Below are 56,905 nucleotides of genomic sequence, written 5' to 3'. Positions count from 1 at the left end.
GCGAATTGCGCGTTCCGGATCTGACGCAAGACCAACCCCCTGCAGGTTTCGGCCCGTCGCAACTCGCCGAGCCTCGTATTTTCCGTCCGGGCGCGGGCTGTCGCCCCCAGGACGTACGGCCCGTGGTCCTGCCGAGTTGACAGGGCCACGGGCCGTACACCGTACCGCTATTCCGTTAATACTGGCAGTTGACTGGCCAGTAGCGATGTCAACAGGTGAGACGGTCTCTGGATACTTACAGCCCGTATTCTCAGCAGGCGTTGTCAGCAACCATCAGCACGCATCGGCGGCTGTCGACATCCGTCGGCTTCTGCCGGTTTCCGTCGGTTTCCGCTGTCAGTAGGCGCGCGCGACGATCGCGATATTGCCGTCCTGGTCGTCCGTCTGCGGCACCGATCCGTCGGCGGCGACAATGCAGCGCACCGAGACACCCTGCTCGGCCAGCTTGGCCTCGCCCTCCGGGCCCAGCTCGGCCCAGGAGATCCGGCCCCAGCCGGTGGCGGCGGCCTCGACGGCCTCGTCGAGGTTGGTCACGTCCACCGTGCGGGCCTCGCGGCGCTCGCGGGACTGGCGCAGCAGCAGCGCCTGGTCCTCCTCCAGGACGCCGGGCACCAGCTCCGCCAGGCCGTCGATGGAGACCGGCTCCTTGCCACCGGGGATACGGCGGGCCAGCATCGCGGTGCCGTTCTCCAGGTCGCGCGGGCCGACCTCGATGCGCAGCGGCACGCCCTTGAGCTCCCAGTCGACGGCGCGGCGGCCGAACGGGGTGTCGGTGCGGTCGTCGACGACCACGCGGATGCCGGCGGCCTCCAGCCGGGCGCCGATCTCGCGGACCTTGGCGATCACCGCGTCGTCGCCCTTGATGGCGAGGACGACGGCCTGGACGGCGGCCAGGCGCGGGGGAACCCGCAGGCCGTTGTCGTCGCCGTGGGACATGATCAGGCCGCCGACCATACGGGTCGAGACGCCCCAGGAGGTCTGCCAGACGTACTCGCGCTCGGCGCCCTGGAGCTGGTAGGTGGTGTTGAACGCCTTGGCGAAGTTCTGGCCCAGCTCGTGGCTGGTGCCCATCTGCAGCGCCTTGCCGTCGCCCATCATGCCCTCGAGGGTGAGGGTGTTGATGGCGCCGGCGAAGCGCTCCTTGGCGGTCTTGCGGCCGAGCACGACATCGATGCCGAGCACATTGGTCATGAAGTCGCCGTAGACGTCCGTGTGGATCATCGAGGCGTAGTCACGGGCGTCCTCGTAGCCGGCGTGGGCGGTGTGGCCCTCCTGCCAGAGGAACTCGGTGGTGCGCAGGAAGATGCGCGGGCGCAGCTCCCAGCGGACCACGTTGGCCCACTGGTTGATCAGCAGGGGCAGGTCGCGGTGGCTCTGGACCCACTTGGAGAAGTACTCGTTGATGATCGTTTCGGAGGTCGGCCGGACCACGATCGGCTCGTCCAGCTGCTTGCCGCCGCCGTGGGTGACCACCGCGAGCTCGGGGGCGAAGCCCTCGACGTGCTCGGCTTCCTTGGTCAGGTAGGACTGCGGGATGAACATCGGGAAGTAGGCGTTCTGTGCGCCGGCCTTCTTGATGCGGGCGTCCATCTCCTGCTGCATCCGCTCCCACAGGCCGTAGCCGTACGGTCGGATGACCATGGTGCCGCGCACCGGACCGTTGTCGGCCAGCTCGGCCTTGTTGATGAGGTCCTGGTACCAGCGCGGGAAGTCGTCCGCCTGGGGGGTGAGAACGGGTGCCTTTGCCATGGGGCGAATGGTACGGGGAGCGAGGCCCTGACTTCGAATCCGTTCTGCGGGACCGGTCGGCCTCCGGAGCGCCCGGGCCCGCCAGGGGGCGCACGACCGCGACACGCGCGCACCACCCCGCACCCCTCTGGACGCCACGCCCGAGCCGCTGTTCGCTGGAGTGGGGCGGGACTTTGGGGGAGCCGTAGCAGCACACCGAAGGACCGGATGGGAGGCCGCGATGGCTTCAGCTCGGACGACCGGCACGACCGTACGACCCACGGGCGCACGCCCGCACGACCCGCACGACCCACCGCGCGCGATCGCGTGGCCCACGCGGGCGCGCGACTGGGCGGAGATCCAGGAGCGCATGCTGGTGCCGCTCTACGAAGCCGTCTACAGCCGGTTGGAGGTCGGCCCGGCGACCAGCGTCCTGGGCCTCGGCTGCCGGTCCGGCCTGGCGCTGCTGCTGGCCGCCGGGCGGGGCGCGCAGGTCTCCGGTCTGGAGCCGCAGGACGAGCTGCGCGAGCTGGCCCGGGGCCGCCGGCTGCGGGTCGGAGCCGGTGCCCGGCCAACGACGGCCCTCCCCCACTCGGCCTATTCGCTGGTGACCGTTTTCGAGCAGCTGCCCGGATCCGCCGACCCGGCCCGGGTGGTGGCCGAGGCGGCCCGGCTGACGCTCCCCGGCGGGCACGTGGTGCTGGCCGCCTGGGGCCCGCCGGAGCGCTGCGAGAGCGCGTCCGTCCTGGACGTGGCCCGCCGGATGGCCGGCCGTACCACCGCGCGTGACCCGTTCGAGCTGAGTCCGCCCGGCGCGCTGGAGGATCTGCTCGCCGGCGCCGGTCTGCACCCGGCCGGCAGCGGCCGGGTGAGCTGCCCGTTCGCCTACCCGGACCTGGACAGCGCGGTGCGCGGGCTGCTCTCCACCGGCCTGTACGAGGCGGCGGCGGAGTTCTCCGGGCTGCCGCTGGTGGCCAAGGAACTGGAGGAGGCGCTGGCCCCGTACCTGCGCCCGGACGGCTCGGTCCGCATGGAGAACCTCTTCCGCTACCTGGTCGCCGAGCAACCCCGGTAGCCCGCCGAGCGAAAGAGCCCGCCGCGCGAACGAAAAGGGCGCCCGCCACCCGGCGAGCGCCCTCACTCGAACGGCTCACGCCTGGTCGAGCGACTTCCGCGGCACCCCGGCGGCCCGGTAGGCCGCCTCCTCGTCCAGCGTCTCGGCCTCCAGCAGCGCCGCCGCCAGCGCGTCCAGCCGGGCCCGCTGCTCGGTCAGCAGCCGCACCGCCTCCTCGTAGCACTCGGCGACGATCCGCCGGGCCTCCTCGTCCACCGCGTCCAGCGTGGTCGGTGCGGCGGACAGCCCGTACGCGCCCTGTGGGTCGGCGGGGACGGCGGTGAGCCGGCCGACCCGCTCGCTCATGCCCCAGCGGCCTGCCATGCCCCGGGCGATGTTGGTGACCTGCTCCAGATCGCTCTCCGCGCCGGTGGTGATCACGCCGTAGACGACCTGCTCGGCGGCCATCCCACCGAGCGCGCCGATGATCCGGCCGCGCAGATAGGCCTCGGTGTAGGAGTAGCGGTCGGTCTCGGGGGTGGAGAGGGTGACGCCGAGCGCCCGCCCGCGCGGCACGATGGTGATCTTGCGGACCGGATCCGCGCCCGGCTGGAGCATCCCGAGCAGTGCGTGGCCGCTCTCGTGGTACGCGGTGCGCTCACGCTCGGACTGCGGCATCACCAGTGGGCGGACGGCGCCGAGCTGGACCTTCTCCAGCGCGTCCGAGAGGTCGCGCTCCCCCACCGCGTCCTGCTTCCGCTTGACGGCCAGCAGGGCGGCCTCGTTGACCAGGTTGGCCAGTTCGGCGCCGGTCATGCCGGGGGTGACCTTGGCCAGCTGGTTGAGGTCGGTGTCCCCGGCGAGCGGGACGGTCCGGGTGTGGATGCGCAGGATGGCGGCCCGTCCGTTCCGGTCCGGCGGGCTGACGGTGATCCGCCGGTCGAACCGGCCGGGGCGCAGCAGGGCCGGGTCGAGCACCTCCGCCCGGTTGGTGGCGGCGATGACGATGACGCCCTCGGAGCCGGTGAAACCGTCCATCTCGGTGAGGATCTGGTTGAGCGTCTGCTCGCGCTCGTCGTGGCCACCCATGCCGCCGCTGCCGCCGCGCTGGCGGCCGATGGTGTCGATCTCGTCGATGAAGATGATCGCCGGGGCGACCTTGCGGGCCTCGGCGAAGAGCTCGCGGACCCGGCTGGCGCCGACGCCGACGATCATCTCGATGAACTCGGAGGCGGAGGCGGAGAAGAACGGCACGTTCGCCTCACCGGCGACGGCCCGGGCGAGCAGGGTCTTCCCGGTGCCGGGCGGGCCGGAGAGCAGCACGCCGCGCGGCATCTTGGCGCCGAGCCGACGGTACTGCTCGGGGTGTTTGAGGAAGTCGACCACCTCGGTGAGTTCGGCCTCGACCTCGTCGATACCGGCCACGTCGGCGAAGGTGGTGCGGGTGCCGGCGTCACTGGTGACCGGTTTGGGCGGGGCCTTGCGGCCGAGCGCGCCGGCGCCCATGCCACCGGCCATCCGGCGGGCGAGCAGCACCCAGATCAGGATCAGCAGCAGCATCGGGGCGAGCGAGATCAGCAGGTTGGCGAGGAAGCTGCGCTGCTGGACCACCGGCGAGGCGGTGACCTCGACGCCGTGCTGCTGGAGGGCGGTCCAGAGGTTGTCCCCGGCGAAGACCGGCCGCTGGGTGTCGAACTCGGTGTAGGTGCCCTTGGCGCCGTCCGGCTTGGGCTCGGCGCTCTTCAGGGTGCCCTCGATGGAGTCGCCCTTGGAGTAGATCTTGGTGACGTTGCCCTTGTTCAACTGGTTGTCGAACTCGGTGTAGGAGATCGTGGTGGCCCCGGCGTTGCCGAAGAAGGACAGCAGCAGGTCGGAGATCAGGAACACCACGAGCGCGGTGAGGACGAGGCCCGGCCAGCCGCCGGGCATCCTGCGGCGCGGAGGCGGCGGAGGCGGGGCGCCCTCGGACCGCCAGGGCTGGTCGGGGGTCTGGCGCGGCGGTACGGGATCGGTCACCCGTCGGACAATACGGACATCCGCTCGGGTGATCCAACCGCAACGCCGCGCCCGGACGCCGCTGAGCAGGCCCTACTCCCCCAGGCCGGGCCACTCCTCGGCGGTCATCGCGAACCGCTCGTGGTCCCGCCAGGCCCCCTGCAGGTACAGCATCCGCGGGGTGGAGCCCTCGTGCCGGAAGCCCAGCCGCCGGGCCAGCGCGATCGAGCGCTCGTTGTCCGGCTGCACGTTGATCTCCAGCCGGTGCAGGCCGAGCCCGCCGGAGGCCTGCGGGGCGAAGCAGCGGTCCAGCACCAGCCGCATGCCCTCGGTCATCCGGCCGGTGCCGGCGAACGGCAGGTACGAGTCGTAGCCGAGCGCGCCGTTGCAGAACCGGCCCATCACGATGTTGGCGACGTTCACCTTGCCGACCAGCCCACCGCTGGCCCGGTCCACGATCAGGAAGGTCCGCAGGCCGGCGCCCTGGCGCTCCAGGAGTTCCGGCAGCCCGTCCGGCTCGACCGGGTTCCACCGCCCGATGTGGTCGGCGGACCGTCGGACTGCCTCGGCGTACGCAGCTTCGTCCCCTGCCCGCGGGGCCCTGATCGTCACTCTCACGGCACCATCATCGGACATACGAACGGCCCACCGCCCCGGCGGTACCGGGAGGCGGGCCGTTCGCGGCGCCCTGGTTCGGGGAGGCGGGCCGTTCGCGGCGCCTCGGTTCCGCACCGGCCGCAGGGTCTACAGCAGGTCCTTGAACTCCTTGGGCAGCTCGAAGTCGGCCGGGCCCTTGCCCGCGCCGAGGCCGAACGCGCCGCCGCCGTCGGCCGGGGCCTGGCCGGCCCCCGGGCCCAGGGCGCGGCGCTGGGCGGCCGCGGCCTCCTCCTGCGCGCGCTTCAGCGGGTTGCCGCTCTTGCGCTTGCCCTTGGCCTGCGGGGCCTTCTTGGCGGACTTCTTCGAGCCGCCGCCCATGCCCGGGATCCCCGGCATGCCGGGCATGCCCTTGCCGGAGGCCATCGCGGACATCATCTTGCGGGCCTCGAAGAACCGCTCGACCAGGTTGTTGACCTCGCCGACGCCGACGCCCGAACCCTTGGCGATGCGCAGCCGGCGCGAGCCGTTGATGATCTTCGGGTCGGTCCGCTCGGCCGGGGTCATCGACTTGATGATGGCGCCGACCCGGTCGACGTCCTTGTCGTCGATGTTGTTGATCTGCTCGCGGATCTGGCCCATGCCGGGCAGCATGCCCAGCAGCTTGGAGATCGAGCCCATCTTCCGGACCTGCTCCAGCTGGTCCAGGAAGTCGTCGAGCGTGAAGTCCTTGCCGCCGCCCTGCAGCTTGGAGGCGATCTTCTCGGCCTCGGCCTGCGAGAAGGTCTGCTCGGCCTTCTCGATCAGCGAGAGCACGTCGCCCATGCCGAGGATGCGCGAGGCCATCCGGTCGGGGTGGAAGGCGTCGAAGTCGTCGACCTTCTCGCCGTTGGAGGCGAACATGATCTGCCGGCCGGTGACGTGCGCGACCGACAGGGCGGCACCACCGCGGGCGTCGCCGTCGAGCTTGGAGAGCACCACACCGGTGAAGTCGACGCCGTCGAGGAAGGCCTGCGCGGTGGTGACCGCGTCCTGGCCGATCATCGCGTCGACGACGAACAGGACCTCGTCCGGGTTGACCGCGGCCCGGATGTCGGCGGCCTGCTGCATCAGCTCGGCGTCGATGCCCAGGCGGCCGGCGGTGTCGACGATGACGACGTCGTACTGCTTCTGCTTGGCGTACTCGATCGAGTCCCGGGCGACCTGCACCGGGTCGCCCACGCCGTTGCCCGGCTGCGGGCCGTAGAAGGCCACGCCCGCGCGGTCGGCGACGACCTGGAGCTGGTTGACGGCGTTGGGGCGCTGGAGGTCGCAGGCGACCAGCAGCGGGGTGTGCTTCTGCGTCTTCAGCCAGTGGCCGAGCTTGCCCGCGAGGGTGGTCTTACCGGCACCCTGGAGACCGGCGAGCATGATCACCGTCGGGCCGTTCTTGGCGAACTTCACCCGGCGCGTCTCGCCACCGAGGATGGCGATGAGCTCCTCGTTGACGATCTTGATGATCTGCTGCGCGGGGTTCAGCGCGCCGGAGACCTCGACACCGAGTGCCCGCTCCTTGACCTGCTTGATGAAGGCCCGCACGACCGGCAGCGCAACGTCCGCCTCCAGCAGCGCGATGCGGATCTCGCGGGCGGTGGCGTCGATGTCCGCCTCGCTGAGGCGGCCCTTGCCCCGGAGGTTCTTGAACGTCGCTGCGAGGCGATCGGAAAGGGTGTCGAACACGTCGTCGCGGGTCCTCTGCGGCATCGGTATCGGTACGGTCGTCGCCCCCCAGGGTATCCGGCCGCCCCGGGTACGGTCTCCACCCGGGTTCACCCGGTGTTCAGTACGCCGTTCGGCCGGTGCTCGGCCCGGCGTCCGGTCCTCGGACCAGCGCGGCCCGCACGGCCGCCGCCACCTCCCCGGCCCGCCGGGCCGAGAGCGGCCGGCCCGCCGCGTCGGTCAGGTAGAAGGAGTCGACGGCGTCCGCGCCGAGCGTGCTGACGTACGCGGTCCTGACCCGGACACCGGCCCCGTCCAGCGCCCGGCCGATCCGGTGCAGCAGGCCGGGGGCGTCATGGGCGCGGACCTCCAGCACCGTCGCGGTGGCCGAGGCCGCCGCGGGCGCAACCGCGACCAGCGGCGGCGGGGTGGGGATGCCGGGTCGGCGCGGGGTGGCCGCGTCACGCTCGGCGAGCCGGCGCGAGACGTCCAGTGAACCGTCCAGCGCCCGGCGCAGATCGGCCCGCAGCCGGGCCGCCTCCGGCAGCTCGCCGAACTCGGCGGCCACCGTCCAGGAGAGCAGCAGCACCGCGCCCGCGCCGATCGGGTCCAGCTCGCGCAGGCCTGCCGAGCGGACGGTCAGCCGGTGCAGCGCGAGCACCCCGGCGACCGTGCCGAGCAGACCCGGCCGGTCCGGTACGGCCAGGGTCAGCCGGACGCCCATCGGTTCGGTGCCCGCCGGCCCGGCACCCTCCCGGCCCGGCCCCGGGACCTCCGGCCCGGCCTGGGCCAGCAGCGTGAGCGCCGGCCCGCCGGTCCGGGCGGCCTCCACCGCGAGCCGCTCCTGCTCCGCGGTCGGCTCGGCCTCCGCCCGGCCCGGCTGCCCGCCGGCCAGCTGGGCCGCGGCCCGGGCGGCCAGGCCGTCCACCAGCGAGGCCCGCCAGCTGCTCCAGGCGGCGGGGCCGGTGGCGGTGGCATCGGCCTCGGTCAGCGCGTGCAGCAGCTCCAGCCGCGCCGGGGTGCCGACCGCCTTGGTGATCGCCTCCACGGTGGCCGGGTCGTCCAGGTCCCGCCGGGTCGCGGTCTCCACCAGGGCCAGATGATGGCGGACCAGCACCGCCAGGGTCTCCGTGTCGTCCTCGTCGAAACCCATCCGGACGGCCACATCGCGGACGATCACCTCACCCGCCTCGCTGTGGTCGCCGGGCAGGCCCTTGCCGAGGTCGTGCAGCAGCGCGGCGACCAGCAACAGGTCGGGTCTGGCCACCCGGCGGGTCATCGCGGCGGCCCGGACCGCCGTCTCCACCAGGTGCCGGTCCACCGTCCAGCGGTGCACCGCGTTGCGCTGCGGCCGGCAGCGCACCCGCTCCCAGTCCGGCAGCAGCCGGGTGATCAGCCCCTCCGCCTCCAGCGCCTCCCAGACCGGGATGCACGCCTCGCCCGCGCCCAGCAGGGTGACCAGCTGCTCGCGCGCCTCGTCCGGCCAGGGCACCGGCAGCGGACGGCACTCGGCGGCCAGCCGGCGCACCGTCGCGTACGAGACGGTCACCCCGTTCTGGGCGGCGGCGGCCGCGGCGCGCAGCGGCAGCACCGGATCGGCGGCCGGGCGGGCACCCTGGGCGAGCACCGCCTCGCCGTCCTGCTCGACCACGCCCTCGGCGAGCGGGCGGCGCCGGACCGCGCCCCGGGCCACCGCGCCGGCGCCGCGCCCGGCGCCGGTGAAGGGGAAGGAGAGCCGCGACGACCGCCGGCCCCGGGCGGAGCGGGCGGCGAGCACCCGGTCCACCGCCCGCCAGGTGACATCGCTCGCGTAGGCGACGGTGCGGGCGGCCTCGTACACCTGGCGCAGCAGGGTGTCGGCGTCCAGCACCCCGAGCCGCTCGGCCACCTGGTCCTGGTCCTGGAGGCTGAGCCGCTCGGTGGCCCGGCCGGTGGCCAGGTGCAGGGCGTCGCGTACGTCGGCCAGCCGCAGCGCGGCGGCGTCCAGACCGTCCCGGGGGGCGTCGGCCAGCCAGCTGGCGGCGATCGCGTCGAGTGTGACCACGTCGCGCAGGCCGCCCCTGGCCTCCTTGAGGTCGGGCTCCAGCAGGAAGGACAGCTCGCCGTGCCGCTCGGCCCGCTCCCGGGCGAGTTCGCGCAGCTCGGGCAGGCGCCGGGGGGCGCTCGCGCGCCAGTCGCCGAGGACGGCGGAGCGCAGGGCCTCGGTGAGCGCCGGGTCCCCGGCGATGTGCCGGGCGTCCAGCAGGCCGAGCTGGGCCTTGAGGTCGGCGGCGGCGACGGTCCGGGCCTGGGCGAGGGTGCGCACCGAGTGGTCGAGGGCGGCGCCACTGTCCCAGACGGGGTACCAGATGCGCTCGGGCAGCTCCGGGTCGAGCGGGCCGTCGTGCAGCAGCAGCACGTCGAGGTCGCTGCGGGGCGAGAGTTCGCCGCGTCCGTAGCCGCCGACGGCGACCAGGGCGACGCCGGCCGGGGCGCCGGCCGCCGTGAGCAGGCCGCCCAGCCAGTCGTCGGTGAGCGCGGCCAGCGCGGTGCGGCGGGCGTCACCGGTGGGACCGGGGGCGGCCAGCAGCCCGGCCCGGGCGGCGGCGTAGTCGGCGGGCGGGCCGGTCCCCTGGTGCCCGTCGCCGGGTGAGGGGGGAGGAGAGGTCTCGGCGGTCATACGGGTCCCCGTCCGTCGTCCTGGACTGATGCGCCGTCAGCGGACCGGCGACCACCGGGTGGTCGCGGGCCCGCCCGCGGGTTGATCGAGCTGAATGCTAGAGGGCGTCGGGGCCGCGCTCGCCGGTGCGGACCCGGACGGCCGTGTCGACCGGGACGCTCCAGACCTTGCCGTCGCCGATCTTTCCGGTTCGGGCGGCCTTCACCAGGACGTCGATCAGCTGATCGGCGTCCTCGTCCTCGACCAGCACCTCGATCCTGGCCTTGGGCACCAGGTCCACCTGGTACTCCGCGCCCCGGTAGACCTCGGTGTGGCCGCGCTGGCGGCCGTAGCCGCTGGCCTCGATGACGGTCAGGCCGTGCACTCCGAAGGCCTGCAGGGCGGCCTTCACGTCGTCCAGGCGGTGCGGCTTGATGACTGCGGTGATCAGTTTCACTGGGCATCGGCCCCGTTCTTCTCGGCGGCCTCGGCGACGGACTCGACCGCGGCGACCACGGCCGCGGCGGGGGCGGGAGCGGGAGCGGTCCTGGCCAGACCGGCGACCACGGCCGCGGCGGGCGCCGGGGCGGGGGAGGTCCGGAGCGGGTCGGCCACCACGACCGCGGCGGGAGCGGAGACAGCGACGGAGACCGGTACGGAGACGAAGGCGGTCCTGGCCAGGCCGGCGCCCATCGCGCTGAAGTCGTAGGCGGATTCGGCGTGCTCGGCCTGGTCGATGCCGGCGAGCTCGACCTCGTCGGCGACCCGGAACCCGACCGTGCGGTCGATCGCCTTGGCGAGCAGCCAGGAGAGCACGAAGGAGTACCCGCCGACCACCGCCACGCCCATCGCCTGCTTGCCGAGCTGTCCCGGGCCGCCGCCGTAGAACAGGCCCTTGGCGGTCTGGCCGACCGTGCCGGTGGCGAAGAGGCCGACCAGCAGCGAGCCGATCGCGCCGCCGACCGCGTGCACACCGACCACGTCGAGCGAGTCGTCGAAGCCGAAGCGGTACTTGAGGCTGATCGCGGCGGCGCAGACCGCACCCGCGACCAGACCGATCGCCACCGCGCCGAGCGGGCTGACCGAGCCGCAGGCGGGGGTGATGGCGACCAGGCCGGACACCGCGCCGGAGGCGGCGCCCAGCGTGGTGAACGCGCCGTGCCGCAGCTTCTCGTAGACCAGCCAGCCGAGCAGCGCGGCCGCCGTGGCGACCTGGGTGTTGACCAGCGCCATCGCGGCGACGCCGTTGGCGGCCAGCGCCGAACCGGCGTTGAAGCCGAACCAGCCGAACCAGAGCAGCCCGGAGCCGAGCATCACCAGCGGCAGGCTGTGCGGGCGCATCGGGTCCTTCCGGAAGCCGATCCGCCTGCCCAGCACCAGACAGAGGGCCAGACCCGCGACGCCCGCGTTGATGTGCACGGCGGTGCCGCCGGCGAAGTCGATCACGCCGTTGCGGTCGCCGAGCCAGCCGCCCTTGCCGCCGTCGAAGAAGAACACCCAGTGCGCGACCGGGAAGTAGACCACGGTCACCCAGAGCGCGATGAACAGGCCCCAGGCGGCGAATCTGGCGCGGTCCGCGACGGCGCCGCTGATCAGGGCCGGGGTGATGATCGCGAACATCAGCTGGAAGGCGGAGAACGCGGTGACGGGGATCGTCCCGGTGAGGTCGTCCAGGCCGATGCCGTGCAGGCCGAGGAAGTCCAGGTTGCCGATCAGGCCGGCACCCGCGTCGGGGCCGAAGCTGAGCGAGTACCCGTAGAGGACCCAGAGCACGCTGACGATGCCGAGCGAGAGAAAGCTCATCGCCAGCATGTTGAGCGTGCTCTTGGCCCTGACCATGCCTCCGTAGAAGAAGGCCAGGCCCGGGGTCATCAACATGACCAGGGCCGCACTGATGAGCACGAAGGCGGTGTCGCCCGCGCTGAAGCCGTCCGGCATCGGCGTCTCCTCATGGTGGAAGCCGCTCCACACCCGGGTTACCCGTGTACCCGGGGTGTCGGCGATGAGATGGAGCGTGCCGAAGGCCGGTTTCAGCCGGTGCGGCCCGTTGTTTCGCGGCCGTGACGACGGCGACGCGGGGGTTACGCCTGCGTGAACCGCGGCCGCGCCGGGCCTCCGGACCGGCTATCGTGCCGCGCGCGGCGGGCCCGGGCGGTGCGGCGCGCCGGGCGCCGGGCGCCCGTGCGCCATGTGCCGGACATACCGCCGGAGCCGCCGGACATGCCGCCGGACATGCCGCCGACCGTGACGGCGGCGGCCGTCACGGTCGGCGGGGCGGGCGGGGCCTCGACGGAGGCCCGTGGGGGGGGTGGCCCGGCGCGGGTCAGACCACCGAGACGTACTCCGGAATGTCCTGGACCACCCGCTCCTTGAGCCGGCTGACCGCGTCCACGCCCCTGAACCGGGAGGCGGCGGCCTCGGTGGTCTTGCGCACCCGGGAGTTGAGCCGCTCCGAGCGCACCTTGGTGGCGATGTCCACCGCCTGCTCGGCCATCGCCGCGGCCTGCTCCGGCTCCTTCTGCAGCAGGTGCACGCTGGCCATGCCGATCAGGTTGAAGGCGTACGAGCGGACGTGGTCACCGTCCTGGCGGAAGAGGTCCACCGCGCGCTCCATCACCGGGGCGGACATCGAGGCGTACAGCTCGGCCTGGTCGGAGTGGTAGGCGAGGTCGCGGAAGGAGTGCGCGTTCTCGGCGTTCAGCTCGGCGGGCGAGAAGAACTTCAGCCAGTCCGGGTCGCCGTCGCCCTCGCGGATGTCGGTGAAGGTGTCCTCGGCCAGCCGGACGGCCCGGGCGCAGCGGTTCACCTCGCCGATGGTGGCGTAGGCGCGCGCCTCCATCGCGTACAGCAGCGACTGCTGGCGCGGGGTGGCGGTGTCGCGGCTGCCGTACTGGGCGAGGTGGATCAGCTCCAGGGCGTCCTCGCCGCGGTTGAGGTGGATCATCTGGCGGCTCATGTCGGTGAGGATGAGCGCGCCGAACGGGCGGTCGCCGGCCTCCTTGGCGGCGTGCAGCGCCAGTACGTAGTACTTCTGCGCGCTGGGGTGCATCCCGACGTCGTACGACATCCAGCCGGCCAGGTGGGCCAGTTCGGCGGTGAGCCGGAACAGCCGCTTGGTGGTCTGCTCGGGGTACGTCTCCTGGAGCAGGTCGGTGACCTCGTGGAGCTGGCCGACGACGGCCTTGCGGCGCAGCCCGCCGCCGTTCTGGGCGTCCCACTGGCGGAACATGACGGTGGTCTGCTCCAGCAGTTCCAGCTCGGGCTCGGAGAGCCGGCCGGTGAACGGCTCGCCGCCGTTGGCCGCGGTGAGGATCGGGGTGGGCACGCCGCTCGGGCCCGGGGCGAGCCAGCGCTGCATGGGCTCGATCAGCGCGGCACCGGCGGTCAGGGCGAGCGAGGTGCCCAGGAAACCCCGCCGGTTGAGCATCAGGTCGCTGCGGGAGTAGTCGCTGATCAGCTGAACGGTCTGGGGCGCGCTCCACGGCAGGTCGACGCCGCCGCCCACGGTGGAGACCGGGATGGCGGCGCGCAGGCCGAGGTCCTCGATGGAGACCACCGAGCCGAAACGCTCGGAGAACAGTTCCGACATGATCTTTGGGATAGGTTCTCGGGGCTGCTCACCGTCGAGCCAGCGGCGCACCCGCGAGGTGTCCGTGGACACATGGTGGGCACCGATCTGACGGGCTCTGCGGTTGACCTGGCGGGCCAACTCGCCCTTGGACCAGCCGCTGCGGCCGAACCACGTGGTCAGCTTCTCATTGGGTTGCTTCTCTGCCATGGGAATGTCCCCATCCCGCCCGGCCCCTGCTGAGGGGCCCCCGATCGTGTCCGCCCGACGGTTGCGGGCTCTTGCCAGACGTGCCGTATCCGAGGTTGCTGCCGTATCAGTTGTCGTACTGGTGCGCCATCGCCACGGACGGTTCGTCAGTTCTCCCAACTCCCGTCCGCGGATGGCCCGGAGCGGACTCCCCGACGATGTCCGTGTGCTGAACGTAATGCCCCGCCGGCTGCCCGAGGGAGCGGCCCTGGCGAAACGCCACCTTTCGCCACCCCCAGGAGTGAACCGAAGCCAGGCCCCGCACGCTTCACTGGAGAGGTCCGACCGTCCGGCATATGCAGGCCGCCAAGTCCGCCCCGGCACACCCCGAAATCATCGCAACCCACAACAACCACAGGCGAGTTTGACACCCGACTCCTCGCCGGCCGCCCCACCCTCCCGACGATCGGGCATCGACACCGCCGGCCACAAGGCGGCGCCCGAGGCACACCGTCGCAACAGGCGCACGCCACGCGCTGCGCGCCGCTACCGCACCACGCACGACGCAACCATCACGCAACACACAGTCACCATCCCGTAACCATCGGCTACCTGAATCTGTTGGGGGAGGCATGGACAACCTGTTCGGCGAACTTCGGCTGGGACACCTGCGGCTGACACAGCTGGGCGCGCGCCGCCGCACCCGCGTCACCGCGTCCCGGGCCGCCGCGGAGTACACCGGCCGCTGGGGCTGGGCGGTCGCCGTCGGCGGCCCGGCCGGCTCCGGCAGCGCCCCGGCCCGCTGCCAGTGCGGCACCCCCCGCTGCGGCGCGCCCGGTCTGCACCCCGGGTCCGGCCGTCGGCCCGCCGGGCGGCCCGACGCGGACGACTCGGTCCTGTTCCCCACCGGCCGGGCCTTCGACGTCCTGGACGTCCCCGAGCAGGCCGGCCTCCAGGCCCTGGTCCGGCTGGAGCGGATGGGCACCCAGATCGGCCCGGTGCTCGCCACCCCCACCGGCCGGCTCCAGTTCCTGGTCGCGGCCGGCACCGCCCGCCGGCTGCCCGACCTGCTGTACCGGATGGGATGGGACGACGCCGCCCTGGACCTCACCTGCCACGGCGAGGGCGGCTATGTCGCCGCGCCGCCCACCGTGCTCCGCGGCCTCGGCCCGGTGCGCTGGCTGCGCCGGCCCACCCGCGACAACGCCGGCTGCCCGCCCGAGGCCCGGCTGCTGCTCGGCACGCTCGCCTACGCCTGTCACCGCAGCCGCGAGCGCACCGCCGAACCCGCCTGGCTCGCCTCCTGACCGGGCGCCGGGCGCTCCGCTCCCCCGGGCGCCCGGACCGCGCCGAGGACGTCCGGACGGGCTCGCCCTGGTCCGGACAACGCCGAAGGGCCCGCCCCTCGCGGAGCGGACCCTTCTTCACCGAGACGGGGGTCAGTCCCCGATCAGCGCGTCGACGAACGCGCCCGGCTCGAACGGCGCCAGGTCGTCGGCGCCCTCGCCGAGACCGATCAGCTTGACCGGGACGCCCAGCTCCCGCTGCACGGCGACCACGATGCCGCCCTTGGCCGTGCCGTCCAGCTTGGTCAGCACGATGCCGGTGATGTCGACCACCTCGGCGAAGACCCGGGCCTGGATCAGGCCGTTCTGACCGGTGGTGGCGTCCAGCACCAGCAGCACCTCGTCCACCGGGCCGTGCTTCTCGACCACCCGCTTGACCTTGCCCAGCTCGTCCATCAGGCCGGTCTTGGTGTGCAGTCGGCCGGCGGTGTCCACCAGCACGGTGTCGGCGCCCTCGGCGATGCCCTCCTTGACCGCGTCGAACGCGATCGAGGCCGGGTCACCGCCCTCCGGGCCGCGTACGGTCCGCGCGCCGACCCGCTCGCCCCAGGTCTGCAGCTGGTCGGCGGCGGCGGCCCGGAAGGTGTCGGCGGCGCCGAGCACCACCTTGCGGCCGTCGGCGACCAGGACCCGGGCCAGCTTGCCGGTGGTGGTGGTCTTGCCGACGCCGTTGACGCCGACCACCAGGACCACGGCCGGGCCCTCCGCGTGCCTGGTGGAGTGCACGGTGCGGTCGGCTTCGGTGCCGATCAGCTCGACCAGTTCCTCGCGCAGCAGGCCGCGCAGGTCTTCCGGGGTACGGGTGCCGAGCACCTTCACCCGGGTGCGGAGCCGATCGACCAGCTCCTGGGTGGGGGCGACGCCGACGTCGGCGGTCAGCAGGGTCTCCTCGATCTCCTCCCAGGTGTCCTCGTCCAGGCGCTCACGCGAGAGCAGCGTGAGCAGGCCCTTGCCGAGCGAGTTCTGCGAGCGGGAGAGCCGGGAGCGCAGCCGGACGAGTCGGCCTGCGGTGGGCTCGGGGACTTCGAGGGCCGGAGCCTCCTCGGCCTCGGCCGGCGCGGGGACGGCCTCGGCCTCGGGGAGCTCCACCTCCTCGACGGTGCGTCTGGGCTCCTCGGTCGGCGGCGCGGACTCGTCGCCGACCTGGGGCTCCTGCGGGGTCGGGGGCGCCGTGATGACCGGCGCCGGCGACTTCGGGGGCAGCTGCTGGCGTCGTCTGCCGGAAACGACGAGGCCGGCGATCGCGCCGATGGCGACCACGGCGATGACTACGGCAAGGATCACGTATTCCATAACCCCCCCAGTATCCGTGACCGGGACCCGGGCGGACCGCAGGCGGCGTAGGGCCAGTCGTCGAACTGGCCCTAGACCGATGCGGGTCGGACCGTCTTCGGCCGCTCCCGGTGCTCTCCCCCGGTCCGGCGGCCGGGAGGCGCCCCCTCGCGCAGGCGCTGGCTGATCACCTGGGAGATGCCGTCGCCCTTCATGGTCACGCCGTAGAGGGCGTCGGCGGACTCCATGGTCAGCTTCTGGTGGGTGATCACGATCAGCTGGGAGCTCTCCCTCAGCTCCTCCATGATCCCGATCAGCCGGCGCAGGTTGGTCTCGTCGAGCGCCGCCTCCACCTCGTCCATCACGTAGAACGGGCTGGGCCTGGCCTTGAAGATCGACACCAGCAGCGCCACCGCGGTGAGCGAGCGCTCGCCGCCGGAGAGCAGCGAGAGCCGCTTGACCTTCTTGCCCGGCGGACGGGCCTCCACCTCGACGCCCGTGGTCAGCATGGAGTCCGGGTCGGTCAGTACCAGCCGCCCCTCCCCACCCGGGAAGAGCCGGGAGAACACGCCCTCGAACTGGGCGGCGGTGTCGTGGTAGGCCGAGGTGAACAGCTGCTCGACCCGCTCGTCCACGTCCTTGACGATGTCCAGCAGGTCGCGCCGGCCGCGTTTGAGGTCGTCCAGCTGTTCGCCGAGGAAGCGGTGCCGCTCCTCCAGCGCCGCGTACTCCTCCAGCGCGAGCGGGTTCACCTTGCCGAGCTGCTGGTACGCCTTCTCGGCCGCCTTCAGCCGCTTCTCCTGCTCGGCCCGGACGAACGGGCGCGGCTCGCCCTGCTCCTGGCCCTCCGCCGCGTTGCCGTCGGCGTCCGGCGCCGCGGGCGTCGGCGGGACGAGCTGCTCAGGGCCGTAGGAGGCGAGCAGCTCGTCGCCCCCGATGCCGAACTCCTCCAGCGCCCGGGTCTCCACCTGTTCGATCCGCAGCCGCTTCTCCGCTCGCAGCACCTCGTCCCGGTGCCCGGCGTCGACCAGCTTGTCCAGCTCGGCCTTGAGCCCGCGCCCGTGCTCGCGGTGGTCCCGCAGCTCCGTCTCCCGTTCGGCGCGCGCCTGCTCGGCGGCCGCCCGCTCGGTGTCCGCGCGGGCCAGCGACACCTCCACGCAGGCCAGCAGCTGCCGGGCGCCCGCCGCGACGGCGTTCGCCACCCCGGCGTCGTGCTCGGCGCGCCGGCGGCGCTCGGCGGCCCGGGCGCGCGCCTCGCGCTCGGCCCGGGCGGCCCGGTCCAGCTGGTCCGCCCGGCCGGTGAGGGCGCGGACCCGCTCCTCGTGGGTGCGTACCGCGAGTCGGGCCTCCAGTTCGGTCTGCCGGGCCCGGGCGGCGGCGTCGGCCAGCCGCTGCTGCTCGGTGGTGTCCGGCTCGTCCTCCCCCGCGTCCGCCGACTCCTCGGCCGCCGCGAGCCGTTCGGCCAGTTCCTCGGCGCCGGCCAGCAGCTGCGCCAGGCCGTCCTCGGCCCGGGCGGCGGCGGCCGCCAGCCGTTCGGCCTCGCCGGCGGCGGCGCGGGCCTGCCCGCCGAGCCGGCCGAGCGCGCCCGCCACCTCGGCCCGGTCCTTCCCGGCCTGCCGCCGCCGGGCCGCCAGCCGCTCCAGTTCGGCGGCCGACTCCCTTCGCAGCTCCGTGAGTTGATCCAGCCTCTCGGCGGACTCCGCGCACTGGACGGCCAGTTCGGCGATCGCCCGGGCGGTCTCGTCCACCGCGGCCTGGGTCTCCAGCAGACTGGGCGCACCACCGGATCCGCCGTGCGCGAACCCCGCGCCGAGCCGGTCGCCGTCAACCGTGACGGCGGTCAACCCGGGCCGCTCGTGGATCAGTTGCAGCGCCTCGTCGAGCGAGCCGACCAGCACGGTCCGGTCCAGCAGGGCGCGCGCGGCCGACCGCAACCCCGGCGGGCCGTCGACCAGTTCGGCGGCCCAGCGGGCACCTGCGGGCAACTCCCCCACGACGTGGTCGGGTTCGGCGGCTCCGGCGATCAGCAGAGCGGCCCGCCCGGAGTCCTCCTCGCGCAGCAGGCGCAGCGCCTCGGCGGCCGTAGCGGGCGAGTCGGCGGCCACCGCGTCCGCGGCCACTCCGAGCGCGGCCGCGACGGCCGCCTCGGCGCCGGGTTCGATCCGCAGCAGCGCGGCCGCCGGGCCCAGCAGACCGGTCAGCCGGTCACCGGCCGCGAGCAGGGCTCCGCTGCCGTCCTTGCGGCGCAGCCCCAGGGCGAGCGTCTCGTGCCGCGCGGTGAGCCCGGCCCGCTCGCGTTCGGCCGCGCCGGCCGCCTCGCGGGCGGCGGTGAGGTCGCCCTCGACCCGGGCGAGCCGTTCCCGGGCGGCCTCGTGCGCGGCGTCGGCCTGGTCGTCGTCCACCGCCAGCGCGTCGACCTGCTCGCGCAGTTCCTCGTACTCGCGCTGGGCGGCCCCGGCCCGCAGCAGCGCGTCGTCCCGGGCCTCGGTGAGCCGGCCGATCTCGGCCTCGGCCGCCGCCGCCTTGGACCGCGCGGCCGCCGACTGCCCCTGCAGCCGGGCCAGGCCCTCCCGGCGGTCCGCGATGGCCCGGGCGACGCCCTTCAGCCGGCGTTCCTCCTCGGCCAGCGCGCGTTCCAGCGCTCCCCTGGTCTCGACCGCCTCGGCCAGCGCGTACTGGGCCTCCGCCAGCGCCTCGGCCAGTTCGGCCTCCTCCTCCCGGACGCGCCCCGCCTCCCGCTCCAGTTCCTCCGGGTCGCGCCCGCGCCGCTCCTCGGCCTGCCCGCCGGCGGCCGCGTGCCGGGCCCTGGCCTCGGCCAGTCCGAGGGTGCCGCGGGTGCGTTCGGCGAGGGCGGAGAGCCGGTACCAGGTCTGCCGGGCCGTCTCCAGGCTCGGGCCGAGCTGCTGGATCTGGGCTTCCAGTACGGCTTCGCGCCGCACCGCGTGGGCGAGTTCCCGCTCGACGGTGGAGCGGCGCAGGGTGAGCGCCTGTTCGTCGGCGGTCTCCGCCTCGACGGCCCGACGCAGGGTGAGCAGGTCGTCGGCGAGCAGCCGCAGCCGGGCGTCGCGCAGATCGGCCTGGATGCCCGCGGCCCGGCGGGCGATCCTGGCCTGTCGGCCGAGCGGGCCGAGCTGGCGGCGCAGTTCGGCCACCAGGTCCTGGACCCGGTTGAGGTTGACCTGCATCGCGTCCAGTTTCCGCAGCGCCTTCTCCTTGCGCTTGCGGTGCTTGAGGACGCCGGCGGCCTCCTCGATGAAGGCCCGGCGCCCCATCGGGTCGGCGTGCAGTACGGAGTCCAGCTGGCCCTGGCCGACGATGACGTGCATCTCGCGGCCGATACCGGAGTCGGAGAGCAGTTCCTGGATGTCGAGCAGCCGGCAGGTGGTGCCGTTGAGCGCGTACTCGCTGCCACCGTTGCGGAACATCGTCCGGGTGATGGTCACCTCGGCGTAGTCGATCGGCAGCGCGCCGTCGGAGTTGTCGATGGTGAGACTGACCTCGGCGCGGCCGAGCGGGGCGCGCCCGCTGGTCCCGGCGAAGATGACGTCCTCCATCTTGCCGCCGCGCAGCGACTTGGCGCCCTGCTCCCCCATCACCCAGGACAGGGCGTCGACCACGTTCGACTTGCCGGAGCCGTTGGGGCCGACCACGCAGGTGATCCCGGGCTCGAAGCGCAGGGTGGTGGCGGAGGCGAAGGATTTGAACCCGCGCAGCGTCAGACTCTTCAGGTGCACGCGCCGGTCTCCTCATCGCTCGCCCGGGCCCCCAGCGGCGACTGTATCCGGCCGGACCCGCCGGTTCCGTGCGCGGACACGACGCGGACACGACGAAGGGACGCCACTCAGGGCGTCCCTTGCAAGCTGCGTCCCTTTCGGGGCGGCTCGGTGCACAGCGGCGTCGATCTGTGAGGACCGGGCGGGACTCAGGTGAGAGCCGGCTCCCGCTGATCCAGATCGATGCTGTTGAGCAGCGAGTGCTCGTCAGCGACAGCGGTGAGAGCGTCGTTCTCGGCCTGCATCCGAAGAAGCTCGGATTCAAGGTCCTGGACGCGCTGCTGAAGCCGTCGCATCTCGGAAAGCATTCGCGGGTCGGGGCCGCCGACGTACCCGAGAAGCGCCTTTGCCATGATGAATGGTCCTCCACGCTGAGTGACCGAACCGGAACGGTACTGGTCTAGGGGGAAGGGTGACGCACGCGCGGCGCTCCACCGGCAGTGCTGGCTGGGCACTGCGGCACACGCACCGTGAGCTGGGCTCACCGGGGCGTGCACCTACCGGGAAAACGCGGTCGTGTGCGCGGGTTTCCAGCGTCTCACCAAAGACTGTACGGGTCAACACGATCACCGCACGCTACCGCGCCCCTGTCACCTGCATGGCGGTGCTGTCACGCCAGACGGTCTCGGGCCGGTCCACCGCGTACTCGTGGATCATCGTTCGCTGCGGAGTCAACCACGAGTCTGCCCGGATGGCAACCGCATGACACCGAAGGTGGTCGGTTGTTTCGGGCGGCCCGGTGGGAGGCCCGGCCCAACCGCCCTGCCCGGCGGCCGGTTCGGCGGTCGGCTCAGCGGATCTCGAAGCCCTCGTAGCCGCTGCCGACGGCGGTCCAGATCTCGGTGACCCCGGTGACGGCGCCGGGGGTGTCGGGGCCGCGGAGCAGGGCGAGCAGTTCCTCGCAGTCGACGGCCGCCCCTTCGGCCACCACCTGGACCCGGCCGTCGCCGAGGTTGCTCGCATAGCCGGTCAGGCCGATCTCCAGCGCCCGCGCCCTGGTCCACCAGCGGAAGCCGACCTGCTGGACCTTGCCCCGCACCCAGGCGGTCGCCCGGACCGGTTCATCGCTGTGCGCGTCACGACCGTGCATGCCCCAGACCCTATCCGGCGCCCTCGCGGCCTGCCCGGTCAGGGCTCCACGGGCCCTTCCACCGTCCAGCCCGGGCTGTGGATCTCCATCTCCAGCTCGCCCCGCCGCCCCTCCTCGCCGCAGGTGCGGCAGACCCAGGCCGGGTCGTAGGGGTGCGGCTCGCGCCCTTCGGGGGCGTGCTCGAAGATCACGGGCGGCTCGGGGGCGAGCCAGCGGTCGCCCCAGCCGAGCAGCGCCTGGGTGAGCGGCGCGAGGTCCCGGCCCGCCTCGGTGAGGTGGTACTCGTAGCGCGGCGGCCGCTCGCTGTAGGCGCGGCGCTCCACCACGCCCGCCTCCTCCAGGGCGCGCAGCCGCGCGGTCAGCCGGTCGCGCGGGGCGCCGGTGTTACGGGCGATCCGGTCGAAGCGGTGGTTGCCGTAGAACAGTTCGCGGACGGCGAGCAGCGCCCACTTCTCACCGACGACCTGGAGGGCGGCGGCGATCGAGCAGGGCCGGCCGGGGAGGGCCGAAGGAGTGCGGGAGGTCACCCGGCCAGCCTGCCACACCGGGTTGTGTTCTCAAACTCAATCGGCCGGCGCTCCCGGCCGGCCTCCGGCAGCACGACGGCCCCGCCGTCACCGGCGGGGCCGTCCGTGGTCGACCGGGTGGCGGCTCAGAATCCTCCGCCGAAGTCCCCGCCGCCCCCGAAGTCCCCGCCGTCGAAACCGCCGCCGAAGTCCTCGGAGCTGAAGTCCGCACCGGAGTAGTCGCCGCCCTCGAAGGACGAGCCGGCGTCCATCATCGGCGCGGCCGCGTAGGCCGGGCCGCTCATCATCGAGCCGAGCATGGTGCCGACCAGCAGCCCGGGCAGCAGCCCGCCGCCGAAGCCGCCGAAGTAGCCGCCCGCCCACGGCGCGTACGCCGGGCCGGCGTTCCAGTACGGCTGCGGGCCGTGCTCGGTCGGGACGGTCCGGATGTCCGGGTCCTGTCCGGCGGCGAGCCGGGCCGCGTCCGCCTGGCAGACCGGGACGGTGCGCGCCGCGCCGCCGGCCGGGGCCCAGTCGGCGTCCCGCACGGACGGGCCGTGCCGGGGGTCGAAGAAGCACGGCGGACGGCGCTCCGGCAGCGGCCGCTTCTCCCGCCGGGCCGCCAGCGTGGCCAGCGAGAACCGGCCGTCCTCCAGCGCCTCGGTGACCGGCTTGACGTCCTCCGGCCCCTTCGCCTCGTCCATGCTCCGCTTGGCCCGCTCGTACGAGTCGAGGGCGTGCGCGTAGTCGGCGCGCTGGGTGTCGTCGGCGTCCGCCGCACCCGGGCTGAAGTCGAGCCGGTCCAGCTCCTCGCCGAAGGCGGTGATGTCCTCGTCCACCACCTGGCGCAGCTGGGCCAGGTCGGCCAGGCGCTGCTCCTCCTTGCGCCGCTTGGCCCGGCGGAAGAGCAGGAACACCCCGGTGCCGGCCAGCGCCAGCAGGGCCAGCGGGACGACGATCGCGGCGGTCGAAACGCCGCCGCTGTCGCTGTCGCCGTTCACGCCGTGGCCCTTGACCTGCGGGGCGGCGGTGTCGACGAAGTCGTTGAGGACGGCGTCGATGTCGCCCGGGTGGGAACGGAAGGACGCGCCCGCGATCCGCTCCGCGTTCACGCTCGGCAGCGCGGACTTGTCGGAGCGGGCCTTGAACTGGTCGCCGCTCCAGATGCCGTAGGTGCCGGTGATGCCGGTCTTGGTCCGCAGGTCGGTGAAGACCGTCGTGGCGCCGTACGGATCGGCGGCCGGAACCACCGCGATGAAGATCGGCTTGTCGGCCTTGCGGATCTTCGCGGTCAGGGCGTCGGCCTGGCTCTGGCCGAACCGGCTTTCCATCGCCGGGTCGACGTACACCCGGCCCTGCTTGAGAGCGGCGGCGGCATCGTCCAGCCCGCCGGCCGCCGAGGCGGTCGGCGCCAGCAGGAGCAACAGCCCGAGCACCGCCGCCACGAGGGCCAGCGGCCCGGCGCCCCGGGAACGTCGTCGAGCAAGGGTTCTCATGCCTTGACGCTACCCCGGCCGGCCTCCCGGCACGGCATACCCTTCGCGTACGGGGACCGCCGCGCACCCCCATCGTCCGCCGGGGGCGGCGCCCTCCTCCGGGATGATGTTCCCCCCGGCCGCCCCTGAGCCTGCCCGGGGGCGGGAACCCGGGCCCCGGCCCGGTCGTACGTCCCGGCGGGCCCACCGTGGTCACACCCGTCCTGACGCTACCCCGGCACCAGGCATAGTGGTGCCGGACCACCTGTCCCATGACCTTCTCTTGACCACTTCTCTCGATCGGAGCACTCGGTGTTCATCGGCCTCGTCACCGCCGTGGCGGCCTCCGCCTGTTACGGCACCGGCTCGGTCCTGCAGGCCGTCGGATCACGTCGCTCCGCCCGGGAGGAGGCCGCCCGGGGCTCCGCGGCCGGGGTCACCGAGCACGGCGGGCCCAGCCTCTCCTCGACCGCGAAGGCCGCGGTCACCTGGGAGTTCATCGTCGGCACCGTGCTCGACCTGATCGGTTTCGGGCTCGGGGCGCTGGCCGCCCGGCTGCTGCCGCTGTTCCTCTCGCAGACCATCATCAGCGCCAACCTGGTGATCACCGCGGTGCTGAGCATCAAGCTGCTCGGGATACGGCTGAAGCAGCTGGAGTGGGCGTCGATCGGCGTGCTCTGCTCGGCGCTGGTGCTGCTGGCCGTCTCGGCCGGCCCGGAGGGCGGCCACCACGCGTCGATGGCCTTCCACTGGGGGCTGCTGGCGATCACCACCGTGCTGCTGGCCGGCGGCGGACTGCTGGTGCGGCGGATGGGCGCCAACGGCGCGATCGTCGCCGGTCTGCTCTCCGGCCTCGGCTTCGGCGCCCTCGGCGTCGGCGTGCGCATCCTCAACGGCGTCGACCCGTTCGAGCTCGGCAGGCTGCTCTCCGACCCGGCCCTGTACGCGATCCTGGTCGGCGGCCTCGGCGGGATGTACGTGCACACCGTCGCGCTGCAGATCGGCTCGGTGAACGGCGCGACCGCCGCCCTGGTGGTCGGCGAGACCGTCCTGCCCGGCGCGGTCGGCGTCCTGTGGCTCGGCGACTCCTCCAAGGCCGGCCTCGGCTGGCTCGGCGTCCTCGGCTTCCTGCTCGCCGTGGTCTCCGCCGTCGGCGTCGCCTACTTCGGCCAGGACACCCACGGCGCCCTCGGCGACACCGCCGCCGAGCCCGAACTCACCAAGCACTGAGGGCTCGGAGCGCCCTTCAGCCCCCGCTGCGGGCCCGTGGCACGCGCTGGCAGCGGGGGCAGAAGTAGCTGGACCGGTTCATCCAGGCCGCGCGGCGGATCGGGGTGCCGCAGCGGCGGCAGGGCTCGTGCTCACGGCCGTAGGCGTCGAGGTCGCGGGAGAAGTAGCCGCTCTCGCCGTTCACGTTGACGTAGAGGCTGTCGAAGCTGGTGCCGCCGACGGCGAGGGCGGCGGTCATCACGTCCCGGGCGTGCGCCAGCAGTACGGCGGCCTGGGGGCGGGTGAGCGAGCCGGTCGGGCGGTCGTAGTGCAGCCGGGAGCGCCAGAGCGCCTCGTCGGCGTAGATGTTGCCGACGCCGCTGATCAGGGTCTGGTCCAGCAGGGCCCGCTTGACCGTGGTGCGCCTGGCGCGCAGCGCGGCCACGAAGGCGGCGTCGTCGAAGCGCGGGTCGAGCGGGTCGCGGGCGATGTGCGCGAGGGAGACCGGGGTCCCCTCCGGGTCGCCGTCCTCGGCCTCCTCCACCGCGAGACCGCCGAAGGTCCGCTGGTCGACGAAGCGCAGTTCGCGCCCGCCGTCGGTGAACCGCAGCCGCACCCGCAGATGCGTCTCGTCGGGCACCGTCGGGTCCTGGACGAGCAGTTGGCCGCTCATCCCGAGGTGGCCGAGCAGTGAGAATCCGGTTCCGGCACCGGAGAGCGGCACCCAGAGGTACTTGCCGCGCCGCTGCGCGCTGCCGAGCGTGGTGCCGGTCAGCCGGGCGGCGAAGTCGGCCGGCCCGGCGGGCTGGCGGCGCACCGCGCGCGGGTGCAGCACCTGGACGCCGGCGACGGTCCGGCCGGCGACCCAGTTCGCCAGCCCTCGGCGGACGACCTCTACCTCGGGGAGTTCGGGCACGTGAACTGGCCTCCTGCGACGGGGATCTGCAGGAGGAAGGCTACTGCGAACTCAGGCGCCACCGGGCAGGCGGTTGGCGTACTTCTCCTTGATCGCCCGCCAGGCGCTCTCCGCGGCCTTCTGCTCGGCTTCCTTCTTCGAGCGGCCGACACCGGTGCCGAAGTCCTCGCCGGCCACCCGGGCAGCGGCGGTGAAGGTCTTCTCGTGGTCCGGACCGGACTCCGCGACCACGTACTCCGGGACTCCGATACCCGCCGAGGCGGTGAGTTCCTGAAGGCTGGTCTTCCAGTCCAGGCCGGCCCCCAGCTGAGAGGACTCCTCGATCAGCGGGTCGAACAGCCGGTGGACGAACTCGGTGGCCGCGTCCAGGCCCTGGTCCAGGTAGACGGCGCCGATCACGGCCTCGACGGTGTCGGCGAGGATCGACGACTTGTCGCGACCGCCGGTGCCCTCCTCGCCCTTGCCGAGCCGGATGAAGACGCCGAGGTCCAGACCCCGGCCGACGTCCGCGAGCGCGCGGGAGTTCACCACCGCGGCGCGCAGCTTGGCGAGCGTGCCCTCGGGGACGTCCGGGTGGACGCGGTAGAGGGTGTCGGTCACCACCAGGCCCAGCACCGAGTCGCCGAGGAACTCCAGGCGCTCGTTGGTGGGCAGCCCACCGTTCTCGTACGCGTACGAGCGGTGGGTCAGGGCACGTACCAGAAGGGCGCGCTCAAGTGTGTACCCGAGGCGCCCTTCCAGGACGTCGTATTCGGTCGAAGCCGGCCCGCCGGCCTTTCCGCCGCCCGAAGGACCCTTCGGGGCGATGGCCGCCTTGCGGGAGGGATTACCGTCCGACATCGATCCGTGCACCCCGCCGATCAGACCGAGAGGACCTGGCGGCGGTTGTACGTGCCGCAGCTCGGGCACGCGATGTGGCCGAGCTTCGGCTCGTGGCAGCGGTCGCACGCCACGAGGGCCGGAACGACGGCCTTCCAGTTGGAACGGCGGTGGCGCGTGTTGCTGCGCGACATCTTCCGCTTCGGAACAGCCACGGCTACTTCTCCTGGTTCTCGGCGGCACCCTCACGGGTGTCGCTGTTCTTGATCCCGTCACCCTCGTCGCCGGGGGCGGCGGAGAGTCCCTGCAGAGCCGCCCACCGGGGGTCGGCGGCCTCGTGGTGGTGCGCCGGGTCGTCGCTCAGGCGCGCTCCGCATTCGGAGCACAGGCCCAGGCAGTCGTCCTGGCACACCGGCTGCAGCGGCAGTGCGAGCACCACCGCGTCACGCAGCACCGGCTGGAGGTCGAAGAAGTCGCCCTCCAGACGGTAAGTCTCTTCGTCCGAGTCCTCGTCGAGGTCCTCGGCCCCGGCGGTCCGGGCGCGGTGGCGCTCGTCGGACTCCGGGTAGTAGTACAGCTCCTGGAAGTCCACCTCGAGGTCGTCCTCGACCGGCTCCAGGCACCGTGCGCACTCGCCCTCGACCCGGGCCTCGGCGGTGCCGGTCACCAGCACACCCTCGACCACGGACTCCAGGCGGAGCTCCAGCCGGATCTCGCTCTTCTCCGGGACGCCGATCACATCGATGATCCCGAGGCCCTCGGGGGCCTCCAGGGTGCGGGACACCTTGCGCAGCGAGCCCGGGCGACGTCCCAGCTCGTGCGTGTCGAACACGAGGGGGTCGCGGTGGTCGAGGCGGTTCAAGGTGTCCTGACTTCCTGAGGAGACTGAGGTGCGGCGCTGCTCATCGGATGATGCGCGGGCAGACCGACGGCCCGACACGGAGAGGCCGGAGTGGTCAGACTACCGGAGTCTCCCGTCAGGCCCAACTTCGGTCCCGGCCGGGCTCCCCGCCGGGGCCCTCGCCGGGCACCCCGCGAGGCACCCGGCCGGGCGGCCGGGATCAGCGGCCGCCGAGCTCCCTGAGCCTGGTCATGTCGATCATGCTGGTGTCGAAGAAGCTGGTCTCGTCCAGCCCCTGCTGCTGCTGCGGGAGCTGCGGCGGGGCGGCCGGCGGCGGCGGGTAGCCGCCCCCGGCGGTCTGCTGGGGCTGCCCCCACGCGTCGTACTGCTGGGCGGCGAAGCCCTGCTGCTGGGGGTAGCCGTCCGTGCCGTCCGGCTGCGGGTTCCCCCAGGCGTCCTGCCGCCCGGCCGGGTAGCCCGGCTGCTGGGGCGGCTGGGGCGGCTGCTGCGGGTAGCCGTACTGGGCGCCGTAGGGGTCGCCCTGCACGGCCGGGTCGAAGCCGCCGCCGTAGACCTCGGCGTACTGCCCGCCCTGCTGCTGGGCGGCCGCGTACTGGTCCGCGCCGGGGGTCTGCCAGCCGGCCGCGGCCGGGGTCTGCTCGGGCCAGGTCTGCTGCTGCGGCACCTCTTCGCGGTACCAGGGGATCTCCTCGCCGTCGGCGTCGGCGGCGAAGCCCGCCGCGACCGCCTCGGCGCGGTTCTTGGCCTGCTGGGCCTGGTCGGCGGCGGCCAGGTAGGCGCCCAGCTCGTCGATCGGGGCCTTGCCGAGCAGCTTGTCGCGGCCCTTGCCGACGGCCGCCAGCGTCTTGCCGAGGACGGCCTCCAGGGTGGCGAGCTTCACATCGACGTACTCGTCGACCTCGGGGCTCGGGCTGATCCGCTGCTGCGGCCGGAACTCCTCGCCGTCGCTCTCGCCCTCGTACTCGGTCTCGAAGACACTGGCGTCGCCGCGCAGCTTGGTCCGGCCGCGGCCGACCGCGCCCAGCGTCTTGGTGAGCACGACCTCGAAGTTGGCGAGCTTGCTGTCCACGTAGTCGTCGGCCTCGCTGAGCTTGGCCTCGACCTCGGCCCGCGCCTCCGCGAGGATGCGGTCCGCCTCGGCCTGGGCCCGGCGGACCACCTCGGTGTCGGAGATCAGCGAACCGCGCTCGGCGTGCGCGCCCTGGATGATCCGCTCCGCCTCGGCCTGCGCCTCGGCCACCACCTGCTCGTGGTCCGCCATCACGGACTGCGCCTGGGCCAGTTCGGCGGGCAGGGCCGCCCGCAGGCCCTGGAGCAGACCGACCAGCTCGGCTCGGTTCACCACGCAGGAGGCCGACATCGGCATCGCGCGGGCGTTCTCGACGGCCGCGACGATCTCGTCGACTTTGTTCTGCACGTCCACGGGGCTTCGTCTTTCCGTGTGCCGCCGACGGTCCGGCGGAGGCAGGCCCAGCGCGGTGGACCTCACCGCAGGGCAGGAATACAGACTTTACGGCCACCGCCGCGCGAGGTCACAACGCCCGGACCGGACCGCCCGCCCGGACCGGGGACAACTCATGACGAACCGGCAGAAACGGACTCCGAGCGGACGGGCGGGCGAACGGACGGACGAGCGGAAAGCCCGCGCGTTACTGCGCGGCCCTGCGCTCCGCGATCCGGTCGACCAGCCGGCGGTGCACCGTCTCCGGCAGCAGGTGCGAGACGTCGCCCCCGTACGAGGCGACCTCCTTGACCAGGGTGGACGACAGGAAGCTGTACGTCGGCGAGGTCGGCACGAACAGCGTCTCGACGCCGCTGAGGCCGTGGTTCATCTGCGCCATCTGCAGCTCGTAGTCGAAGTCGCTGACGGCACGCAGGCCCTTGATGATCGCCGGGATGTCGCGCTCCCGGCAGAAGTCCACCAGCAGGCCGCTGTGCGACTCCACCACGATGTTCCCGTACTGGGCGGTGGTCTCCTCGATCAGGCCGATCCGCTCCTCGATGGTGAACATGCCCTGCTTGTTCCGGTTGATCAGGACCGCGACATGCACCACGTCGTACAGCTTCGAGGCCCGCTCGATGATGTCGAGATGACCGTTGGTGATCGGGTCGAACGATCCGGGACAGACGGCGCGACGCATGGCGTGGGTGCTCCCTCATCGGGTGACGGCTGCTGCGGGCCTCGGCCCGTTACGAGTGTTGGCGAGCCTCGGCGGCGGCGCGACCGTACCAGAGCGTGCCCTCGCCGTAACGGCGCGAGCGCACCCCCTCGAAGCCCTCCGGCCAGCCGAACCCGCCACCGCGGGTGCTGCGCTCCACGGTGACGAGTGCGCCGTCCGCGAGCCAGTCCCCGGCCAGGAGTGTGATCAGCATCTCGCGCACCTCGTCGTCGGTGACGACGTACGGCGGGTCGAGAAAGACCAGGTCATACGGGACCTCCGGGGCCGGCCCCACGATCACCTTCTCGGCCCGGGCGGCCCGCACCTCGGCCCCCGGGAGGTTGACGATCCGGACGTTCTCCCGGATCACCCGGGCCGCCTGGCCGTCCGCCTCGACCAGCAGCACGTGCTCGGCGCCGCGCGACAGCGCCTCCAGACCGACCGCGCCCGATCCGCCGAACAGGTCGAGCATCCGGACCCCGTGCAGGGTCCCGCGCAGCGACTCCAGGGTGGAGAACATCGCCTCGCGGGCCTTGTCGGAGGTCGGGCGGGTGCCCCGGCCGGGCGGTACGGCCAGCCGACGGCCGCCGGCCGCCCCGGCGATGACGCGGGTCATGGTGGTGGGAGGTCCTTTCGTCGCTGCCCACCACGCTATCCCCTGCTCCGCGCTCGGCTCGCCTCCGGGGCGCTGGTGCCCGGTACCGCCGTCCTCCCTCCCGCGCCCCTTCGGCTCGCTCGCGTCGTCGGCCCCTCGGCTCAGCCCGGTCCGGCGGGAGGGGCCGGGTGCTCAGCTTGCGTCGGGGACCGCGGTCTGGGCCGGAACGGCCGCGCCGAGCAGTGTCGGCGAGGCGTAGCGGGACCAGGAGAGGCAGCCGTCGGGCGGGCAGAACTCGGGGCGGCGCGGGTCGTGGCCGAGCTCGCGCAGCTTGGTGCGGACGGAGTCGGGCGTGCGGCCGAAGCGGGCGGCGATCCGGGCGATGGTCTCGCTGTCGTGGAACCGCCGGACCAGCTCCTCCTCGTGCTGCGGCACCCAGGGGGCGCCATGGCCGGGGTAGAGCTCGCGCAGCACGTCACGGTCGGGGATGGGCTCGGAGACATCGGCGACGATCGCCAGCGCCCGCAGCGCGCGGTTGAGCGCGATCCGCAGCGAGGCGACGTCCTCGACCGGCAGGCGGAGCCGGCCCGAGGCGAGCGGCGAGGCCGCCGCCCCCTCCCGCCAGCCGGTCAGGGTGAGGGTGACCTCGCGGTCGTCGTCGCTGGCGAGTTCGATCCGGAAGACCTTGTCGCCCAGCGGGAGCTCGTTGAGATGACGGAATGCCATGGCATGACCCCCAAATGTCGCGCCAGGTACGCACGTTGGGAGTGCGCCCTGAACAACTCCATTCTCTCCCGGGGGTCTGACAATCGACCCTGGACGAACGCGCTCAGCCCTTCTCCATGTAGGCCGCGCGGTCCTCGTCGATCAGGCTCTCCAGCGCGGTGCGCAGATCCGGATGGGCGGCCAGCCCGGGATCCTCGGCGACCAGCCGGGTGGCCTCGGTGCGGGCCGTCACGATGACGTCCTCGTCCTCCAGCACGGACAGCACCTTGAGCGAGGACTTCACCCCGGACTGCGCCTGGCCCAGCACATCGCCCTCGCGGCGCTGTTCGAGGTCGATCCGGGACAGCTCGAAGCCGTCCAGCGTGCCGGCGACCGCGTCCAGCCGGGCCCGGGCGGGGCTGCCCGCCGGCATGTCGCTGACCAGCAGACAGAGGCCCGCCGCGCTGCCGCGCCCGACCCGGCCGCGCAGCTGGTGCAGCTGGGAGACGCCGAACCGGTCCGCGTCCATGATCACCATCGCGGTGGAGTTGGGGACGTTGACGCCGACCTCGATCACGGTGGTGGCCACCAGGACGTCCACCGCGCCGGCCGTGAACCGGCGCATCACCTCGTCCTTCGCCTCGGGCGCCAGCCGGCCGTGCAGGATCTCCACCCGCAGCCCGGCCAGCGGCCCCTTCTCCAGCATCTCGGCGGTCTCGACCACGGACAGCGGGGGCCGGCGCTCGTCGCTGTCGGCGCCCAGGTCCTCCGGGTCGTCCGGCGCCGGCTTGCGCTTCTTCTTCGCGTTCTTCGGGTCGGTGGGTTCCTCGTCCCCGATCCGGGGGCAGACCACGTACGCCTGGTGGCCCTTGGCCACCTCCTCGCGGACCCGCTCCCAGGCACGGGCCAGGAAGTTGGGCTTCTCGACGGCCGGGACGACATGGGTGGAGATCGGCGAGCGCCCGGCCGGCAGCTGGTCCAGCACGGACGTCTCCAGGTCCCCGAAGACCGTCATCGCGACGGTGCGCGGGATCGGGGTGGCCGTCATCACCAGCAGGTGCGGCGGCTGTTCGCCCTTGGCCCGCAGGGCGTCCCGCTGCTCGACGCCGAAGCGGTGCTGCTCGTCCACCACGACCAGGCCGAGGTCCTGGAACTGCACCTTGTCCTCGATCAGCGCGTGGGTGCCGATGGCGACGCCGCCGTCACCGCAGGCCATGTCCAGCAGCGCCTGCCGCCGGGCCGGAACGCCCATCGAGCCGGTCAGCAGCACCACCTTGGTGCCGAGGTCCGAGCCGCCGAGCATGCCGCCCTCGGCCAGGTCGCCCATCATCTCGACGATCGAGCGGTGGTGCTGCTGCGCCAGCACCTCGGTGGGCGCGAGCAGGACGGCCTGGCCGCCGGCGTCCACCACGGCGAGCATGGCGCGCAGCGCGACCAGCGTCTTCCCCGAGCCGACCTCGCCCTGGAGCAGCCGGTGCATCGGGTGGGAGGTGGCCAGGTCGGCGGCGATCTCGGCGGAGACGGTCCGCTGGCCGTCGGTGAGGGTGAACGGCAGCCGCGCGTCGAAGGCGTCCAGCAGGCCGCCCGCCCGGGGCAGGCGCGGGACGGCGGGCAGCGCGGAGTCGGCGGCCCGGCGCTGGGCGAGCGCGACCTGGAGGACGAACGCCTCGTCCCAGCGCAGCCGGCTCTGGGCGCGCTCGCGGTCGGCCTGGCTGCGCGGGCGGTGGACCAGCTCCAGCGCCTCGGGCAGCGGGATCAGGTCGTGCCGCTCGCGCAGTTCGGCGGGCAGCGGTTCGCCGACGTCGGCCAGGTGCTTGGTGAGCGCCGTCTCGACGCAGATCGACAGCTTCCAGCTGGGCATCTGGGCGCTGGCGCCGTACACCGGGATGAGCCGGCCGGCGAACTGCCGGGCCGCGTCGGACCCGGCGTCCTCGTCGAGCAGCTGGTAGTCGGGCGAGACCAGCTGGCGGGTGCGGTTGAAGACGCCGACCTTGCCCGCGAACAGGCCCTGGGCGCCGGTCCGCAGCTCCTTCTGCCGCCAGCCCTGGTTGAAGAAGACCAGGGAGAGCCGGCTGCGGCCGTCGGTGACGACGACCTCCAGGCGGTCGCCCTTGCGGCCGCGGAACGGGATCAGGGTGACCTTCTCGATCCGGGCCAGCACGGTCACGTGCTCGTCGATCTCCAGCTCGTCCAGGCTGGTGAGCTGGCCGCGTTCGACGTAGCGGCGCGGATAGTGGTGCAGCAGGTCCCCGACCGTGCGCAGCTTGAGGCTGTCGGCGAGCACCTTGGCGGTACGGTCGCCGACCAGTTTGGTCAGTGGTTCATCGAGAGCGCCCATCACGCCCTGTTTACACCACCGGGCCGACAGAACCACCGGAGCGGCGGTGCGTCAGCCCGGCGGACCGGCGGGCCGGCGGGCCGGCGGCTCACTCCACCCCGATCAGCAGCGGCGCGGACTCCTGGCCGCCGTGGAAGACCACCGCGTCGACCTCGGGGCGCCGGTGCCGGGCGTGCGCGACCAGCCGCTCGGCCAGGCCGGCGGGCGCGCCCTCGCCGAGGACCAGGGTGACGAGTTCGCCGCCCGCGCCGAGCATCCGGTCGAGCACGCTCTCGCCGACCTCGGCCAGCCCGGTGCCGATCACCGCGACGTCGCCGTCGATCAGGCCGAGCACGTCCCCGGCCTGGCAGACCCCGGCCATCGTCCAGGACTCCCCCTCGGCGAGGGCGAGTTCGGCGTGCCGGGTGGCACCGGCGGCGGACGTCATGGCCACCACGTCCTCGTCGAACCGGCGGCCCGCCTCGTGCACGGCCAGCGCGGCCAGGCCCTGGACCGGCGAGCGGGTGGGCAGCACCGCGATCCGTATGCCCTCCTCGCGCAGCTGGTCGGCGGCGGCCCCGGCGGCGGCCCGCAGTTCGGGGTCGTTGAGCAGCAGGACGACCTCGCGGGCGGCGGCCCGCCGGACCGCCTCGGCGAGTTCGGCGCTGGCGGGCGGGCGGTCCGGGTCGGCGCGCAGCACGGCGGCACCGGCCTGTTCGCAGAGTTCGGCCAGGCCCGCGCCGGAGACCACGGAGAGCACCGCCCGGGCGCGCTCCGCTCGCTCGCCCCGCTCGGCCGCGGTGCCGGAGCGTGCGGCGGCCTCGGCGAAGTGCGTGATCCGGATCTGGTGCGGGCGCCCGGCCTCGACCCCGGCCTCGACGGCGGCGCCCGCGTCGTCCACGTGGACATGGACGTTCCACAGGCCGTCGCCGCCGCCGACCACCAGCGAGTCGCCGAGCGCGCCGAGCCGCGTCCGGAGCGCGGGCAGCGCCTCGTCGGGCGCGTCCAGCAGGTAGATCACCTCGAAGGCGGGGTGGCCGGGGCCGGGCGGCCGAAGGTGCGCGCCCGCGCAGCTCTCGGCGGTCCGGACGTCCCCGCGCAGCGCGACCGGGCCCATCGGCTGGTGCCCGGCCACCGCGTCGGCGAGGGCGCCGAGCACGGCGACCAGGCCGCGCCCGCCGGCGTCCACCACCCCGGCCTCGGCCAGGACGGAGAGCTGCTCGGGGGTGTGCCGCAGCGCGTCGCGGGCGGCGCGGTGGGCGGTGTCGGCGACCTGGGCGAGCCCGCCGCCGACCCGGGCCGCCTCCCGGGCGGCCACCCGGGCGACGGTCAGCAGGGTGCCCTCGACGGGTTCCGCGACGGCCTGGTAGGCGGACTCGGCGGCGCGCTGGAGCGCGGCGCGCAGCTGCTCGGCGCCGCCGCCCCCGGCCAGGGTCTCGGCGGTGCCGCGCAGCCACTGGGCCAGGATGACGCCGGAGTTGCCGCGGGCGCCGATCAGCGCCCCCCGGGCCATCGCCCGGGCGGCCTCGGCGAGCCCGGGCTCCGGGTCCCCGGCCGGGTCGGTGAACCGGCTCTCCACCGCGGCCGCGGCCGACTCCACGGTCAGATAGAGGTTGGTGCCGGTGTCTCCGTCCGGGACGGGGTAGACGTTGAGTGCGTCGATCTCCTCGCGGGCCTGGCCGAGCGCGCGCAGAGCCAGCTGGCACCAGGTGCGCACGGCCGGGGCGTCGAGCGTGTGCAGCACCAGGTCTCCTCCGGATGGGACGCCGTGATGGCCTGAGAGTGAACGGCGAGGGGTGATACCGGCAGGTTATCGGGGGCCGGGGGGCGGCGCCGGGGGGCCGTGAGCGAAGCGATCACCCGCGTGGTCGTGGTAGTTTCGTCGAACGGAAGCAAGCGTTGTATGCTCTTCCGGTTGCCTGGAACAATCCGGGCTCACCCTTCGGTCCGGTCCGGTTCACGAGAGTGCTCCGCTGGTCCAGCGGGGTTTTCGAACGTAAATGATCTGAAGTCTTGGAGTGACTCCTGTGGCTGCCAACTGCGACGTCTGCGGCAAGGGGCCGGGCTTCGGCAACAGCATCTCCCACTCTCACCGCCGTACCCCCCGTCGTTGGAACCCCAACATCCAGACGGTGCGCGCTGTGATTGGGCGGACGCCGAAGCGGCTCAACGTCTGCACCTCGTGCATCAAGGCCGGTAAGGTCTCGCGCTGACGCGCAGACCGGTAAGCCGGTCCTCCAGTCAGCCGGTTCATCTTCGGATGAACCGGCTTTCTGTTTTTCCGCACCGTCATGGGCGGGCCCTCGGGCCCGCCCATGACGGTGTCAGCGCCAGCGCCAGGCGTGGTCGACCGGTCCGATCCCGGCGCCGAGCGCGAACCCGCCGGCGATCGCCCCGGTGATGTACTCCTTGGCGGAGGCCACCGCCTCGGGCAGCGACTCGCCCTTGGCGAGGCCTGCGGCGATCGAGCTGGCCAGGGTGCAGCCGGTGCCGTGGGTGTGCCGGTTGTCGAAGCGCGGGGCGCGGTACCAGTACTCCTCCCCCGCCCCGCCGTAGAGCAGGTCGGCGGCCTCGCCCTCCAGGTGGCCGCCCTTCACCAGCACCCAGCGCGGACCGAGGTCGAGCAGCGCCTTGGCCGCGTCGAGCATCTGCGCCTCGCGCTCGACGGTCCGGCCGGTGAGCTGCGTCACCTCGTGCAGGTTGGGCGTGGCGAGGGTGGCGACCGGCAGCAGTCTCTCCCGGACGGTGGCGACGGCCTCGGCGGCCAGCAGCGCGTCCCCGTGCTTGGAGACGCCGACCGGGTCGACCACCACCGGGGCGTCCACCCCGGCCAGCAGCTCGGAGACGGTCTCGACCAGCTCGGTCGAGGCGAGCATGCCGGTCTTCACGGCCTGCACCCCGATGTCGTCCACCACACTGCGGAACTGGGCCCGGACGGCCTCGGCCGGCAGCTCCCAGTAGCCCTGGACCCCGAGCGAGTTCTGTGCGGTGACGGCGGTGATCACGCTCATGCCGTGGACGCCGAGGGCGAGCATCGCCTTGAGGTCGGCCTGGATGCCGGCGCCGCCGCCGGAGTCGGAGCCGGCGACGGTGAGCACACGCGGAGGAGCGGTGGCGGGGGTGGGGGACGCAAGAGCCATGCGCCCAACCTACCCGGGCCGGTTCAGAGCACGGCTTCGGATTCCAGCCAGCGGTCCTGCGGCACGGTCTTGAGACGGGTGACGGCCTGCGCGACCGGCACCAGCTCGATGGAGTTGCCGCGCAGCGCGGTGAAGTACCCGAACTCGCCCCGGTGGACGGCCTCCACCGCGTGCCAGCCGAACCGGGTGGCGAGCACCCGGTCGCGGGCGGTGGGGGTGCCGCCGCGCTGGGTGTGGCCGAGGATGACCGGCCGGGCCTCCTTGCCGAGCAGGTTCTCCAGCTCGTTGGCGAGCCGGTTGCCGATCCCGCCGAAGGTCTGGTGGCCGTACTGGTCGACGGTGCCGTGGTCGAAGCGCATGGTGCCGGGCAGCGGGGCGGCGCCCTCGGCGACGGCGATGATGGCGAACTTCTTGCCCCGGGAGAAGCGGTCCTCGACCATCCGGGCCACCGCCTCGATGTCGAACGGCTTCTCCGGGATGAGGATGCCGTGCGCACCGCCCGCCATACCGGCGGTGAGGGTGATCCAGCCGGTGTGACGGCCCATCAACTCCACCACCATCACACGCTGGTGGGATTCCGCGGTGGTCTTCAGCCGGTCGATCGCGTCGGTCGCGACGTGCACCGCGGTGTCGAAGCCGAAGGTGACGTCGGTGGCGTCGATGTCGTTGTCGATGGTCTTCGGGACGCCGACCACCGGCAGCCCGGCGTCGCTGAACATCTTGGCGGCGGTCAGCGTGCCCTCGCCGCCGATCGCGATCAGCGCGTCGATGCCGATGTCCCGGGCCAGGGTCTGCGCGTTCTCCACCGCCCAGGCGATCCGGTCGCGCTGCACCCGGGCCGAGCCCAGGATGGTGCCGCCGAGGGTCAGCAGGCCGGTGACGTCGTCGTGCGAGATCGGCCGGGTGCGGCCCTCGATCAGGCCGAGGAAGCCGTCCTCGATGCCGACGATGTCGTCGCCGTGCACATCCGTTCCGCGGTGCACCACGGAACGGATCACCGCGTTGAGGCCGGGGCAGTCGCCGCCGCTGGTCAGGACACCGATGCGCATGGTGGCTGTGCTCTCCCGCTCCGCAAGTGGTTCAGACCACCCGCGCCGAAGGGCGGGCGGGCCCGGTCGTCCGCAAGCCTACGCGGTCCGTCCCCCCGTGCCCGTCCACCGCACTCGGGGAGCGTCCCGGACGTCGTCCCCGCCCGTCCCCGCGCCGTCCGCACCACCCGCGCCGGGGCGTCGTCCACCCGGCCGGACAGGTCACTCGGCGAAGTGGTCCCAGCCGCCGACCCGGTCCCAGGCCTCGCCGTCCACCGTCACCCGGCCGCCGCGGGCGGGCCTCGCCCGGCCGGCCACCACGCCCACCACCCGCCAGCGGGCGGGCAGTTGGGCCCCGCGCGGGAAGGTCGCCACGATCGCGTGGTCCTCGCCGCCGGAGAGCACCCAGACCAAGGGGTCCACCCCGACCGCCTGGCCGATGTCGGCCATCTGCGCCGGGACGTCGAAGTCGGCGGCCCTGAGGTCGATGTCCACCCCGCTGGCCCGGGCGACATGGCCGAGGTCGGCGACCAGCCCGTCACTCACGTCGATCATCGCGGTGGCGCCCAACTCGGCCGCGGCCGGGCCCGCGTGGTACGGCGGCTCGGGGCGGCGGTGCGCCTCGACGAAGGCCCGCGGGGAGCGGAACCCGCGCTGCAGCACGGTCAGTCCGGCGGCCGACCAGCCGAGCCAGCCGGTGACCGCGACCACGTCGCCCACCTGTGCCCCGGCGCGCGTCACGGGCGCACGCCCCTGAAGGTCCCCGAGCGCCGTGATGGCCAGCGTGATGGTGTCACCGCGCACCACATCGCCGCCGACCACCGTCGCACCGGCCACCTGGCACTCGTCGCGCAGCCCGTCCATCAGCTCGGTGGCCCAGGTGGTGGGCAGATCGGCGGGGGCGACCAGCCCGAGCAGGATCGCGGTCGGCACGGCACCCATCGCGGCCACGTCGGCGAGGTTCTGCGCGGCGGCCTTGCGGCCCACGTCGTAGGCGGTGGACCAGTCCCGGCGGAAGTGCCGGTTCTCGATCAGCACGTCCGTGGTGGCCACCACCCGGCCGTCCGGCGCCTTCACCACCGCGGCGTCGTCACCGGGACCGAGGTCGACGGCGTCGGTGAGCGGTACCCGGGCGGTCAGCTCCCTGATGAGGCCGAACTCGCCAAGCTCGCCCACGGTCCCCTGCATCTGCGTCCTCTCGCGTTCCAGCCGGAAGCTTGTCGCCGTACGGCACAAGCGGCCCCCGCGCGCAGCGTACGCCCTTCCAGAGCGCCGAGGTCTCCCCTCCTCGGCCCGCTGCGGGGTAGCGTGGTGATCAGACTGCCGGTGAGCCCGTTCCCACCCTCGCGCCTGACCGGGCGATCACGGCGGCGATCCCCGTAACCAGCCGCCGGGAGGTCCCCGTGGTACAGGCATACATCCTGATCCAGACCGAGGTCGGCAAGGCCACTCCCGTGGCCGCGGCCATCTCCGAAATCCCAGGTGTCATCCAGGCCGAGGACGTGACCGGTCCCTACGACGTGATCGTGCGGGCCGAGTCCGAGACCGTCGACGACCTCGGCCGGCTCGTCGTCGCCAAGATCCAGAAGGTCGAGGGCATCACCCGGACCCTCACCTGTCCGGTGGTGCATCTGTAGGCCCGGCTACCATCGGCGGGTGGCCAGAGAACTCCGTGTCCCCCGCGTCCTGGCGGCACTGCCGGCCCCCGTCCGGTGGCTGGCGGTGCCCGTCGCGCTGACCTGCACCGTGGTGGTGCTGCTCGGCAGTTGGAGCGCGCCCGAGAAGATCGAGGCGCCGACGCCGACCAGCCGCCAGGCCGAGTACTGCCGCGCGCTGGCCGCCGCGCTGCCGTCGACCCTGCTCGGCCACCAGCGCCGGGACCCGTCCCCCGCCTCACCGTTCGTCGCGGCCTGGGACACCAGCCCGCGCACCGTGCTGCGCTGCGGCGTGCCGCACCCCGAGGGGCTCACCGGCGACCGCCAGGCCGAGATGTCCCCCACGGTCAACGACGTCACCTGGTGGCCGGAGCAGCTGAACGACGGCGGCTACCGGTTCACCGCCACCCAGCGCGCCGCCTTCGTCGAGGTGACCGTCCCCGGCGGGGTCACCGCCAACCCGCTGGACGCGGCCGCCGCCCTCTCCGACGTGGTGAAGGCCAACATCCCGTAGCGACACGGTAGGTGCGAGGGCGGGCCGGGAGCTTCCCGGCCCGCCCTCGTCCGTCGTCCGTCGCCGGTCCGGACCGGCTACCGCAGGCCGGTCGAACGGCGCAGCGCCGCCTGGAGCAGCCGGTCGACCAGCTCCGGGTACGTCAGCCCGCTGGCCTCCCACATCTTCGGGTAGGCCGAGATCGGGGTGAAGCCGGGCATGGTGTTGATCTCGTTGATCATCCAGCTGCCGTCGTCCAGCAGGAAGAAGTCCACCCGGGCCAGGCCCTCGCAGCCGAGCGCCTCGAAGGCCTCGACCGCCTGGCGCCGGATCTCGGCGGTCTCCGGCTCCGGGAGCCCGGCCGGGATCCGCACCTCGGAGGAGTCGATGTACTTGGCGTCGAAGTCGTAGAACTCGTAGCCGCCGCCGACCAGGATCTCGGCCGGCACGCTCGCCCGCGGCCCGTCCTCGAACTCCAGCACCGCGCACTCGATCTCGCGGCCGGAGACACCCGCCTCGATGATCAGCTTGGGGTCGTGCCGACGGGCCTCCTCGATCGCCGCGTCGAGGTCGGCGAGGTCCTTGACCTTGGTGATGCCCATGCTGGAACCGGCCCGGCAGGGCTTCACGAACAGCGGCAGGCCCAGCTCGGCGGCCCGCTCGCGGACGGCGGCGCGGCCCGCCTCGCTCTCCCACTCGCGCGGACGGACGACGGTGTACCGGCCGACGCCCAGGCCGTGCGAGGCCAGGACGCGCTTGGTGAACTCCTTGTCCATGCCGACCGCGCTGGCGAGCACGCCGTTGCCGACGTAGGGCACGCCGGAGAGCTCCAGCAGGCCCTGCAGGGTGCCGTCCTCCCCCCAGGGGCCGTGCAGCAGCGGGAAGACCACGTCGACCTCGCCGAGCACCTTGGGAGCGGAGCCCGGCTCGCTCCAGACCACCTCGCGGCTGCCCGGGTCGAGCGGCAGCGCGACCCGGCCGTCGAGGGCCTCGGCCACGTGGGCGACGTCCGGCAGACGGCCGTCGGTGATCGCCATCCGGGCCGGTTCGTCGCTGACCAGCGCCCAGCGGCCCTCGTGGGTGATGCCGATCGGCAGCACGTCGTACTTCTCGCGGTCGATCGCCCTGAGCACGCTGCCCGCGGTGGAGACCGAGATGGCGTGCTCGGAGCTGCGGCCGCCGAAGACGATCGCTACGCGCGGCTTCGCGGACGGATTCGGGGAGGTCTGTTCGATGCTCATATCGGGTTTGAGACTACCGTGCGAAAGGTTTCCGGAAAGTGCGCCGCCCCGGAATCCCCGGCGCCCGGGCGCCGGGGACGGGGGTGGGGACGGACGGCGGGAACAGGCCGCGGGGACGGGCCGTCAGTGCCGTTCCGGCTTGGCCGACCGCGCCATCAGCGCGGCCAGCGCCTCCTGGGTGGGCCGCCCGTTGTGCACCACGTCCACCACGGCCTCGACGATCGGCATGTCGACGCCGTTGCGCCGGGCCAGGTCGAGCACCGACTCGCAGGACTTCACGCCCTCCGCGGTCTGCCGGGTGGCGGCGATGGTCTCCGCCAGCGACATGCCCCGGCCGAGGTTGGTGCCGAAGGTGTGGTTGCGCGACAGCGGCGAGGAGCAGGTCGCCACCAGGTCGCCCATCCCGGCGAGCCCGGCGAAGGTGTACGGGTCGGCGCCGAGCGCCAGCCCCAGCCGGGTGGTCTCGGCCAGCCCGCGGGTGATCAGCGTCGCCTTGGTGTTGTCGCCGAGCCCCATGCCGTCGGCCATGCCGACCGCCAGGCCGATCACGTTCTTCACCGCGCCGCCCAGCTCGCAGCCGATCACGTCGCTGTTGGTGTACGGGCGGAAGTACGGGGTGTGGCAGGCCGCCTGGAGGCGCTTGGCGACCGACTCGTCGGTGCAGGCCACCACGCTCGCGGCGGGCTGCCGGTTGGCGATCTCCCGCGCCAGGTTGGGGCCGCTGACGACCGCGACCCGCTCCGGGCCGACCCCGGCGACCTCGGCGATCACCTCGCTCATCCGCTTCGCCGTGCCCAGCTCGATGCCCTTCATCAGGCTGACCAGCACGGTCCGCGGGCCGAGCAGCGGCGCCCAGGCGGCCAGGTTCTCGCGCAGCGTCTGCGAGGGCACCGCGAGCACCGCGAACTCCGCGCCGGCCAGCGCCTCGGCGGCGTCGGTGGTGGCCCGGATCGACGCCGGCAGCTCGACCTGCGGCAGGTAGTCCGGGTTCACCCGGGTGGTGTTGATGGCGTCCACCAGCTCCTGGCGGCGCCCCCAGAGCACCACCTCGCTGCCGGCGTCGGCCAGCACCATCGCGAACGCGGTCCCCCAGGAACCCGTCCCGAACACGGCACATCGGGTCACTTGCCGGCCTCCTCGGTTCCGTTCGTGCGCGTGCCCGCGGCCCGTTGCCGCTCGGCCGCCGCGGCGGTGGCCCGGCTCCGGGCGGCCGCGCGCATGTCGTACCGCTCGGCCGGCGGCTCCTCGCCGCGGATGTCGGCCAGCACGGCGGTGATCGCCGCCATGATGTCCTCGGTGGCGTCCCTGAGCACCTGGGCGGTCAGCTCCTGGCCCTGGTACTTGCTCAGGTCCACCGCGGGCCCGGCCGCCACCGTCACCCTGTGGCGCGGGAACAGGTTGAACCTGCCCCGCCCGGAACCGCCTCTGCCGTACGGCGGGATGATCTCGTGCGCGCCCCAGTGCGCCACCGGGATGACCGGCGCGCCGGTCATCAGCGCGACGCGGGCCACCCCGCTCTTGCCGGTCATCGGCCACAGGTCCGGATCCCGGGTGAGCGTGCCCTCCGGGTAGAACTGCACACACTGGCCGTTGTTGACCGCGTCGATCGCCGCCCGGAACGCGGCCGCGGCGTCGGTGGACTCGCGGAACACCGGGATCTGGCCGGTCTTGCGCAGCATGAACCCGATGAACGGCACCGAGAACAGCGAGGACTTCCCCAGGATGCGCGGCGGGCGCCCGCTGTTGTACTGCCAGTGCGCGTACACCACCGGGTCGATGATCGAGTTGTGGTTGACCGCGGCGATGAAGCCGCCCTTCTCCGGAAGGTGCTCCCAGCCCCGCCAGTCGGGCTTCACCAGGGCGGTCGTCACCGGCTTCACCAGCACGGCCGCGAAGCGGTACCAGATGCCGTAATCGGCGTTGCCGAAGCCGGCGTACGAGCGGCGGGCCACCCCAGGTCCTCCTCATCCGGTGCGGCACCCGGGGTGCCGCAGTCATAACCTTCCGGTGCCGCGCACCGGCGACCCGCTGCCCGGAACCCGGGCGCGGAACAGTCTCGCCCGACCGCTCACCGCCTGTCGAGCAACCCCGCCAGCACATCCGGCAGGCGTGATCAAACGCACGTCCGCACAGCTGGGACGGCCTGGCGAGAGCTCCTGGACCGGCGTCACAATGACGCCGATGACCCAGGACACCGTACGCCCCAGCGGGCCCGTCGCGCCCCCCGCACCCACCGGCGGCTGGTCGCTGGTGCTGCCGCTCAAGCCGCTCGCGCTGGCCAAGACCCGGCTGGCCCCGTTCGCCGGGCCGCACCGGGCGGACCTGGCACTCTCCTTCGCCCTCGACACCGTCGCCGCCGCCCTGGCGACCTCCGGGGTGTCCCGTGTACTGGTGGTCACCCGGGACCGGGACGCCGGCGCCCGGCTGGCCGCGCTGGGCGCCGTCGTCGTCGACGACGAGCCCGGCGGCGGCCTCAACCAGGCGTTGACGCACGGTGCGTCGGCCGCGCTGGCCCTCGCCCCGCACGCGCCGCTGGCGGCGCTCTCCGCCGACCTGCCGGCCCTGCGCCCGGCCGAACTGGCCCGGGTCCTGCGCGCCGTCCCGCCGACCGGGCGCGCCTTCCTGGCCGACAGCCCCGGGCTGGGCACCACGCTGCTCGCCTGCGCCCCCGGCAGCCCGCTCTCCCCCGCCTTCGGCGACGGCTCCCGGGCCCGGCACGCGGCCGGCGGCGCCCGCGAACTGCGGCTCGCGGGCGTGGAGTCGGTCCGTCGGGACGTCGACACCGGCGCCGACCTCACCGAGGCCCTCGCCCTCGGTGTCGGGCCGCACACCGGCGCCCTCGCGGTGCGGCTCGGACGCCCCTGAGCGGCGCCCCCGGACCGCGTTCCCGGCCCCGGGCCGGGCTCCGGACGCCGCCCCGGCCTGTCGGTACCGCTCGCTATGCTGCTTCCATGCAGGCCACCGCGTTCACCTTCGACCCCGCCACCCGGGCCGGCTCCGTGCTGCTCGACGACGGGACCCCGGTGCCGTTCGACGCGGCCGCCTTCGACGCCGGCGGCCTCCGGCTGCTGCGCCCCGGCCAGCGGGTGCGCATCCGCACCGAGGGCTCCGGCGAGGCCCGCCGGGTGGTCTTCCTCACCCTGCAGACCTTTCCGGACCCGGCCGCCGGCTGACGCCTCCCTCTTTTTCCGCTGGTTCCCGTCCGTTCCCGCCCGCGCGCCGGTCACTGCGCGCCATCGGATGCTGACTGAGGGCCCGGAAAACGGAAGAGCCGTGGCGGCCCGTCCACCCGGAATTCCGGGAGGGGGTACGCCACGGCTCTCGAAGGCCGTCCCGCGACTACTTCGCGCTGGTCTTGCGCGCGGTGGTCTTGCGGGTGGTGGTCTTCTTCGCCGGAGCCGTCTTCTTGGCCGTGGCGGTCGCCTTCTTGGCGGTGGCCGTGGTCTTCTTCGCGGCGGCGGTGGTGACCGTCTTCTTGGCAGCGGCCGTCTTCTTGGTCGCGGCGGCGGAGGTCTTCTTGGCGGCGGCCGTGGTGGCCGTCTTCTTGGCGGGAGTCGCCTTGGTGGCGGTCGCCTTCGTGGCGGTCGCCTTCTTGGCGGCGGCCGTGGTCTTCTTGGCGGCGGCCGTGGTGGCCGTCTTCTTGGCGGCGGCCTTCTTGGTCGCGGCCGGAGCGGCGGCAGCGGCAGCGGCCCGCTTGGTGGCGGCGCGCTTGGCGGCCGGCGTCGCGGCGACACCGCTCTTGCCCGGGGTGAGGGAGCCCTTGGGCGCCTTCTTCACCGAGGGGCCTTCCTTCGGCAGCTTCTTGGCGCCGCTGACCAGGTCCTTGAAGCCCTGGCCCGGACGGAAGCGGGGCACCGAGGTCTTCTTGACCTTGACCTTCTCACCGGTCTGCGGGTTGCGGGCGAAGCGCGCGGAGCGCTCCACCTTCTCAAAGGTGCCGAAACCGGTGACCGACACCCGGTCACCCGCCACAACGGCACGCACCATGGTGTCGAGCACTGCGTCGACGGCCTCTGCGGCAGCCTTGCGACCGCCCAGCTGCTCGGCCACCGCTTCGACAAGCTGAGCCTTGTTCACGTCTTCCCCTTCGGAAACGGGCGCCGGATGATTCCATCCGTTCATTTCGCACGTTAGGTATGTATCTGCGGACTTTCAATTACCAAACGCGCGAATCACCCTAGTGTCGCAATGGATTTGCGCGTCGGCGACCTCAGTCGACGGGCGGGCGCCCCTCGTCGAGGTCCTGCACAAAGCGACTCAACCGCCTTGCCGCCCCCGGAAGATCGCGCTTGGCGGTCTCGGTGACGATGAGGAGTTGACGGGTGAGAGCGGTCTTTGCATCGGCAGACACGTTCAGCGCATGCACGCGGGCGTGAGCTTGCTTCAACCGCTCGGCCACAAGCGCGTAGAGCGCTGCGACTTCCGGGTCGTCCGGCCCCTCAGCAGGTGAGGCGGCGGCGTCCGGCCGATCGTCAATTCGGCGTTCGGATCCCCGGCCCGTGGACTCCGGTGACGCGGGTTCGCCGCCCGCGTACGGAGGTTCATGGTGCCGGTGCATGTACTGATTGTGCCATCTACCCGCAGTTGTACTTGCGCGGGGCCCTCTGCGGCAATCCCAAATCGGCAATCGGGGGGCTGCTGCGGACCCGAACTCCTCGCTCGGAACGGCGGATGGCCCGCCCCCCCGAGGGGGGACGGGCCATCCGGCGGATCGTCAGAATGCTTGTTCTCAGCGGACTCTCAGGCAACCGGCAGAGTACGCGGCTTGAACGACGGCCGGGTCGCCTCGAAGGCCGCGATGTCGGCCTCGTTCTGCAGTGTGATGCTGATGTCATCCAGGCCGTTCAGCAGCCGCCAACGGACATTGTCGTCCAGCTCGAACGAGGCCGTGACGCCTTCGGCGCGCACCTCGCGGGCCTCCAGGTCGACGGTGATCTCGGCGGTCGGGTCGGCCTCGGTGAGCGCCCACAGCCGCTCCACCGTCTCCTGCGGCAGGACGACCGTGAGCAGGCCGTTCTTCAGCGAGTTACCGCGGAAGATATCGGCGAAGCGGGACGAGATCACGGCGTGGAAACCGTAGTTCTGCAGTGCCCAGACGGCGTGTTCACGGGACGATCCGGTGCCGAACTCGGGGCCGGCCACCAGCACCGTGGCGCCCTGGCGCTCGGGCCGGTTGAGGATGAACGACTCGTCCTTGCGCCAGGCCTCGAACAGCCCGTCCTCAAAACCGGAACGGGTGACCTTCTTCAGCCAGTGCGCCGGGATGATCTGGTCGGTGTCGACATTGCTGCGGCGCAGCGGCACGGCCGAACCGGTGTGGGTGGTGAACTTCTCCATGCTGCTCAGGCCTCCACAGCGACGTCGGCGGTCAGATCGGCGGGTGCGGCCAGTCGGCCGAGCACCGCGGTCGCGGCGGCGACCTGCGGCGAGACCAGGTGGGTCCGGCCGCCCTTGCCCTGCCGGCCCTCGAAGTTGCGGTTCGAGGTGGAGGCGCAGCGCTCGCCGGGGGCCAGTTGGTCGGGGTTCATGCCCAGGCACATCGAGCAGCCCGCGTGGCGCCATTCGGCACCGGCCGCGGTGAACACCTTGTCCAGGCCCTCCTCGACGGCCTGCAGGGCGACCCGCACCGAGCCGGGGACGACCAGCATCCGCACGCCGTCGGCGATCCGGCGGCCCTCCACGATGGCCGCGGCGGCCCGCAGGTCCTCGATCCGGCCGTTGGTGCAGGAGCCGACGAAGACGGCGTCGACCTTGACCTCGCGCAGCGGGGTGCCGGCCTCCAGGCCCATGTACGCCAGGGCGTTCTCGGCGGCGGTCCGCTCCTGCGGGTCGGCGAAGGACGCCGGGTCGGGCACGGCGGAGCCGAGCGGCGCGCCCTGGCCCGGGTTGGTGCCCCAGGTGACGAACGGGGTCAGCTCGGTGGCGTCGATGAAGATCTCGTGGTCGAAGACCGCGTCCTCGTCGGTGGCCAGGGTCTTCCAGTACGCGACCGCGGCGTCCCAGTCCTCGCCCTTGGGCGCGTGCGGACGGCCTTCCAGGTAGTCGAAGGTGGTCTGGTCGGGGGCGATCATGCCGGCCCGGGCGCCCGCCTCGATGGACATGTTGCAGATGGTCATGCGGGCCTCCATGGAGAGGCCGCGGATGGCCGAGCCGCGGTATTCCAGGACGTAGCCCTGACCGCCGCCGGTGCCGATCCTGGTGATGATCGCCAGGATCAGGTCCTTGGCGGTGACGCCCTCGGGCAGTTCGCCCTCGACCGTGATCGCCATGGTCCTGAACGGCGCCAGCGGGAGGGTCTGGGTGGCCAGCACGTGCTCGACCTGGCTGGTGCCGATGCCGAACGCCAGGGCGCCGAACGCACCGTGGGTGGAGGTGTGAGAGTCCCCACAGACGACGGTGGTGCCGGGCTGGGTCAGGCCGAGCTGCGGGCCGACCACGTGGACGACGCCCTGCTCGATGTCGCCCAGCGAGTGGATCCGCACCCCGAACTCGGCGGCGTTGCGGCGCAGCGTCTCCAGCTGTACCCGGGAGACCGGGTCGGCGATCGGCTTGTCGATGTCCAGGGTCGGGGTGTTGTGGTCCTCGGTGGCGATCGTGAGATCGGTGCGGCGGACCGTGCGTCCGGCCAGCCGGAGGCCGTCGAAGGCCTGCGGGCTGGTCACCTCGTGCAGCAGGTGCAGGTCGATGTAGAGCAGGTCGGGCTCGCCCTCCGCGCGCCGCACGACGTGGTCGTCCCAGACCTTCTCTGCGAGTGTCCGTCCCATCGGGTTCCCTCCAGCCGGCCGCGTTGCCGGCCTTCTCGTGTCGTCGAGGTCAGTGCTTTCGCCGCCCTGTGAGGCTTGCGCCGCGCGACCTGCACGCCGGATCGGTGTCCACCATGCGGACGCTCTGTCGAGGCCGCATCCTGGACGTCTCCCGGGCTGCTCTCTCCAGAGTGGCGCTTTTCCCGGAAGATTGAACTTGCGTCTCGCGGAATGAGACTGCAGTCTTAGGGCATGGACAACTCTAGCGGCGTCGGCGTTCTCGACAAGGCCGCTCTGGTGCTGAGCGCACTGGAGTCGGGCCCCGCCACGTTGGCGGGGCTGGTCGCCGCCACCGGTCTGGCGCGGCCCACGGCCCACAGACTCGCCGTCGCACTCGAACACCACCGTCTGGTCACCAGGGACATGCAGGGGCGGTTCATCCTCGGCCCCCGTCTCTCCGAACTCTCCGCCGCGGCGGGCGAGGACCGGCTGCTCGCCACCGCGGGCCCGGTCCTGACCCACCTGCGCGACGTCACCGGCGAGAGCGCACAGCTCTACCGCCGGCAGGGCGAGATGCGGATCTGCGTAGCCGCCGCCGAGCGGCTCTCCGGTCTGCGGGACACCGTCCCGGTCGGCAGCACCCTGCCGATGAAGGCCGGCTCGGCCGCCCAGGTCCTGCTGGCCTGGGAGGAGCCCGAGCGGCTCCACCGCGGCCTCCAGGGCGCCCGCTTCACCGCCACCGCGCTGAGCGGCGTCCGGCGCCGCGGCTGGGCCCAGTCCATCGGCGAGCGCGAGCCGGGCGTGGCGTCCGTCTCCGCGCCCGTCCGCGGCCCCTCCAACCGCGTGGTGGCCGCCGTCTCCGTCTCCGGCCCGATCGAGCGCCTGACCCGCCACCCGGGCCGGCTGCACGCCCAGGCCATCATCGAGGCCGCCAACCGCCTCACCGAGGCACTCCGCCGCGGCTGAGCGGCACCGGCGGACAACGGAAAGGGCCCGCACCGGAAACTCCGGTACGGGCCCTTTTCCGCTGCGCCCGGGAAAGTCACCCGGGGTCGGGGCGCCCCGGGAAAGCCACCGGGGAAGGCCGCTCCGGAAAACGCAAAAGCCCCGGATCTCCGGGGCTTTTATTTCTGGCTGGGGTACCAGGACTCGAACCTAGACTAAATGAACCAGAATCACTCGTGCTGCCAATTACACCATACCCCAACAAAGCATTCAGCCGATGGGCGAGCCCACCGGCCTTCCTGCTCTGGTACCCCCGACCGGATTCGAACCGGCGCTACTGCCGTGAGAGGGCAGCGTGCTAGGCCGCTACACAACGGGGGCTTTCTTGGCGATCCCTTGCGGGATCAGTACCCCCGACCGGATTCGAACCGGCGCTACTGCCGTGAGAGGGCAGCGTGCTAGGCCGCTACACAACGGGGGCTTTCTTGGCGATCCCTTGCGGGATCAGTACCCCCGACCGGATTCGAACCGGCGCTACTGCCGTGAGAGGGCAGCGTGCTAGGCCGCTACACAACGGGGGCTTGTACTGCTTCGGTACTGCTGGGCACTGCGGTTACTGCAAGGGTACTGCGCTGGGGTACCAGGACTCGAACCTAGACTAAATGAACCAGAATCACTCGTGCTGCCAATTACACCATACCCCACCGGAGTTCAACCCCCTGACGGGGTCTTGCTCGGCGCTGCTCCGCCTGCTTGGTCCTGACGAGGTTTCTGGTCCCTCGCCGTTCCCTCCCGGGCGGCGCAGAAAGAACATTACCCGATGCCGGGCGCGGCTCCAAAATCGATAACCGCAGGCCGGGCCGGGAACGCCGCGGGCCCGGCCTGAAGCCGGGCCCGCGACCTGCTCGGAGGCTGCCTCAGGCGGCCGGAACGGCCGCCAGGGCGGCGGTCAGCCGACGCAGCGTCTCGGGGCGCCCGAGCAGCTCCATCGACTCGAACAGCGGCGGGGAGACCCGCCGGCCCGTGACGGCCACCCGCAGCGGCGTGAAGGCGAACTTGGGCTTGATGCCCAGCCCCTCCACCAGCGCCTCGCGCAGCGCCGCCTGGATCGGCTCCGGGGAGAAGTCCTCCAGCGCCTCCAGTGCCTTGATGCTGGCCTCCAGCACCGGGCGGGCGTCCGCGGTGAGCACCTTGGCCGCGTCGTCCGGGTCGAGCGTGAAGTCGGCCGGGTCGACGAAGAGGAAGCCCGCCATGTTGACGATCTCGCTCAGCACGACCATCCGCTCCTGGGTGAGCGGTGCCACCTTGGCCAGCAGCTCCAGCTGCGCGGCGGTCGGCTCGGCCGGGAGCAGGCCGGGGGCCTGCAGGTACGGCACCAGCCGGCGGACGAAGTCCTCCGGGGCCAGCCGGCGCAGGTGCTCGGCGTTGACGTGCTCGCACTTCTTCAGGTCGAAGCGGGCCGGGTTGGCGTTGACGTCCGCGATGTCGAACGCCTCGACCAGCTGCTCCACGCTGAAGATGTCGTCGTCCGCGGAGAGCGACCAGCCCAGCAGGGACAGGTAGTTGAGCAGGCCCTCACGGATGAAGCCGCGCTCGCGGTACAGGTTGAGCGAGGCCTGCGGGTCCCGCTTGGAGAGCTTCTTGTTGCCCTCGCCCATCACGTACGGCAGGTGGCCGAAGCGCGGGGTGCTGCCGTCGCCGACACCGATCTCGGCGAGCGCCGCGTACAGCGCGATCTGGCGGGGGGTCGAGGAGAGCAGGTCCTCGCCGCGCAGCACATGGGTGATGTTCATCAGCGCGTCGTCCACCGGGTTGACCAGGGTGTAGAGCGGCGCGCCGTTGGCCCGGACGATCCCGTAGTCCGGCACGTTCTCCGGCTCGAAGGTGAGCGTGCCGCGCACCAGGTCGTCGAAGCTGATGGTGGTGTCGGGCATCCGGAAGCGCAGGATGGGCTCGCGCTTCTCCAGCTTGTAGACGGCGACCTGATCGTCCGTCAGGTCCCGGCAGTGGCCGTCGTAGCCGGAGGGCCGGCCGGCCGCGCGGGCGGCCTCGCGGCGGGCGTCCAGCTCCTCGGTGCTGCAGTAGCAGTAGTAGGCGTGGCCGGCCTCGTGCAGGCGGCGGGCGACGTCGGCGTAGATGTCCATCCGCTGCGACTGCCGGTACGGCTCGTGCGGGCCGCCGGTCCCCGGGCCCTCGTCCCAGTCGAAGCCGAGCCACCGCATGGCGTCGAGCAGCTGGTTGTACGACTCCTCGGAGTCGCGGGCGGAGTCGGTGTCCTCGATCCGGAAGACCAGCGTGCCGCCGTTGTGGCGGGCGAAGGCCCAGTTGAAGAGGGCGGTACGGACCAGGCCCACGTGCGGGTTCCCGGTCGGGGACGGACAGAAACGGACCCGGACGGTGGGGTCGGTGTTAGCCACGCTTGATCACCTTGTTGGTGAGAGTGCCGATGCCTTCGATGGAGACGGCGACCTGGTCGCCGACGTTGAGGGGGCCCACCCCAGCGGGTGTACCGGTGAGGATGACGTCGCCGGGCAGCAGCGTCATGGCCTCGGAGATGTGGACGATCAGCTCGGCGACCGAGCGGACCATCAGGGAGGTGCGGCCGGTCTGCCGCGGCTCGCCGTTGACCGTGCAGGTGATGGCGAGGTCGGCCGGGTCGAGGTCGGTCTCGATCCACGGGCCGAGCGGGCAGGCGGTGTCGAAGCCCTTGGCGCGGGCCCACTGGCCCTCGCGCTGCTGGACGTCCCGCGCCGTGACGTCGTTGGCGCAGGTGTAGCCGAGGATCACCTCGGGCACCCGGTCCAGCGGGACCTCGCGGCACATCCGGCCGATCACCACGGCCAGTTCGGCCTCGTAGTGGACGTCCGAGGAGAACGGCGGGTAGGCGATCGACTCGGTCGGGCCGATCACCGAGGTGGACGGCTTGAAGAAGGTGAGCGGGACGTCCGGGACGTCGTTGCCGAGTTCGGCCGCGTGCGCCGCGTAGTTGCGGCCGACCGCGATGATCTTGTTGGGCAGCATCGGGCTGAGCAGCCGCACGTCCTGGAAGCGGTAGCTCTCGCCGGTCGGCTGGGGCTGCCCGAAGGGGTGGCCGGCCAGGGCGTGGACGACCAGTGACTCGGGCTGGGCGGGGTCGCCCTCGACCACGCCGAAGGAGACGCTGCCGGCGGCAGGGCTCCCCTCCCGGACGGAAAACCTGGCAATGCGCACGGCTGGGCTACCCCTCGCTTCGTCGGCCGCCCGGGGCGCGCCCGGGCGCTGGTGGGCGCCGCGCCCGTTGGGCCCGGCCCCGCTCAATCGTCGTCCAGGCTATCGCGTGAGCCCCCGGCTGACCGCTTTGCCCCTGTTCAGCGCGGTTGCGTCCGGCCCGCGCCGGGCCTGCCCGGGGACGCCGAAGGGCGCCTCGGCCGCACGGTGGGGTGCGGCCGAGGCGCCCTTCGGCGAAGCGGGTCCGGTCAGTCCTGCGGGACGGCGACCACCGGCGCGACCATCAGCGTGGTGCGGCGCGGGTTGGCCGTGCTGGCCGGCAGCTCGGTGGAGTAGACGACGACCTGCTCCGCCCGGCGGGCGCCGGGGATCTTGCTGAAGTCCTCGACCGAGGCCAGCGTGGTCCGGCGCGGGTTCGCCGTGGAGCGGCAGGACAGCGTGGACTTGGTGGCGGCCTTCTTCGCCTGGGACATCGCGTCAGCACCTCGGGGTCGCGGCCCGGCGCGTCCACGGGGAATCGGCGCCGGCCTGAGTGATTCGGGGGATTCTGGGCAGGCTGATCGGGGCCGTGCTCCGGATGCAGCCAGATTACGGATCTCTTTCCACAGCCACCGTGACCAAAGCTACACATTCACCTGTGATTTTGCTCACAAATTGAAGAGCAATTCTCTTATATCCGACATATCGCTGCATCAGATTTTGCCGACATACCGGAAATAACGGGCATTCGGGAAGCTCTGTGACTCTTGTTGATCTCGGGTCAGGTTGGCATGTATCCGGCGAGTGTCCGAAAAAGGCGGTATTCCGGTCCGGTTGGCACACAGTCAGTGAAGTCATGCGCGCGTTCGGTAGCGCCACGCGGGGTGCCCTGTCGGCCCTTGTTGGGATTCCGCCGCTGTGCTGGAATGCCACGGACCGTGGGTAGGGAGCAGTCCACCCCGGCGACCCGCTCTCCCGGACCGGCCGGGGTGCGGATGGAAACTCCACACCGTCCAGGCTGCGGCGACGCGGCGGGACGCCCGGTCCAGAGGTTGCGACGCCAGTGCAGGGACGTTTCAAAAGGGGTAGCGGCGCCGCGGGTGACCCGGAGTCGCGTGAGCCCACAGCAGGCCCCCAGCAGGCGGTAGCGCCCGGCGGCCCGGCCGAACCGGCCCTCGAGGCGCCCGGCCGGCCCGGCCCCGGTGGCCCCGACTCCGGCCACCCTGGCTCCGGTGGCCCCGACTCCGGCCGGCAGGAGGACGACGGGCAGCAGGACCGGAAGTCGACCCGGGACAAGCTCCGCAAGACCCTCACCCGCCGGCGCGCCAAGGGCATGAGCCGGCTGGCGCTGCGCAACTGGCGGATCCGTACCCGCCTGATCGCCCTGCTCGCCCTGCCCGTGCTCGTCGCCCTCGTCCTCGGTGGCCTGCGCATCCAGACCTCGCTCGAGGCCTCGCAGCAGCTCGCCCAGATGGCCAACCTCTCCGATCTGGCCAAGAAGGCGACCAACCTCGCCGACGCCCTGCAGAACGAGCGGGACATCAGCGCCGGGCCGATCACCCACGACCCGGCCGCCCCGCTCGACGACGACATCGTCGCCGCCCGCAAGAAGACCGACGATCTGAGCCGCACCTTCACCGCCTCCTCGGAGAAGTTCGAGAACCTGGAACTCTCCGGCGGCAAGGCGCTGCTCTTCCAGATCCGCAAGGACCTGAACTCGATCTCGGACGCGCGCAACACGCCGTACCAGAACAACCAGAACATCCAGTCGACGATCACGGCCTACGACGTGATCATCCGCGACCTGCTGTCGATCACCCAGGACATCGCGCTCGGCTCCAACAACAAGGACCTGGTCCGCGCCACCCGCGCCCTCCAGCAGTTCTCGCTGGCCAAGAACACCACCTCGCAGCAGCGCGCCCTGATCAGCGCCGCGCTCGCCAACCCGAAGGCCCCGAACCTCAGCCTGAGCGACGAGTCCTTCGGTATCCGCCTGCGCGCCTCCTACGACAACGCGCTCACCAGCTTCAACAACATCTACACCTCGCACGACCTGGACAACCTGCGCGGCCAGCTCAGCTACAACTCGGTGGTCGCCGACGCCGACCGCTACGCGCGCTCGATCCTCCAGCAGAGCGGTATCCAGCAGACCGACCCGGTCTCCTACAAGGACTGGTACGAGAAGGCCAGCGCCAAGATCACCGCCGAGCGGCGGATCGAGAGCAAGCTGATCGAGGACCTGGACGGCAAGGCCCAGGACCTCCAGTCCGCCGCCGACACCGAGGCCCTGATCATCGGTGCCGCCGTCGCCCTGGTGCTGCTCGTCGCCCTCGGTGGCGCCGGTCTGATCGCCCGCTCGATGGTGCGCTCGCTGACCAGGCTGCAGGCCGCGGCCGAGGACGTCGCCGAGCGGCGGCTGCCCGAGCTGGTCAAGACGCTCTCCGAGAGCGACCCGCACGACGTCGACGTCACCGTCGAGCCCGTCGGCGTCGACTCCGCCGACGAGATCGGCCACGTGGCGCACGCCTTCGACATGGTGCACAGCGAGGCCGTCCGCCTCGCCGCCGAGCAGGCCCTCCTGCGCGGCAACATCAACGCGATGTTCACCAACCTCTCGCGCCGCAGCCAGGGCCTCATCCAGCGCCAGCTGTCGCTCATCTCCGAGCTGGAGAGCCGCGAGGCCGACCCGGACCAGCTGGCCAACCTCTTCAAGCTGGACCACCTCGCGACCCGTATGCGCCGCAACGGCGAAAACCTCCTCGTCCTCGCCGGTGAGGACCCGGGCCGCCGCTGGACCCGCCCGGTCCCGCTGGTCGACGTGCTCCGCGCCGCCGCCTCCGAGGTGGAGCAGTACGAACGCATCGAGCTCGCCACGGTGCCGTCGGCCGAGGTCGCCGGCCGCGTCGTCAACGACCTCGTCCACCTGCTCGCCGAGCTGCTGGAGAACGCCACCTCGTTCTCCAGCCCGCAGACCCGGGTCCGGGTCACCGGCCACGCCCTGCCGGACGGCCGGGTGCTGGTCGAGATCCACGACACCGGCATCGGCCTGAGCCCCGACGACCTCGCCGACATCAACGAGCGGCTGGCCAGCCCGCCGACCGTGGACGTCTCGGTCTCCCGTCGCATGGGCCTGTTCGTGGTCGGCCGCCTGTCGCTGCGTCACGGCATCCGGATCCAGCTGCGCCCCAGCGACTCCGGCGGCACCACCGCGCTGGTCATGCTCCCGGTGGACGTCACCAACTCGGCCGACCGCCGCGGCGCCGGCCGGCCCGGCTCCGCGCAGGCCAAGCAGCAGCGCGGGGCCGCCCCGACGCCGCGTCAGCAGCGCCAGGTGCCCGGCAACCCCAACGGCGGCCCGAACGGCGGCCCGGCCGCGCTCGGCCAGGGCCCGGCGGGCGGTGCCCCGCAGGGCCGTCCGCAGCTCGGCCAGGGCGGCCCCGGCGGCCAGGCGGGCCCGGGTGCGCCGGGTGCGCCCGCCGGCCCGGGTGGCCGGCCCGGGCAGGGCGGCCGCAACGGTGGCGGTCTGCCGACCCGGCAGGCCGGCCAGTCGCTGCGCGAGGGCCAGCAGCCGCAGGGCAAGCAGCCGCAGGGCCAGCCGGCACCGAACCAGCAGGGCGGTCTGCCCCCGCAGGGCCCGGGCCGGCAGGGCCCGCCGCAGGGCGGCCCGGGCGGTCTGCCGCGCCGCGGCGGCCAGCAGCCCGGCCGGCCGCAGCCCGCTCAGGGCCGGCCCGCCGACGGCGGCCGCCCCGGCCAGGAGCGTCCGCGCGCCGAGTTCGACGGCGGGCCCGGTGCCCGGACCGCCGAGCAGCCGCAGCACGGCTGGGCCGACCAGCCGGGCCGTCCGGGTGGGCCCGGCGGGCCGCAGGGCCAGGGGGCCCGTCCGGGCAACCGCCCGCAGGACGGGCTGCCGCAGCGCCGCCAGCCGGGGCAGGCTCCGCAGGGACCGGGTGCCCCGGGCGGCCAGGCTCCGCAGGGGCCGCGCCGGCCGCAGCGTCCCGGCCCCGGCCCGGAGGCGCCGCAGCGCGCCCAGCAGCCGCAGCTCCCGCCGCAGCAGTTCCAGCCGCAGCCGCCGCAGCAGGCCCAGCCGCTGCCGTCGGCCGAGCCGTCGTCGATGGAGAGCACCGCGCAGTTCGCCCGGCCGCGCTTCGAGGCCAGCGAGATCGACCCGCGTGACCCGCTGGGCCTCGGCCTGGTCGAGCCGGTGCTGCCGAACGTGCCGACCCCGCCCCGTCCGGAGCCGGTCCGCCAGGAGCAGGCGCGGCCCGAGCCGGTCCGGCAGGAGCAGTTCCGCCAGGAGCCGATGGCGCTGCCGACCGGCCCGTCCGAGGGCGGTGCCCAGGGCGGTCTGCCGGACTTCGGGCAGGACGGGCAGTCGTGGGCCCGCGAGGACGGCCGGGCCCGCTCGTACCAGCCGCGCCGGCCCGGGACGACCGCGCCGGGCTTCCAGGAGCCGGCACCGGGTCAGCAGGCCCAGGCCCAGCAGGCTCCGGCCCAGCAGGCCCAGCAGGCCGAACAGGCTCAGCAGCCGCAGCCGGGCCAGCCGGCCGGTCCGGACGACGCCCCGTGGCGCCCGTCCGCGAACGACGAGCGCTGGCGCCGGGCCGAGCAGGTCCGCGAGCCCTCCACCAGTGGCGTCACCATGTCCGGCCTCCCCCGGCGGACCCCGCAGGCCAACCTGGTCTCCGGCACCGCCGAGGCGTCCCCGCTGACCGGTCCGCAGGTCTCCCGCGCCCCCGAGGAGGTGCGCGGCCGGCTGACCAACCTGCGGCGCGGCATCCAGCAGGGCCGCCGGGCCGGTGCGGAACAGGCCGGCCAGGGCAACCCGGCGGGCTTCAACCATGGTGTCCAGCAGCCCGGCTTCGACGGTTTCGGAGGCCGGGAAGACGGCAACGGCGCAGATCATCAGGAGCGTTGAGTTGAATCAGATGAGCCAGGCCGCACAGAACCTGAACTGGCTGATCACCAATTTCGTGGACAACACCCCCGGGGTGTCGCACACGGTGGTGGTCTCCGCGGACGGCCTCCTGCTGTGCATGTCCGAGGGATTCCCCCGCGACCGCGCCGACCAGCTCGCCGCCGTCGCCTCCGGCCTCACCTCCCTCACCTCCGGCGCCAGCCGGATCTTCGAGGGCGGCGAGGTCAACCAGACCGTCGTCGAGATGGAACGCGGATTCCTCTTCCTCATGGCGGTCAGCGACGGCTCCGCCCTCGCCGTACTCGCCTCCCCCGACTCCGACATCGGCCTCGTCGGATACGAAATGGCCCTGCTCGTCGACCGGGCCGGCGCCGTCCTCACCCCCGCACTCCGCGCAGAGCTTCAGGGCAGTCTTTTGCACTGAGCGGACATCCCCCCGTCCCACCTCCCCGCCGGGTCTGACCCGACCAGGCCCGGCGTCTCACCCTCAGCTACCCTCAGGCAGCTGATTTCGCCTCGGCTGGCACCGCCCCAGCTGGAACCGGCTGCCCAAGGCTGCAGCACAAGGAGGACCCATGACCCCGCCTTCGACACCCGCCGGCTCGTACGGCAGTGGGTACGGCAGCGGCTACGGCGGGCAGCAGTCCGACGGCTACGAGCAGCAGCCGCTGGTCCGCCCGTACGCGATGACCGGAGGCCGTACCAGGCCCCGGTACCAGCTCGCCATCGAGGCGCTGATCTCGACCACCGCCTCGGCCGACCGGACCGGCGGCCTGCTGCCGGAGCACACCCGGATCGTCAGCCTCTGCCGTGAGGTCAAGTCCATCGCGGAGATCTCCGCACTGGCCGGCGTGCCACTCGGTGTGGCCCGCATCCTCGTGGCCGACCTGGCCGAGGCCGGCCTCGTCGCCATCCACCAGCCCGCCGCCGCGGGCGAGTCGGGCGGAACGCCCGATGTCACGCTGCTCGAAAGGGTCCTCAGTGGACTTCGCAAGCTCTAACGCGGCCGCCCCCACCCGCGCCACCACCTCCGCGAAGATCGTCGTCGCCG

49 protein-coding genes and 5 tRNA genes are annotated in these 56,905 nt (G+C 72.9%); 12 read left to right on the top strand and 42 right to left on the bottom strand.

What is annotated here, in order from left to right; translation table 11 throughout:
* Positions 1–336: 336 nt before the first annotated feature.
* Complete coding sequence (proS, locus tag ACIP82_RS32415) at positions 337–1,749, bottom strand: proline--tRNA ligase (protein ID WP_400658687.1); 1,413 nt, start codon at positions 1,747–1,749, stop codon at positions 337–339.
* Positions 1,750–1,969: 220 nt separating this feature from the next.
* On the opposite strand from proS, the gene ACIP82_RS32410 reads away from it, so the two are divergent.
* A complete protein-coding gene (locus ACIP82_RS32410; protein WP_400658685.1) occupies positions 1,970–2,803 on the top strand; it encodes a class I SAM-dependent methyltransferase in 834 nt (277 codons plus the stop codon).
* Positions 2,804–2,878: 75 nt separating this feature from the next.
* Here ACIP82_RS32410 and ftsH read toward each other — a convergent pair whose 3' ends face one another.
* The 7 genes from ftsH to ACIP82_RS32375 form a co-directional block, all read right to left on the bottom strand.
* Complete coding sequence (ftsH, locus tag ACIP82_RS32405; RefSeq protein ID WP_363608928.1) at positions 2,879–4,798, bottom strand: ATP-dependent zinc metalloprotease FtsH; 1,920 nt, start codon at positions 4,796–4,798, stop codon at positions 2,879–2,881.
* Positions 4,799–4,870: 72 nt separating this feature from the next.
* Positions 4,871–5,413, bottom strand: a complete 543-nt coding sequence (locus tag ACIP82_RS32400; RefSeq protein ID WP_363608926.1) for a GNAT family protein — start codon at positions 5,411–5,413, stop codon at positions 4,871–4,873.
* A 108-nt stretch (positions 5,414–5,521) separates the two neighbouring features.
* Positions 5,522–7,090: a signal recognition particle protein gene (gene ffh, locus ACIP82_RS32395; RefSeq protein WP_363608996.1), complete on the bottom strand. Its 1,569-nt coding sequence runs from the start codon at positions 7,088–7,090 to the stop codon at positions 5,522–5,524.
* 100 nt (positions 7,091–7,190) lie between these two features.
* Positions 7,191–9,728 carry a [protein-PII] uridylyltransferase gene (locus ACIP82_RS32390; RefSeq protein ID WP_400658682.1) on the bottom strand — a complete coding sequence of 846 codons (2,538 nt, stop codon included), beginning with the start codon at positions 9,726–9,728 and terminating at the stop codon, positions 7,191–7,193.
* Positions 9,729–9,825: 97 nt separating this feature from the next.
* Positions 9,826–10,164 carry a P-II family nitrogen regulator gene (locus tag ACIP82_RS32385; RefSeq protein WP_363608924.1) on the bottom strand — a complete coding sequence of 113 codons (339 nt, stop codon included), beginning with the start codon at positions 10,162–10,164 and terminating at the stop codon, positions 9,826–9,828.
* Positions 10,161–11,645, bottom strand: coding sequence for an ammonium transporter (locus ACIP82_RS32380; RefSeq protein WP_400658679.1), 1,485 nt, complete (start codon positions 11,643–11,645; stop codon positions 10,161–10,163). The genes ACIP82_RS32385 and ACIP82_RS32380 overlap by 4 nt, the downstream gene beginning before the upstream one ends.
* A 385-nt stretch (positions 11,646–12,030) precedes the next feature.
* Positions 12,031–13,485 (bottom strand): hypothetical protein, encoded by a 1,455-nt coding sequence (locus ACIP82_RS32375; RefSeq protein ID WP_363608922.1) that lies wholly within the window; start codon positions 13,483–13,485, stop codon positions 12,031–12,033.
* 611 nt (positions 13,486–14,096) lie between these two features.
* Between ACIP82_RS32375 and ACIP82_RS32370 the strand changes: the two genes are divergently transcribed.
* Positions 14,097–14,771 (top strand): bifunctional DNA primase/polymerase, encoded by a 675-nt coding sequence (locus tag ACIP82_RS32370; RefSeq protein ID WP_400658677.1) that lies wholly within the window; start codon positions 14,097–14,099, stop codon positions 14,769–14,771.
* Positions 14,772–14,903: 132 nt separating this feature from the next.
* On the opposite strand, the gene ftsY is transcribed toward ACIP82_RS32370, so the two are convergent.
* The 6 genes from ftsY to ACIP82_RS32340 all read right to left on the bottom strand — a co-directional run bounded on the left by ftsY (position 14,904) and on the right by ACIP82_RS32340 (position 22,947).
* Complete coding sequence (gene ftsY, locus ACIP82_RS32365) at positions 14,904–16,103, bottom strand: signal recognition particle-docking protein FtsY (RefSeq protein WP_363608918.1); 1,200 nt, start codon at positions 16,101–16,103, stop codon at positions 14,904–14,906.
* A gap of 71 nt (positions 16,104–16,174) precedes the next feature.
* Entirely contained in the window at positions 16,175–19,816 is a 3,642-nt protein-coding gene (gene smc, locus ACIP82_RS32360; RefSeq protein ID WP_400658675.1) for a chromosome segregation protein SMC, read from the bottom strand.
* Positions 19,817–20,004: 188 nt separating this feature from the next.
* A complete protein-coding gene (locus tag ACIP82_RS32355) occupies positions 20,005–20,208 on the bottom strand; it encodes a hypothetical protein (protein WP_030243474.1) in 204 nt (67 codons plus the stop codon).
* Positions 20,209–20,645: 437 nt separating this feature from the next.
* Complete coding sequence (locus ACIP82_RS32350) at positions 20,646–20,945, bottom strand: acylphosphatase (protein WP_363608914.1); 300 nt, start codon at positions 20,943–20,945, stop codon at positions 20,646–20,648.
* Positions 20,946–20,983: 38 nt separating this feature from the next.
* A complete protein-coding gene (locus ACIP82_RS32345; protein ID WP_400658672.1) occupies positions 20,984–21,472 on the bottom strand; it encodes a winged helix-turn-helix transcriptional regulator in 489 nt (162 codons plus the stop codon).
* 125 nt (positions 21,473–21,597) lie between these two features.
* Positions 21,598–22,947 carry a transmembrane domain-containing protein gene (locus ACIP82_RS32340; RefSeq protein ID WP_400658670.1) on the bottom strand — a complete coding sequence of 450 codons (1,350 nt, stop codon included), beginning with the start codon at positions 22,945–22,947 and terminating at the stop codon, positions 21,598–21,600.
* A 291-nt stretch (positions 22,948–23,238) separates the two neighbouring features.
* On the opposite strand from ACIP82_RS32340, the gene ACIP82_RS32335 reads away from it, so the two are divergent.
* Positions 23,239–24,156, top strand: a complete 918-nt coding sequence (locus tag ACIP82_RS32335) for a hypothetical protein (protein ID WP_363608908.1) — start codon at positions 23,239–23,241, stop codon at positions 24,154–24,156.
* Positions 24,157–24,172: 16 nt separating this feature from the next.
* Here the strand turns inward: ACIP82_RS32335 and mutM are convergent, their stop codons facing one another.
* From mutM to ACIP82_RS32285, 10 genes are all read right to left on the bottom strand, one after another.
* Positions 24,173–25,051 carry a bifunctional DNA-formamidopyrimidine glycosylase/DNA-(apurinic or apyrimidinic site) lyase gene (mutM, locus tag ACIP82_RS32330; protein ID WP_400658668.1) on the bottom strand — a complete coding sequence of 293 codons (879 nt, stop codon included), beginning with the start codon at positions 25,049–25,051 and terminating at the stop codon, positions 24,173–24,175.
* 51 nt (positions 25,052–25,102) lie between these two features.
* On the bottom strand, positions 25,103–25,891 hold the full coding sequence (rnc, locus tag ACIP82_RS32325) for a ribonuclease III (protein WP_363608904.1): 789 nt from the start codon (positions 25,889–25,891) through the stop codon (positions 25,103–25,105).
* A 20-nt stretch (positions 25,892–25,911) separates the two neighbouring features.
* Positions 25,912–26,085, bottom strand: coding sequence for a 50S ribosomal protein L32 (rpmF, locus tag ACIP82_RS32320; RefSeq protein ID WP_030056747.1), 174 nt, complete (start codon positions 26,083–26,085; stop codon positions 25,912–25,914).
* Between the two features lie 2 nt (positions 26,086–26,087).
* Positions 26,088–26,732 (bottom strand): DUF177 domain-containing protein, encoded by a 645-nt coding sequence (locus tag ACIP82_RS32315; RefSeq protein ID WP_363608902.1) that lies wholly within the window; start codon positions 26,730–26,732, stop codon positions 26,088–26,090.
* 199 nt (positions 26,733–26,931) lie between these two features.
* Complete coding sequence (locus tag ACIP82_RS32310; RefSeq protein ID WP_400658664.1) at positions 26,932–28,155, bottom strand: cell division initiation protein; 1,224 nt, start codon at positions 28,153–28,155, stop codon at positions 26,932–26,934.
* A 226-nt stretch (positions 28,156–28,381) separates the two neighbouring features.
* Positions 28,382–28,873: a pantetheine-phosphate adenylyltransferase gene (coaD, locus tag ACIP82_RS32305; protein ID WP_363608898.1), complete on the bottom strand. Its 492-nt coding sequence runs from the start codon at positions 28,871–28,873 to the stop codon at positions 28,382–28,384.
* A gap of 49 nt (positions 28,874–28,922) precedes the next feature.
* On the bottom strand, positions 28,923–29,507 hold the full coding sequence (gene rsmD / locus ACIP82_RS32300; RefSeq protein ID WP_363608896.1) for a 16S rRNA (guanine(966)-N(2))-methyltransferase RsmD: 585 nt from the start codon (positions 29,505–29,507) through the stop codon (positions 28,923–28,925).
* Between the two features lie 171 nt (positions 29,508–29,678).
* Positions 29,679–30,212, bottom strand: coding sequence for a hypothetical protein (locus tag ACIP82_RS32295; protein WP_363608894.1), 534 nt, complete (start codon positions 30,210–30,212; stop codon positions 29,679–29,681).
* 103 nt (positions 30,213–30,315) lie between these two features.
* The gene (gene recG, locus ACIP82_RS32290; RefSeq protein WP_400658661.1) at positions 30,316–32,529 is read right to left on the bottom strand and encodes an ATP-dependent DNA helicase RecG; all 2,214 of its coding nucleotides are present in this window, start codon (positions 32,527–32,529) and stop codon (positions 30,316–30,318) included.
* 88 nt (positions 32,530–32,617) lie between these two features.
* Positions 32,618–34,252, bottom strand: a complete 1,635-nt coding sequence (locus tag ACIP82_RS32285) for a DAK2 domain-containing protein (protein ID WP_400658659.1) — start codon at positions 34,250–34,252, stop codon at positions 32,618–32,620.
* Between the two features lie 283 nt (positions 34,253–34,535).
* Here ACIP82_RS32285 and rpmB point away from each other — a divergent pair, with 283 nt between their 5' ends.
* The gene (gene rpmB, locus ACIP82_RS32280) at positions 34,536–34,721 is read left to right on the top strand and encodes a 50S ribosomal protein L28 (RefSeq protein WP_014138233.1); all 186 of its coding nucleotides are present in this window, start codon (positions 34,536–34,538) and stop codon (positions 34,719–34,721) included.
* 111 nt (positions 34,722–34,832) lie between these two features.
* Here rpmB and thiD read toward each other — a convergent pair whose 3' ends face one another.
* From thiD to ACIP82_RS32265, 3 genes are all read right to left on the bottom strand, one after another.
* Positions 34,833–35,648: a bifunctional hydroxymethylpyrimidine kinase/phosphomethylpyrimidine kinase gene (gene thiD / locus ACIP82_RS32275; RefSeq protein ID WP_363608888.1), complete on the bottom strand. Its 816-nt coding sequence runs from the start codon at positions 35,646–35,648 to the stop codon at positions 34,833–34,835.
* Positions 35,649–35,671: 23 nt separating this feature from the next.
* Positions 35,672–36,697, bottom strand: a complete 1,026-nt coding sequence (locus tag ACIP82_RS32270; protein ID WP_400658656.1) for a 6-phosphofructokinase — start codon at positions 36,695–36,697, stop codon at positions 35,672–35,674.
* Between the two features lie 201 nt (positions 36,698–36,898).
* On the bottom strand, positions 36,899–37,864 hold the full coding sequence (locus tag ACIP82_RS32265) for a thiamine-phosphate kinase (protein ID WP_400658654.1): 966 nt from the start codon (positions 37,862–37,864) through the stop codon (positions 36,899–36,901).
* Positions 37,865–38,079: 215 nt separating this feature from the next.
* Between ACIP82_RS32265 and ACIP82_RS32260 the strand changes: the two genes are divergently transcribed.
* Complete coding sequence (locus tag ACIP82_RS32260; protein ID WP_400658652.1) at positions 38,080–38,313, top strand: Lrp/AsnC family transcriptional regulator; 234 nt, start codon at positions 38,080–38,082, stop codon at positions 38,311–38,313.
* Positions 38,314–38,332: 19 nt separating this feature from the next.
* Entirely contained in the window at positions 38,333–38,845 is a 513-nt protein-coding gene (locus ACIP82_RS32255) for a DUF3515 family protein (RefSeq protein WP_363608880.1), read from the top strand.
* Between the two features lie 77 nt (positions 38,846–38,922).
* Here the strand turns inward: ACIP82_RS32255 and ACIP82_RS32250 are convergent, their stop codons facing one another.
* From ACIP82_RS32250 to ACIP82_RS32240, 3 genes are all read right to left on the bottom strand, one after another.
* Positions 38,923–40,065 carry a D-alanine--D-alanine ligase family protein gene (locus tag ACIP82_RS32250; protein WP_363608878.1) on the bottom strand — a complete coding sequence of 381 codons (1,143 nt, stop codon included), beginning with the start codon at positions 40,063–40,065 and terminating at the stop codon, positions 38,923–38,925.
* A 123-nt stretch (positions 40,066–40,188) separates the two neighbouring features.
* On the bottom strand, positions 40,189–41,190 hold the full coding sequence (locus ACIP82_RS32245; RefSeq protein ID WP_363608876.1) for an NAD(P)H-dependent glycerol-3-phosphate dehydrogenase: 1,002 nt from the start codon (positions 41,188–41,190) through the stop codon (positions 40,189–40,191).
* The gene (locus tag ACIP82_RS32240) at positions 41,187–42,017 is read right to left on the bottom strand and encodes a lysophospholipid acyltransferase family protein (RefSeq protein ID WP_363608874.1); all 831 of its coding nucleotides are present in this window, start codon (positions 42,015–42,017) and stop codon (positions 41,187–41,189) included. Before ACIP82_RS32240 ends, ACIP82_RS32245 begins: the two co-directional genes overlap by 4 nt.
* 229 nt (positions 42,018–42,246) lie before the next feature.
* On the opposite strand from ACIP82_RS32240, the gene cofC reads away from it, so the two are divergent.
* Both cofC and ACIP82_RS32230 read left to right on the top strand, forming a co-directional pair.
* Positions 42,247–42,930: a 2-phospho-L-lactate guanylyltransferase gene (cofC, locus tag ACIP82_RS32235; protein ID WP_363608872.1), complete on the top strand. Its 684-nt coding sequence runs from the start codon at positions 42,247–42,249 to the stop codon at positions 42,928–42,930.
* Positions 42,931–43,016: 86 nt separating this feature from the next.
* Complete coding sequence (locus ACIP82_RS32230) at positions 43,017–43,238, top strand: hypothetical protein (RefSeq protein ID WP_363608870.1); 222 nt, start codon at positions 43,017–43,019, stop codon at positions 43,236–43,238.
* A 166-nt stretch (positions 43,239–43,404) separates the two neighbouring features.
* Here ACIP82_RS32230 and ACIP82_RS32225 read toward each other — a convergent pair whose 3' ends face one another.
* The 4 genes from ACIP82_RS32225 to leuC form a co-directional block, all read right to left on the bottom strand.
* Entirely contained in the window at positions 43,405–44,142 is a 738-nt protein-coding gene (locus ACIP82_RS32225) for an HU family DNA-binding protein (RefSeq protein WP_363608868.1), read from the bottom strand.
* Between the two features lie 133 nt (positions 44,143–44,275).
* Positions 44,276–44,623, bottom strand: a complete 348-nt coding sequence (locus ACIP82_RS32220; protein WP_400658647.1) for a hypothetical protein — start codon at positions 44,621–44,623, stop codon at positions 44,276–44,278.
* A gap of 182 nt (positions 44,624–44,805) precedes the next feature.
* Complete coding sequence (gene leuD / locus ACIP82_RS32215) at positions 44,806–45,402, bottom strand: 3-isopropylmalate dehydratase small subunit (RefSeq protein ID WP_363608866.1); 597 nt, start codon at positions 45,400–45,402, stop codon at positions 44,806–44,808.
* A 5-nt stretch (positions 45,403–45,407) separates the two neighbouring features.
* Positions 45,408–46,829 carry a 3-isopropylmalate dehydratase large subunit gene (gene leuC / locus ACIP82_RS32210; protein WP_363608864.1) on the bottom strand — a complete coding sequence of 474 codons (1,422 nt, stop codon included), beginning with the start codon at positions 46,827–46,829 and terminating at the stop codon, positions 45,408–45,410.
* A 231-nt stretch (positions 46,830–47,060) separates the two neighbouring features.
* On the opposite strand from leuC, the gene ndgR reads away from it, so the two are divergent.
* Complete coding sequence (gene ndgR / locus ACIP82_RS32205) at positions 47,061–47,774, top strand: IclR family transcriptional regulator NdgR (protein WP_148642806.1); 714 nt, start codon at positions 47,061–47,063, stop codon at positions 47,772–47,774.
* 165 nt (positions 47,775–47,939) lie between these two features.
* On the opposite strand, the gene ACIP82_RS32200 is transcribed toward ndgR, so the two are convergent.
* The 8 genes from ACIP82_RS32200 to ACIP82_RS32165 all read right to left on the bottom strand — a co-directional run bounded on the left by ACIP82_RS32200 (position 47,940) and on the right by ACIP82_RS32165 (position 51,433).
* Positions 47,940–48,014: transfer RNA gene (locus ACIP82_RS32200), tRNA-Gln, on the bottom strand.
* 44 nt (positions 48,015–48,058) lie between these two features.
* Positions 48,059–48,134 (bottom strand) — tRNA-Glu (locus ACIP82_RS32195).
* 27 nt (positions 48,135–48,161) lie between these two features.
* Positions 48,162–48,234, bottom strand: a tRNA-Glu gene (locus ACIP82_RS32190).
* 27 nt (positions 48,235–48,261) lie between these two features.
* Positions 48,262–48,334, bottom strand: a tRNA-Glu gene (locus ACIP82_RS32185).
* Positions 48,335–48,385: 51 nt separating this feature from the next.
* Positions 48,386–48,457 (bottom strand) — tRNA-Gln (locus tag ACIP82_RS32180).
* Positions 48,458–48,670: 213 nt separating this feature from the next.
* A complete protein-coding gene (gltX, locus tag ACIP82_RS32175; protein WP_400658643.1) occupies positions 48,671–50,170 on the bottom strand; it encodes a glutamate--tRNA ligase in 1,500 nt (499 codons plus the stop codon).
* Positions 50,163–50,963, bottom strand: coding sequence for a fumarylacetoacetate hydrolase family protein (locus ACIP82_RS32170; protein ID WP_363608860.1), 801 nt, complete (start codon positions 50,961–50,963; stop codon positions 50,163–50,165). The genes gltX and ACIP82_RS32170 overlap by 8 nt, the downstream gene beginning before the upstream one ends.
* 245 nt (positions 50,964–51,208) lie before the next feature.
* Complete coding sequence (locus ACIP82_RS32165; RefSeq protein ID WP_363608858.1) at positions 51,209–51,433, bottom strand: hypothetical protein; 225 nt, start codon at positions 51,431–51,433, stop codon at positions 51,209–51,211.
* Positions 51,434–52,002: 569 nt separating this feature from the next.
* On the opposite strand from ACIP82_RS32165, the gene ACIP82_RS32160 reads away from it, so the two are divergent.
* The 3 genes from ACIP82_RS32160 to ACIP82_RS32150 all read left to right on the top strand — a co-directional run bounded on the left by ACIP82_RS32160 (position 52,003) and on the right by ACIP82_RS32150 (position 56,855).
* Positions 52,003–55,854, top strand: a complete 3,852-nt coding sequence (locus ACIP82_RS32160; protein ID WP_400658641.1) for a nitrate- and nitrite sensing domain-containing protein — start codon at positions 52,003–52,005, stop codon at positions 55,852–55,854.
* Between the two features lie 10 nt (positions 55,855–55,864).
* Positions 55,865–56,278 (top strand): roadblock/LC7 domain-containing protein, encoded by a 414-nt coding sequence (locus ACIP82_RS32155; protein ID WP_030057391.1) that lies wholly within the window; start codon positions 55,865–55,867, stop codon positions 56,276–56,278.
* A 151-nt stretch (positions 56,279–56,429) separates the two neighbouring features.
* Positions 56,430–56,855: a DUF742 domain-containing protein gene (locus ACIP82_RS32150; protein ID WP_400658640.1), complete on the top strand. Its 426-nt coding sequence runs from the start codon at positions 56,430–56,432 to the stop codon at positions 56,853–56,855.
* Positions 56,856–56,905: the final 50 nt, after the last annotated feature.

Source organism: Kitasatospora sp. NPDC088548, from assembly GCF_044753005.1.
Lineage (GTDB): Bacteria > Actinomycetota > Actinomycetes > Streptomycetales > Streptomycetaceae > Kitasatospora.
Note: the sequence above shows the minus strand (reverse complement) of the source record. Positions and strands in the feature narration are given on the sequence as shown.

Excerpts from the sequence above, each read along its gene's own strand:
- proS (WP_400658687.1), bottom strand. The coding sequence starts at position 1,749 with ATGGCAAAGGCACCCGTTCTCACCCCCCAGGCGGACGACTTCCCGCGC.
- ACIP82_RS32410 (WP_400658685.1), top strand. The coding sequence starts at position 1,970 with ATGGCTTCAGCTCGGACGACCGGCACGACCGTACGACCCACGGGCGCA.
- ACIP82_RS32400 (WP_363608926.1), bottom strand. The coding sequence starts at position 5,413 with ATGTCCGATGATGGTGCCGTGAGAGTGACGATCAGGGCCCCGCGGGCA.
- ACIP82_RS32390 (WP_400658682.1), bottom strand. The coding sequence starts at position 9,728 with ATGACCGCCGAGACCTCTCCTCCCCCCTCACCCGGCGACGGGCACCAG.
- ACIP82_RS32380 (WP_400658679.1), bottom strand. The coding sequence starts at position 11,645 with ATGCCGGACGGCTTCAGCGCGGGCGACACCGCCTTCGTGCTCATCAGT.
- ACIP82_RS32375 (WP_363608922.1), bottom strand. The coding sequence starts at position 13,485 with ATGGCAGAGAAGCAACCCAATGAGAAGCTGACCACGTGGTTCGGCCGC.
- ACIP82_RS32370 (WP_400658677.1), top strand. The coding sequence starts at position 14,097 with ATGGACAACCTGTTCGGCGAACTTCGGCTGGGACACCTGCGGCTGACA.
- ftsY (WP_363608918.1), bottom strand. The coding sequence starts at position 16,103 with ATGGAATACGTGATCCTTGCCGTAGTCATCGCCGTGGTCGCCATCGGC.
- ACIP82_RS32355 (WP_030243474.1), bottom strand. The coding sequence starts at position 20,208 with ATGGCAAAGGCGCTTCTCGGGTACGTCGGCGGCCCCGACCCGCGAATG.
- ACIP82_RS32350 (WP_363608914.1), bottom strand. The coding sequence starts at position 20,945 with ATGCACGGTCGTGACGCGCACAGCGATGAACCGGTCCGGGCGACCGCC.
- ACIP82_RS32340 (WP_400658670.1), bottom strand. The coding sequence starts at position 22,947 with ATGAGAACCCTTGCTCGACGACGTTCCCGGGGCGCCGGGCCGCTGGCC.
- rnc (WP_363608904.1), bottom strand. The coding sequence starts at position 25,891 with ATGTCGGACGGTAATCCCTCCCGCAAGGCGGCCATCGCCCCGAAGGGT.
- coaD (WP_363608898.1), bottom strand. The coding sequence starts at position 28,873 with ATGCGTCGCGCCGTCTGTCCCGGATCGTTCGACCCGATCACCAACGGT.
- rsmD (WP_363608896.1), bottom strand. The coding sequence starts at position 29,507 with ATGACCCGCGTCATCGCCGGGGCGGCCGGCGGCCGTCGGCTGGCCGTA.
- ACIP82_RS32295 (WP_363608894.1), bottom strand. The coding sequence starts at position 30,212 with ATGGCATTCCGTCATCTCAACGAGCTCCCGCTGGGCGACAAGGTCTTC.
- recG (WP_400658661.1), bottom strand. The coding sequence starts at position 32,529 with ATGGGCGCTCTCGATGAACCACTGACCAAACTGGTCGGCGACCGTACC.
- thiD (WP_363608888.1), bottom strand. The coding sequence starts at position 35,648 with ATGGCTCTTGCGTCCCCCACCCCCGCCACCGCTCCTCCGCGTGTGCTC.
- ACIP82_RS32270 (WP_400658656.1), bottom strand. The coding sequence starts at position 36,697 with ATGCGCATCGGTGTCCTGACCAGCGGCGGCGACTGCCCCGGCCTCAAC.
- ACIP82_RS32265 (WP_400658654.1), bottom strand. The coding sequence starts at position 37,864 with ATGCAGGGGACCGTGGGCGAGCTTGGCGAGTTCGGCCTCATCAGGGAG.
- ACIP82_RS32250 (WP_363608878.1), bottom strand. The coding sequence starts at position 40,065 with ATGAGCATCGAACAGACCTCCCCGAATCCGTCCGCGAAGCCGCGCGTA.
- cofC (WP_363608872.1), top strand. The coding sequence starts at position 42,247 with ATGACCCAGGACACCGTACGCCCCAGCGGGCCCGTCGCGCCCCCCGCA.
- ACIP82_RS32230 (WP_363608870.1), top strand. The coding sequence starts at position 43,017 with ATGCAGGCCACCGCGTTCACCTTCGACCCCGCCACCCGGGCCGGCTCC.
- ACIP82_RS32220 (WP_400658647.1), bottom strand. The coding sequence starts at position 44,623 with ATGCACCGGCACCATGAACCTCCGTACGCGGGCGGCGAACCCGCGTCA.
- leuD (WP_363608866.1), bottom strand. The coding sequence starts at position 45,402 with ATGGAGAAGTTCACCACCCACACCGGTTCGGCCGTGCCGCTGCGCCGC.
- leuC (WP_363608864.1), bottom strand. The coding sequence starts at position 46,829 with ATGGGACGGACACTCGCAGAGAAGGTCTGGGACGACCACGTCGTGCGG.
- ndgR (WP_148642806.1), top strand. The coding sequence starts at position 47,061 with ATGGACAACTCTAGCGGCGTCGGCGTTCTCGACAAGGCCGCTCTGGTG.
- ACIP82_RS32165 (WP_363608858.1), bottom strand. The coding sequence starts at position 51,433 with ATGTCCCAGGCGAAGAAGGCCGCCACCAAGTCCACGCTGTCCTGCCGC.
- ACIP82_RS32155 (WP_030057391.1), top strand. The coding sequence starts at position 55,865 with ATGAGCCAGGCCGCACAGAACCTGAACTGGCTGATCACCAATTTCGTG.
- ACIP82_RS32150 (WP_400658640.1), top strand. The coding sequence starts at position 56,430 with ATGACCCCGCCTTCGACACCCGCCGGCTCGTACGGCAGTGGGTACGGC.